At 40.1% G+C, this 57671-nt stretch carries 53 protein-coding genes, 3 tRNA genes, 5 rRNA genes, 1 other RNA gene, 1 pseudogene and 1 other annotated feature (1 of these 64 only partly in view); of the genes and pseudogenes, 7 read left to right on the top strand and 56 right to left on the bottom strand.

Annotated elements, in window-relative coordinates; all coding sequences use genetic code 11:
• From spoIIE to metG, 27 genes are all read right to left on the bottom strand, one after another.
• A protein-coding gene (spoIIE, locus tag MKX65_RS00370) for a stage II sporulation protein E (RefSeq protein ID WP_160548432.1) crosses the window boundary here: on the bottom strand, positions 1 to 44 show its 5' portion. It extends 2431 nt beyond the left edge of the window; 44 of the gene's 2475 nt are visible here — the first part of the coding sequence; its start codon is at positions 42 to 44; its stop codon lies beyond the left edge, outside the window.
• A 337-nt stretch (positions 45 to 381) separates the two neighbouring features.
• A complete protein-coding gene (locus MKX65_RS00365; RefSeq protein ID WP_160548431.1) occupies positions 382 to 861 on the bottom strand; it encodes a S1 domain-containing RNA-binding protein in 480 nt (159 codons plus the stop codon).
• Positions 862 to 956: 95 nt separating this feature from the next.
• Positions 957 to 1346 (bottom strand): FtsB family cell division protein, encoded by a 390-nt coding sequence (locus tag MKX65_RS00360; protein ID WP_340901754.1) that lies wholly within the window; start codon positions 1344 to 1346, stop codon positions 957 to 959.
• Between the two features lie 15 nt (positions 1347 to 1361).
• A complete protein-coding gene (gene yabQ, locus MKX65_RS00355; protein ID WP_160548430.1) occupies positions 1362 to 1994 on the bottom strand; it encodes a spore cortex biosynthesis protein YabQ in 633 nt (210 codons plus the stop codon).
• Positions 1991 to 2296, bottom strand: a complete 306-nt coding sequence (yabP, locus tag MKX65_RS00350; RefSeq protein WP_160548429.1) for a sporulation protein YabP — start codon at positions 2294 to 2296, stop codon at positions 1991 to 1993. The genes yabQ and yabP overlap by 4 nt, the downstream gene beginning before the upstream one ends.
• 101 nt (positions 2297 to 2397) lie before the next feature.
• Entirely contained in the window at positions 2398 to 2667 is a 270-nt protein-coding gene (locus tag MKX65_RS00345; protein WP_119706218.1) for an RNA-binding S4 domain-containing protein, read from the bottom strand.
• A gap of 13 nt (positions 2668 to 2680) precedes the next feature.
• Positions 2681 to 4144 carry a nucleoside triphosphate pyrophosphohydrolase gene (mazG, locus tag MKX65_RS00340; RefSeq protein WP_377057348.1) on the bottom strand — a complete coding sequence of 488 codons (1464 nt, stop codon included), beginning with the start codon at positions 4142 to 4144 and terminating at the stop codon, positions 2681 to 2683.
• Between the two features lie 5 nt (positions 4145 to 4149).
• The gene (locus tag MKX65_RS00335) at positions 4150 to 5757 is read right to left on the bottom strand and encodes a putative polysaccharide biosynthesis protein (protein ID WP_340901751.1); all 1608 of its coding nucleotides are present in this window, start codon (positions 5755 to 5757) and stop codon (positions 4150 to 4152) included.
• A gap of 124 nt (positions 5758 to 5881) precedes the next feature.
• The gene (gene spoVT / locus MKX65_RS00330; protein WP_160548451.1) at positions 5882 to 6418 is read right to left on the bottom strand and encodes a stage V sporulation protein T; all 537 of its coding nucleotides are present in this window, start codon (positions 6416 to 6418) and stop codon (positions 5882 to 5884) included.
• A gap of 233 nt (positions 6419 to 6651) precedes the next feature.
• The gene (gene mfd / locus MKX65_RS00325) at positions 6652 to 10191 is read right to left on the bottom strand and encodes a transcription-repair coupling factor (protein WP_160548426.1); all 3540 of its coding nucleotides are present in this window, start codon (positions 10189 to 10191) and stop codon (positions 6652 to 6654) included.
• Between the two features lie 78 nt (positions 10192 to 10269).
• The gene (locus MKX65_RS00320) at positions 10270 to 10500 is read right to left on the bottom strand and encodes an anti-sigma-F factor Fin (protein WP_160548425.1); all 231 of its coding nucleotides are present in this window, start codon (positions 10498 to 10500) and stop codon (positions 10270 to 10272) included.
• Between the two features lie 132 nt (positions 10501 to 10632).
• The gene (gene pth, locus MKX65_RS00315; RefSeq protein ID WP_160548424.1) at positions 10633 to 11193 is read right to left on the bottom strand and encodes an aminoacyl-tRNA hydrolase; all 561 of its coding nucleotides are present in this window, start codon (positions 11191 to 11193) and stop codon (positions 10633 to 10635) included.
• An 80-nt stretch (positions 11194 to 11273) separates the two neighbouring features.
• On the bottom strand, positions 11274 to 11906 hold the full coding sequence (locus MKX65_RS00310; protein ID WP_160548423.1) for a 50S ribosomal protein L25/general stress protein Ctc: 633 nt from the start codon (positions 11904 to 11906) through the stop codon (positions 11274 to 11276).
• A gap of 131 nt (positions 11907 to 12037) precedes the next feature.
• Positions 12038 to 12997 carry a ribose-phosphate diphosphokinase gene (locus MKX65_RS00305; protein ID WP_160548422.1) on the bottom strand — a complete coding sequence of 320 codons (960 nt, stop codon included), beginning with the start codon at positions 12995 to 12997 and terminating at the stop codon, positions 12038 to 12040.
• Between the two features lie 17 nt (positions 12998 to 13014).
• Entirely contained in the window at positions 13015 to 14391 is a 1377-nt protein-coding gene (gene glmU / locus MKX65_RS00300; RefSeq protein WP_160548421.1) for a bifunctional UDP-N-acetylglucosamine diphosphorylase/glucosamine-1-phosphate N-acetyltransferase GlmU, read from the bottom strand.
• A 210-nt stretch (positions 14392 to 14601) separates the two neighbouring features.
• On the bottom strand, positions 14602 to 14892 hold the full coding sequence (gene spoVG / locus MKX65_RS00295; protein WP_003347151.1) for a septation regulator SpoVG: 291 nt from the start codon (positions 14890 to 14892) through the stop codon (positions 14602 to 14604).
• A 150-nt stretch (positions 14893 to 15042) separates the two neighbouring features.
• Entirely contained in the window at positions 15043 to 15417 is a 375-nt protein-coding gene (locus MKX65_RS00290; protein WP_160548420.1) for a RidA family protein, read from the bottom strand.
• A complete protein-coding gene (gene purR / locus MKX65_RS00285; protein ID WP_340901739.1) occupies positions 15414 to 16250 on the bottom strand; it encodes a pur operon repressor in 837 nt (278 codons plus the stop codon). The genes MKX65_RS00290 and purR overlap by 4 nt, the downstream gene beginning before the upstream one ends.
• 55 nt (positions 16251 to 16305) lie before the next feature.
• A complete protein-coding gene (gene ispE, locus MKX65_RS00280; RefSeq protein ID WP_160548450.1) occupies positions 16306 to 17175 on the bottom strand; it encodes a 4-(cytidine 5'-diphospho)-2-C-methyl-D-erythritol kinase in 870 nt (289 codons plus the stop codon).
• Between the two features lie 177 nt (positions 17176 to 17352).
• Positions 17353 to 17529, bottom strand: coding sequence for a small, acid-soluble spore protein, alpha/beta type (locus MKX65_RS00275; RefSeq protein WP_119706206.1), 177 nt, complete (start codon positions 17527 to 17529; stop codon positions 17353 to 17355).
• Between the two features lie 178 nt (positions 17530 to 17707).
• A complete protein-coding gene (veg, locus tag MKX65_RS00270) occupies positions 17708 to 17971 on the bottom strand; it encodes a biofilm formation stimulator Veg (RefSeq protein WP_066059266.1) in 264 nt (87 codons plus the stop codon).
• Positions 17972 to 18242: 271 nt separating this feature from the next.
• Positions 18243 to 19121, bottom strand: coding sequence for a sporulation peptidase YabG (gene yabG / locus MKX65_RS00265; protein ID WP_340901738.1), 879 nt, complete (start codon positions 19119 to 19121; stop codon positions 18243 to 18245).
• 722 nt (positions 19122 to 19843) lie between these two features.
• Positions 19844 to 20722 carry a 16S rRNA (adenine(1518)-N(6)/adenine(1519)-N(6))-dimethyltransferase RsmA gene (gene rsmA, locus MKX65_RS00260; RefSeq protein WP_160548416.1) on the bottom strand — a complete coding sequence of 293 codons (879 nt, stop codon included), beginning with the start codon at positions 20720 to 20722 and terminating at the stop codon, positions 19844 to 19846.
• Positions 20715 to 21275, bottom strand: coding sequence for a ribonuclease M5 (rnmV, locus tag MKX65_RS00255; protein WP_160548415.1), 561 nt, complete (start codon positions 21273 to 21275; stop codon positions 20715 to 20717). The genes rsmA and rnmV overlap by 8 nt, the downstream gene beginning before the upstream one ends.
• Positions 21276 to 21452: 177 nt before the next feature.
• Complete coding sequence (locus MKX65_RS00250) at positions 21453 to 22637, bottom strand: ubiquitin-like domain-containing protein (RefSeq protein ID WP_160548414.1); 1185 nt, start codon at positions 22635 to 22637, stop codon at positions 21453 to 21455.
• Between the two features lie 240 nt (positions 22638 to 22877).
• Entirely contained in the window at positions 22878 to 23645 is a 768-nt protein-coding gene (locus tag MKX65_RS00245; protein WP_160548413.1) for a YchF/TatD family DNA exonuclease, read from the bottom strand.
• A 170-nt stretch (positions 23646 to 23815) separates the two neighbouring features.
• Complete coding sequence (metG, locus tag MKX65_RS00240; protein ID WP_160548412.1) at positions 23816 to 25774, bottom strand: methionine--tRNA ligase; 1959 nt, start codon at positions 25772 to 25774, stop codon at positions 23816 to 23818.
• Between the two features lie 463 nt (positions 25775 to 26237).
• On the opposite strand from metG, the gene MKX65_RS00235 reads away from it, so the two are divergent.
• Positions 26238 to 26522 (top strand): AbrB/MazE/SpoVT family DNA-binding domain-containing protein, encoded by a 285-nt coding sequence (locus MKX65_RS00235; RefSeq protein WP_066059282.1) that lies wholly within the window; start codon positions 26238 to 26240, stop codon positions 26520 to 26522.
• A gap of 41 nt (positions 26523 to 26563) precedes the next feature.
• Here MKX65_RS00235 and rsmI read toward each other — a convergent pair whose 3' ends face one another.
• The 9 genes from rsmI to MKX65_RS00190 all read right to left on the bottom strand — a co-directional run bounded on the left by rsmI (position 26564) and on the right by MKX65_RS00190 (position 33543).
• Positions 26564 to 27439, bottom strand: coding sequence for a 16S rRNA (cytidine(1402)-2'-O)-methyltransferase (rsmI, locus tag MKX65_RS00230; protein WP_160548411.1), 876 nt, complete (start codon positions 27437 to 27439; stop codon positions 26564 to 26566).
• A complete protein-coding gene (locus MKX65_RS00225; protein ID WP_340901729.1) occupies positions 27417 to 28202 on the bottom strand; it encodes a tRNA1(Val) (adenine(37)-N6)-methyltransferase in 786 nt (261 codons plus the stop codon). The genes rsmI and MKX65_RS00225 overlap by 23 nt, the downstream gene beginning before the upstream one ends.
• A 70-nt stretch (positions 28203 to 28272) precedes the next feature.
• Entirely contained in the window at positions 28273 to 28650 is a 378-nt protein-coding gene (gene yabA, locus MKX65_RS00220; RefSeq protein WP_340901728.1) for a DNA replication initiation control protein YabA, read from the bottom strand.
• 31 nt (positions 28651 to 28681) lie between these two features.
• On the bottom strand, positions 28682 to 29491 hold the full coding sequence (locus MKX65_RS00215; RefSeq protein ID WP_119706196.1) for a PSP1 domain-containing protein: 810 nt from the start codon (positions 29489 to 29491) through the stop codon (positions 28682 to 28684).
• Complete coding sequence (gene holB / locus MKX65_RS00210; protein ID WP_160549851.1) at positions 29484 to 30491, bottom strand: DNA polymerase III subunit delta'; 1008 nt, start codon at positions 30489 to 30491, stop codon at positions 29484 to 29486. The genes MKX65_RS00215 and holB overlap by 8 nt, the downstream gene beginning before the upstream one ends.
• 12 nt (positions 30492 to 30503) lie before the next feature.
• Positions 30504 to 30944: a DUF327 family protein gene (locus MKX65_RS00205; protein ID WP_160549852.1), complete on the bottom strand. Its 441-nt coding sequence runs from the start codon at positions 30942 to 30944 to the stop codon at positions 30504 to 30506.
• Between the two features lie 14 nt (positions 30945 to 30958).
• Positions 30959 to 31288: a cyclic-di-AMP receptor gene (locus MKX65_RS00200; RefSeq protein WP_119706193.1), complete on the bottom strand. Its 330-nt coding sequence runs from the start codon at positions 31286 to 31288 to the stop codon at positions 30959 to 30961.
• Positions 31289 to 31449: 161 nt separating this feature from the next.
• Complete coding sequence (gene tmk / locus MKX65_RS00195) at positions 31450 to 32085, bottom strand: dTMP kinase (protein ID WP_160549853.1); 636 nt, start codon at positions 32083 to 32085, stop codon at positions 31450 to 31452.
• 27 nt (positions 32086 to 32112) lie between these two features.
• Complete coding sequence (locus tag MKX65_RS00190) at positions 32113 to 33543, bottom strand: aminotransferase class I/II-fold pyridoxal phosphate-dependent enzyme (RefSeq protein WP_340901724.1); 1431 nt, start codon at positions 33541 to 33543, stop codon at positions 32113 to 32115.
• A 232-nt stretch (positions 33544 to 33775) separates the two neighbouring features.
• Here MKX65_RS00190 and MKX65_RS00185 point away from each other — a divergent pair, with 232 nt between their 5' ends.
• On the top strand, positions 33776 to 33967 hold the full coding sequence (locus MKX65_RS00185; RefSeq protein ID WP_377057360.1) for a sigma factor G inhibitor Gin: 192 nt from the start codon (positions 33776 to 33778) through the stop codon (positions 33965 to 33967).
• Positions 33968 to 34058: 91 nt separating this feature from the next.
• Here MKX65_RS00185 and rrf (MKX65_RS00180) read toward each other — a convergent pair.
• The 12 genes from rrf (MKX65_RS00180) to tadA all read right to left on the bottom strand — a co-directional run bounded on the left by rrf (MKX65_RS00180) (position 34059) and on the right by tadA (position 43816).
• Positions 34059 to 34174, bottom strand: a 5S ribosomal RNA gene (rrf, locus tag MKX65_RS00180).
• 192 nt (positions 34175 to 34366) lie between these two features.
• Positions 34367 to 37324: ribosomal RNA gene (locus MKX65_RS00175) — 23S ribosomal RNA — on the bottom strand.
• Positions 37325 to 37436: 112 nt separating this feature from the next.
• Positions 37437 to 37512 (bottom strand) — tRNA-Ala (locus tag MKX65_RS00170).
• Positions 37513 to 37524: 12 nt separating this feature from the next.
• Positions 37525 to 37601 (bottom strand) — tRNA-Ile (locus tag MKX65_RS00165).
• A 122-nt stretch (positions 37602 to 37723) separates the two neighbouring features.
• Positions 37724 to 39275 (bottom strand): 16S ribosomal RNA (locus MKX65_RS00160).
• The 16S, 23S and 5S rRNA genes sit together here with 2 tRNA genes alongside, the layout of an rRNA operon.
• Before the next feature lie 301 nt (positions 39276 to 39576).
• Complete coding sequence (locus MKX65_RS00155) at positions 39577 to 39840, bottom strand: pro-sigmaK processing inhibitor BofA family protein (RefSeq protein WP_340901719.1); 264 nt, start codon at positions 39838 to 39840, stop codon at positions 39577 to 39579.
• Between the two features lie 72 nt (positions 39841 to 39912).
• On the bottom strand, positions 39913 to 40131 hold the full coding sequence (locus MKX65_RS00150) for a YaaL family protein (RefSeq protein ID WP_340901717.1): 219 nt from the start codon (positions 40129 to 40131) through the stop codon (positions 39913 to 39915).
• Between the two features lie 14 nt (positions 40132 to 40145).
• A complete protein-coding gene (recR, locus tag MKX65_RS00145; protein ID WP_340901715.1) occupies positions 40146 to 40742 on the bottom strand; it encodes a recombination mediator RecR in 597 nt (198 codons plus the stop codon).
• 14 nt (positions 40743 to 40756) lie between these two features.
• A complete protein-coding gene (locus tag MKX65_RS00140; RefSeq protein ID WP_066060132.1) occupies positions 40757 to 41077 on the bottom strand; it encodes a YbaB/EbfC family nucleoid-associated protein in 321 nt (106 codons plus the stop codon).
• Between the two features lie 21 nt (positions 41078 to 41098).
• Positions 41099 to 42811, bottom strand: coding sequence for a DNA polymerase III subunit gamma/tau (gene dnaX / locus MKX65_RS00135; protein ID WP_340901712.1), 1713 nt, complete (start codon positions 42809 to 42811; stop codon positions 41099 to 41101).
• Between the two features lie 146 nt (positions 42812 to 42957).
• Positions 42958 to 43222: signal recognition particle sRNA large type (ffs, locus tag MKX65_RS00130), an RNA gene on the bottom strand.
• 93 nt (positions 43223 to 43315) lie between these two features.
• On the bottom strand, positions 43316 to 43816 hold the full coding sequence (gene tadA / locus MKX65_RS00125; RefSeq protein WP_160549653.1) for a tRNA adenosine(34) deaminase TadA: 501 nt from the start codon (positions 43814 to 43816) through the stop codon (positions 43316 to 43318).
• A gap of 105 nt (positions 43817 to 43921) precedes the next feature.
• On the opposite strand from tadA, the gene MKX65_RS00120 reads away from it, so the two are divergent.
• The 4 genes and pseudogenes from MKX65_RS00120 to MKX65_RS00105 all read left to right on the top strand — a co-directional run bounded on the left by MKX65_RS00120 (position 43922) and on the right by MKX65_RS00105 (position 46657).
• Positions 43922 to 44461 carry an isochorismatase family cysteine hydrolase gene (locus MKX65_RS00120; RefSeq protein WP_340901710.1) on the top strand — a complete coding sequence of 180 codons (540 nt, stop codon included), beginning with the start codon at positions 43922 to 43924 and terminating at the stop codon, positions 44459 to 44461.
• Positions 44462 to 44661: 200 nt separating this feature from the next.
• Positions 44662 to 45165 (top strand): annotated as a pseudogene (locus tag MKX65_RS00115) (glycosyl hydrolase family 18 protein); the annotation flags it as partial.
• A 186-nt stretch (positions 45166 to 45351) separates the two neighbouring features.
• Positions 45352 to 46005 carry a deoxynucleoside kinase gene (locus tag MKX65_RS00110; protein WP_160549646.1) on the top strand — a complete coding sequence of 218 codons (654 nt, stop codon included), beginning with the start codon at positions 45352 to 45354 and terminating at the stop codon, positions 46003 to 46005.
• Complete coding sequence (locus MKX65_RS00105; RefSeq protein ID WP_340901707.1) at positions 45989 to 46657, top strand: deoxynucleoside kinase; 669 nt, start codon at positions 45989 to 45991, stop codon at positions 46655 to 46657. The genes MKX65_RS00110 and MKX65_RS00105 overlap by 17 nt, the downstream gene beginning before the upstream one ends.
• Before the next feature lie 115 nt (positions 46658 to 46772).
• Here MKX65_RS00105 and MKX65_RS00100 read toward each other — a convergent pair.
• The 6 genes from MKX65_RS00100 to guaB form a co-directional block, all read right to left on the bottom strand.
• Positions 46773 to 46865, bottom strand: a tRNA-Ser gene (locus tag MKX65_RS00100).
• Positions 46866 to 46978: 113 nt separating this feature from the next.
• A complete protein-coding gene (serS, locus tag MKX65_RS00095; RefSeq protein ID WP_340901706.1) occupies positions 46979 to 48253 on the bottom strand; it encodes a serine--tRNA ligase in 1275 nt (424 codons plus the stop codon).
• A 50-nt stretch (positions 48254 to 48303) separates the two neighbouring features.
• Positions 48304 to 48524, bottom strand: a binding site (T-box leader).
• A gap of 52 nt (positions 48525 to 48576) precedes the next feature.
• Positions 48577 to 49161 carry a pyridoxal 5'-phosphate synthase glutaminase subunit PdxT gene (gene pdxT / locus MKX65_RS00090; protein ID WP_340906117.1) on the bottom strand — a complete coding sequence of 195 codons (585 nt, stop codon included), beginning with the start codon at positions 49159 to 49161 and terminating at the stop codon, positions 48577 to 48579.
• A 10-nt stretch (positions 49162 to 49171) separates the two neighbouring features.
• Complete coding sequence (gene pdxS, locus MKX65_RS00085; protein WP_160549648.1) at positions 49172 to 50053, bottom strand: pyridoxal 5'-phosphate synthase lyase subunit PdxS; 882 nt, start codon at positions 50051 to 50053, stop codon at positions 49172 to 49174.
• 190 nt (positions 50054 to 50243) lie between these two features.
• Positions 50244 to 51572 carry a serine hydrolase gene (locus MKX65_RS00080; RefSeq protein ID WP_377057363.1) on the bottom strand — a complete coding sequence of 443 codons (1329 nt, stop codon included), beginning with the start codon at positions 51570 to 51572 and terminating at the stop codon, positions 50244 to 50246.
• Between the two features lie 173 nt (positions 51573 to 51745).
• Positions 51746 to 53212: an IMP dehydrogenase gene (gene guaB, locus MKX65_RS00075; RefSeq protein WP_340901703.1), complete on the bottom strand. Its 1467-nt coding sequence runs from the start codon at positions 53210 to 53212 to the stop codon at positions 51746 to 51748.
• A 111-nt stretch (positions 53213 to 53323) separates the two neighbouring features.
• On the opposite strand from guaB, the gene MKX65_RS00070 reads away from it, so the two are divergent.
• On the top strand, positions 53324 to 54280 hold the full coding sequence (locus tag MKX65_RS00070; RefSeq protein ID WP_340901701.1) for a YaaC family protein: 957 nt from the start codon (positions 53324 to 53326) through the stop codon (positions 54278 to 54280).
• A 123-nt stretch (positions 54281 to 54403) separates the two neighbouring features.
• Here the strand turns inward: MKX65_RS00070 and rrf (MKX65_RS00065) are convergent.
• Positions 54404 to 54519, bottom strand: a 5S ribosomal RNA gene (gene rrf / locus MKX65_RS00065).
• 78 nt (positions 54520 to 54597) lie between these two features.
• A 23S ribosomal RNA gene (locus tag MKX65_RS00060) occupies positions 54598 to 57536 on the bottom strand.
• Between the last annotated feature and the right edge of the window lie 135 nt (positions 57537 to 57671).

Genomic DNA, 57671 nt, shown 5'->3' with positions numbered 1-57671 from the left:
ACTTCACCGACAGGATCAATAATATTCCTTTCTACCTTTTCCATAATTTTTACACCCCATTTTTGTTTCGTTGCAAGCATTATAAAAAACATAAATTCAAAATTTTGTCATAATTACTCAGCATATTCCAACTTTTCTTCGACGTAATTCTTGGATATATTCAAAGCATCTTCAATAACGTGACAAGATTCTATAAATTTCATCTCTTTCGGAACTACATTCATAACTTCGGAAGCTAAAACCCCTTCCAAAAAGAAAGGGGTTTTTGTAGAAATTAAAGGAATAAAAATAGTCATTTATTATAAATAAATAATGTCTACATACAAAAAGGCAAGCCGTTTTTCGGCTTGCCTTCATATTTATTAATGTATCAGCAGCAAGTTACCCTCTTCTAGCTCCTCTTCCACCGCGCTTAGATTCTGTATTGCGCTTAAGAGAAGACAGTCGATCTTCACTATCTTTTAAGAAACGAGCCATTTTAGACTCAAAGTTCTCTTTAGGAGGCATTCTATCATTTGTTTTCCCTTGACGAGGACGTCCTGCCCCTCTTGAATCATTTCCGCCACCGCGATACGGTGGTCTTTCCGATCTTTCTGGACGAGAGCTGCGTTCAGGTCTCTCAGGTCGATCTACAGCTTTTTTAATTGATAAACCGATCTTTCCATCTTTCTCAACATTGATGACTTTGACTTCAACTTGGTCACCAACTTTTAGATGGTCGTTAATGTCTTTAACATAATTATCTGCAACTTCACTAATGTGAACAAGACCTGTTGATCCTTCCGGTAGCTCTACAAAAGCTCCAAAATTTGTAATGCCTGTTACCTTTCCTTGTAACTTGCTGCCTACTTCGATTGACATAAAAAGAATGTTCCTCCTTAAGAATATAAAAAATCATACTTTATATATATTATACAGAAAGGAAAAAAAGCGTGTCAATAAGCCGAGTCACTGGTTCATTTTTCCTTGTCTTTTTTTTCCGTTGGGAGGTTGAAAATTATCTCGTTACTATCGGAAAGAAAGAAGTCTTTTCTTGCTAATTTAGCGATATATTCTTCATCATTAAGCTTAATGATTTCCTCTTTAAGGATCGTTTCATCTTTTTTTAAGGCGACTAGTTCCTCGTCTGCCTTTTGCTTTTCTTCCTTCATTGCCTCTAGAGTCGCGGATTGCCTTAGGAGTGTAGATACGATAAAGTATGCTGCTAACCCTACGATTACGATAAAAACAGATAGCCTTCTTATAAGCAGCGTTCTTTTTCTTGCATTTTGGATCACTGCCATTTCTTGATGCTGCACATATTGTGACGGTATTTTTGTTATATTGCGTTTTCTGACAACACTCACCTCGGCGTTCCCTCCTTACTCTTTGTTCTTTCTCCATCTAGAAAGAACGTTAATAATGGTATTCTTTATTACCTGATAATATCCTGCTAACTTATTATATAACTTCTCGACGGTTTTTTTAATATGTTTCGGCAATAAATTCCAAAATAATATCAAGAGCCATTTGACAGGGGTAAAAAGAAGCTTAATTATCATCCAAATGAACTGGATTGTCCACTTTACAAGTACAAAAAGCCCCTTTCCTATTATCGTTATCAGACTTACACAGCCTAGCAAGAGAGAGACAATGGGTCTATAAATGAGCATAAGAAATATTTTTACAGCGTACCGATAAATAGAGATTATCATGGTTATGATAATCTCTAAAACTCTTGCGTACCCACGCTTTAAGAGACTTTGGTAAGCTGCAAACCCACAGAGAATGGCCAAGAAAATATAAAACCTTAATTCTCCTTGATTAATGACAAATAAAACGTAGAAAAAAATCAAACCCTGTAGAACCCAAAAGAATATGTCGTTTAAAAATACAAGCCAAGACTTTCTTTTTGATCGAAACAAAAAACGATTATACGTATCAATCGCAGCACCTAGATAGCTTCCCATGGCGGCCATGGAAATCATTGTTAAAAATTGTGTGGTAAGTGTCATCGGAATAACTTGCTAAAGAAACCTTTAGCCTTCTCCCCATGCTGATCATCTAAGTACACAAGATCAAAAACTTTTCCCTTAATGGATACAATTCCTTTATCAACATCTAGGTTTTTCATCTGCAGATTCTGACCCTTAATGGCAAGAAAGCCCATTACGGTTTCAAGCAGAAACTCTTCATTATCAAAACTTTCAACTTGTTTCACACCTGTGATGTCTAAAAGTCTACGCCCCCTCATGATGACATCATGATCTGGTAACGTAGTTCCCTTTGAAGTATTTGTGTCATAATATTGGCTCATTCTCTCATCCCTCACAATCACTTTGTACAACCTTTTGTACATATGTATGAAGGAGATGATTCAATTAGAACTGAAACGCAAATATACGAATCCTCTTCTAGCTACTCAACGGCTTCTTCAACCTTCTCTTCCTTAACAAGGCTATACATATCTGCTGCTTCCTCTTTTCGAGAAGTTTCTTGAAGCTTTTCAATTTTTACCGTTACGATCTTTTGACCAAATCGGACAGCCAGCTCATCTCCCACTTTTACGGTTGAGCTCGCTTTTGCTTGTTGACCATTAATTGTAATTCTCCCTTGATCACTAACCTCTTTCGCAAGTGTTCTTCTTTTAATAAGACGTGAGACTTTTAAAAATTTATCTAATCTCATAGGAAACTCCTCCTCATTGTTCTTCTTTTTTTGCTTCATTCCAAAATTGATCCAGCTCTTCTAACGTAAATTCATCGAACGTTTTCCCACTAGCATGTACCTTAGCCTCAATAAAGGCAAAGCGCCGCAAGAATTTTTGATTGGTTTGGAATAATGCCTCTTCAGGCTGGATTTGTAAGAACCGAGCAATATTGACCAGAGCGAATAAGATATCTCCCAATTCCTTCTGTAAGTCATCTGTATGCGTCTCCTTAGCAAGTTCTTCCTCAAACTCTATTAGTTCCTCTTTTACCTTTTCCCATGCTTGCAATACATTTTCCCAATCAAATCCAACTTTTGCCGCTTTTTTTTGCAATTCATATGCACGTATTAAGTTAGGTAAATGTGTACCTACACCATCAAGAATAGAAACTTTTTGTTCCCCTTTTTCTTCCACTTTAATCGCTTGCCAATTTTTCAACACATCATCAGCGGTTTCGGCGGTAACATCACCAAACACATGAGGATGCCTTCTAACCATCTTAGCGGATATTCCTTCAATCACTTCATCAATCGAGAAATATCCTTCGTCCTCTCCAATTTGCGCATGTAACATGACTTGAAGCAGTACGTCTCCAAGCTCTTCAATCATGTGGTCAATATCCTCTTCATCTATTGCCTCAATTAACTCATACGACTCTTCGATCAGGTACTTTTTTAAGGATTGGTGTGTTTGCTTTTTGTCCCAAGGACAGCCATTTGGTCCACGAAGTTCAGCAATAATGTTTCTTAACTTAGAAAACTCTTTATAAGATAACTCATCTTTTTGAACAGGTGGTACATATACGGAGGTTAAATTATTTAATGTCACTTCCCGGTCAAGCTCATACAGTGGTACCTTTTTGGTTATTTCTTTAGATGTACCAGCTGCTGTTACGATGACCACATCATGGTCAAAAGGGTATTTTTCCATTAGTGTTAATTTCACTTCTGAGGCAATAAAAGTGTCATATACCTGCCCAATAATCAGATGCTGACTCATATGAATATCATCACGTTTCAGATTTGTTCCATCTAATAATTGGAATCCCTCAATCGGATCGATTTTTACTGCTTGAAACAAGGGATCTAAAAAGCTTTGACCTCCTATAACCTCAATCTCTACTTGTAGCTCACTCGCTCTTTCTAACAGAATTTGAACCGTACGTTCAGCAACCAGGGGATGTCCGGGAACAGCATATATAAGTGACCCCTCATTGGCTTTTGCTATAAGATCATCACATATAGATTCATATACCTCATCAAATGTATCTTTTGCTTCGTATATATGATCATAAGAAGTAAACTGAAAATCTTCTTCTCTAACTAACTCATCCACTACTGGATGCTCTTTCGTTCGAAGAAATACGCTCTTATTTTGTTTTAATCGTTTATATATGCCAAGGGGCAGCTGATCCATATCACCTGCACCAAGACCAACGATCTGGATTTTATTCAAATTCATCAACTCCTATTTTTTTTCGGAAGTAATTGTATTAGTTTGCTTCCAAGAGGCAATAAACTTAATTCACTCTCTTTAAAAGTATGTAATCTTACTATAATGATTAGGTAGCTCAGTCCACCTATAAGGACCCCAACCATTGCCTCAAAACCAGCCTCGACTCGACTTGGTTCATTTAGGAAATAATCCATAAGCCAGTGGTACCCTTTTAATATTAAAAACATGATGAAAGCGGCTACTGCAACCTTTACCAACTCTTTTCCTTTCATAATCTCTCCCTTTACCCTTGTTAGTAGAACAATAAACAAAAGGAAACTCATGATAACAAGCGATAAGACAGAAGCAAAGACCGCACCATACGCTCCAAAAAGTGGCACGAAATACATATTAAGAAAGTATTTTAACAAACATCCAAGACCAATTGTTATCGCAGGAAATACGATTTGTCCCAGTCCTTGAAGTACGGCACATAAAGTGATAATAAGTGAACTTAAAAGGATGATGGTGCTTTGCATAGCAAGAATGGATGACCCTTCACTATTTTGAAACAGAAAAATATTGGTCGGTTCGATAATGGATAGAAGTCCAATACTTGCTCCCAATCCAACCATTATACTAATAAGCAAGGACAAACGAATTCGATCATGTAGGACTCTCATATTGTTTTTCACTTTTTCACTAGAGATGAGTGGTACAAGAGATAAAGACATCGATGTAGCTACTACTGTCCCGAGTTGAATGAGAGGAACTCCTCGATCATATATCCCCTTAATCTCCTTTGCTGTATGTCCGTTTGTCATTATTTTTAATAATAACGAATACAGGTTTAGGGAATCAGCAAGTTGAATAAATAAGAGAAGCATACTACTTACACTAATAGCAAATCCTTGGATGCAAAGTATTTTTATTATTCCCTTGGCTTCAGACCACGATGGAATGGAGGTTTTTTCGAAAAACACCGGGAGATACTTTTGTCTTTTTTTATAAAAGAAAAGCAATACGCACACGGCTACTAGCCCTCCGACAATAGATCCGAACATGGCTCCTGCTCCCACTTTATAGAGATCATCGTTCCTTAGGGCGAAGGCAACCACTAAAATGGTGCTGACTCGAATAAACTGTTCACTGACTTGTGATATTGCCGTTGGCTTCATATCACCACTTCCCTGGAAAACCCCTCTCAAAATAGATAAAACCGGGAGTAAAAGAAAGATAAAAGAAATTGCCTTTAAAAGAAGTGCAATTTGTGGATCCTGCATAAAAGAGGCTATATAAGGAGCACCGTAAAATAAAGCTACAAATAGGATGACTCCAATCAATGATAAAAGAAATGAGGAGATTACAATTAGCTTCTTTGCTCCTCGAACATCTTTTACGCTCATTTTTTCGATATAAAGTTTAGAGATAATAACAGGAAAACCGTATGTACATAACACCAAAGCCATTCCGTAGAAGGGATAGGCTTGTTGATAAATATAAAATCCAACATCCCCAACTAGGTTTTGAAAGGGAATGCGATAAAATGCACTTAGCACTTTGATAATAAGTGCAGAAACGGTAAGAAGTAAAGTTCCCTTTAGTATGGTATGTGACTCTTTAAGGGGTTTCACCACCCTCACCCCCAATTTATGTAATTCGGAGTTATTATAGCATATCGGAGACATGCATACATGATAAGACGGAAAAAGAGGTAGCTGATATCGCTACCTCTTTCTTTCCCTTAAATCCTTACTTTTATGATTCCATTTGTCTTGCCAAGAATCCAGCCGCTGTTTCTACAGCTTTACGCTCTACTTCACCGATCGTGGATTCTTTCGAGAAGATGATAACAGCGCCGATAGGATCACCGTTTGCGATAATTGGACCGACGGTGTATGAAGAAATCGTTTCTTCAATTCCATCGATTAATGCGACTTCACCCTGTTGTGTAATAATGACCGACGTTCTGTCTTCCATTGTTTTTTCAACAAGATCACTAATATTCTTATTTAAATAGTCCTTCTTTGAGCTACCCGCAACAGCTATGTAAGCATCTCTGTCGCAAATTAAGATTGGATTTCCTAGGCTATCGTATAGAGCCTCTGCATATTCTTTCGCAAAGTCACTTAACTCGCTGATTGGAGAATACTTCTTTAGAATCACCTCTCCATCGCGGTCAACGAAAATTTCTAACGGGTCTCCCTCACGAATTCGAAGAGTTCTGCGGATTTCCTTAGGAATGACGACACGACCCAAATCATCGATTCGACGAACAATACCAGTTGCTTTCATCCAACGTTGCCTCACTTTCATCTGATGATTTAAACGTTTGGCATCCATCTCTCTACGTTGTGAAATGATTGCCATTGTTTGAACTTAGTATCTTTCATATGGAAAGTTCTATACACTTACATAGTTTTTTCTCTAAAATGTTAAAATTAACAATAAAGGATAAATAAACCAATTTACTTTTTTATTTACCCCTTACCATTTCAATTAAACATTACTATGCTAGTATCTATCTCTTAAGAGACTATACTTCCTAGATCCTTCCTTGCATTATGAAGACCTTTCATCATCTTGAAAGCAGCGTCTAGCCACTGATCTAGCCCAACTCCCTTAATATGAAGGACCATCTTTAATTTACTACCTTCCATTCCAAGTCCAACCATACGGCCAAATTGACTACTTACCTCAAATATTTTTTGACCATCTATTTGAGAACTATCCTCTTCTGAGACAAGGATATTGATTTCATTTTTACTTTGCTTAATGGTCTCTACACCAGCCATTCTCGCATAGACCTTTAATTCAGATAATTGGAACAGGTATGCCACTTCATCCGGGAATTCACCGAATCGATCGATCATCTCCTCTTGAAGCTCTTGTACATCTTCAAGAGTTAATAGTCCACGGAATCGTTTATACATTTCTATTTTCTGATTACCATCACGAATATATGTGTCTGGTATATAGGCATCTACTTCCACATCAATCTCCACAGGCTTTATAACAACCTCTTTATCGATACCTACTTTTCTTTCCTCTATGGCTTCCTTAAGCATTTGAGAATAGAGGTCAAATCCGACAGAATCAATAAATCCATGCTGCTCGGCACCTAATAGATTTCCAGCTCCACGAATGGATAAGTCTCGCATGGCTATTTTAAATCCGGACCCAAGCTCCGTAAATTCTTTAATGGCCTGAAGTCTCTTTTCTGCAACTTCCGTTAATACCTTATCTTTTCTATAGGTAAAGTACGCATATGCCACCCGGTTAGATCGTCCAACACGTCCTCTTAGCTGATACAACTGAGACAGTCCCATACGGTCAGCATCAAATACAATCAAGGTATTTACATTAGGAATATCTACTCCTGTTTCAATAATCGTCGTACTTACAAGCACATCCGACTCTCCCTCTAAAAACCCTAGCATAACCGATTCAAGCTCATTCTCCGTCATTTTCCCATGTGCGTACGTTACACGTGCATCCGGAACAAGCGCTCTGATTTCTTCTGCTTTTCTTTCAATATCTTCCACACGATTGTAAAGGAAATAGACTTGCCCTCCACGAGCTAATTCCCTTTCAATCGCTTCTTTTACTAGTCCGCCGTTATACTCCATAACATAGGTTTGAACCGGGAAACGGTTCTCTGGGGGAGTCTCAATGACTGATAGATCTCTTACTCCGAGCATCGACATATGAAGAGTTCTCGGTATTGGAGTAGCCGTTAATGTGAGCACATCCACATTTGTTTTTAACTGCTTAATCTTTTCCTTATGTGTAACCCCAAAACGCTGTTCTTCATCAATAATCAATAGTCCTAAATCGCGATACGTAATATCTTTTGAAAGAATTCGATGAGTTCCTACCACCACATCTACCGTACCTGCCTTTAGACCATTAATGGTTTCGTTCTGTTGCTTTCTGCTCCTAAAACGACTTAATAAACCAATATTGATTGGATAATCCTGAAACCGCTCCCTCATGGTCTCAAAATGCTGTTGAGCTAAGATTGTAGTTGGCACGAGCAAAGCAACCTGCTTCCCATCTGCTATTGCTTTAAATGCAGCACGAATGGCAACCTCTGTTTTTCCGTAACCCACATCCCCACAAAGGAGTCGATCCATCGGGCGCTCTCTTTCCATATCTTTTTTAATTTCCTGGATAGAACGCAATTGATCCTCTGTCTCTTGATATGGAAATACTGATTCAAACTCTCTCTGCATATCTCCATCAGGACTGAAGGCATAACCGACCGAAGCTTCTCTTTCTGCATAAAGCTTAATAAGATCGTCAGCAATATCTTGAACAGATGACTGAACCTTCGTTTTTACCCGTTTCCAGTCATTTCCACCCAACTTATATATTTTCGGTTCCTTTCCTTCAGAACCCACATATTTTTGAACCAAATCAATTTGCTCCACAGGAACATATAACTTATCGGTTCCTTGATAGCGAATGTGTAAATAATCCTTATGCACTCCGTTTATCACAAGGGTTTCTATACCAAGATACTTCCCTATCCCATGATTCACGTGAACAACATAGTCGCCCACTTTTAATTCTGAGTAGCTCTTAATTCTCTCTGCATTCGATAACTTTTGTCTTCTAGTTGTTTTTTTCGAACGCTTATTAAAAAGCTCTTCTTCTGTTATTACAACAATTTTCTGTATGGGTAACTCGAAGCCGGTTTGAAGTCCACCTTGCATAATTTGGACTTTCCCTTTTAAAATATCCTGCTTTTGATTCGCAACAACCGCTTCAATTTCATAGTCTTCTAACACTCTTTCTAGCTTCTTACTTTTCTCACGATCTTCTCCTAAAAAAATGACAGAGTACTTCCCTTTTTTCCAACGCTCAATTTCCCCTTTTAACACATTCATCTGCCCATGGAAATTCTGCATTTGCTTACAAGTGACATTAATAATATTTTGAGGATTTGTATTAGGAACGTGTCTTAGAAAAAGTGACATATATACAATTGATTTTTTAGACTTTTGTAGCATTCCATTCAGATGGTGAGACACAGGAATATCATGGACAATCTTTCCTTCCCCTAGAAGGCTTGTATACCATTCTGCCTCCTCTTTATCCAAAGAATCGCTCATTTCCTGAACTCTACTAATTTCATCAACAAAAATAAGACCGTTTTTCGGCAAATAGTCTAATAGACTGTTTGACTTCTCATAGGCGAATGATAAGTACTTAAATAACTGCTCTGGTCTTTGACCATTCTTTAGTTGTTCGATTTCATAGCCAATGTTTTGAGACAGTAAAGTTTTTACTTTATCATCCTTCAATTTTTTCAAACTTCTGGCTAGATGCTCTTCAAGCCTTTGAGCGATTATTGGAAAATGGGAATCATCTAGTGGAGATTCCGTTGCTGGTCCTATAAAAACCGTAGACAATTTATCCTTTGATCGTTGGTCTTCCAACGAAAACGTGCGGATAGAATCTACTTCTGTATCAAAAAACTCTACCCGAATCGGGTCCGCTTCAGTAAGGGGATAAATATCTAAAATTCCCCCACGCACACTAAACTCACCAGGTGCTGCTACCATTTCAGACCTTGCATACCCCATTTTCACAAGCTGAAGACTGAGCTCACCTAGCTCAATATCCTGCCCAAGCGATATCGTATATTGTTTGGATTTCCAAAGCTCGAGCGGCGGAAGATATTTTCTAACTCCAGCAATAGGAGCAATAATAATTCCACCTGCATTGCTGCTTAAATAATTCAAAGCCTCAATTCTCTGGGCTTTTAATTCTGGACTAGCAATACTCATCTCAGCTGCTATAAGTTCATTAGCTGGGTAAAGGAAGACCTCATCTACCTCAACCAACTGAATTAAATCATCGTATAGCTTTTGAGCTTGTAACAGATTATGAGTAACGATGAGCATTGGTTTTTTCATACGCTCATACACAGAAGCCAAAAATACGGTTCTTGCAGAACCAGATAGCCCTGCTATGAGCTGTTCAGTAATACCCTCTTCTATTCCAGAAAGGACGGATTTTGTATCATCTAGTTCACTGAAAAGTTGCTTAATTGCTAACATGTATGCCCTCCTCCCAATACCTACATATGTATGTAATATAAAAACAGAAAAATGCTTTGGATGTTTCTCCAAAGCGTTTTACTGAATAAGATAGTCTTGTCCATGAAAGTCCGGATTTCTTTCTAGCGACTCCTGACAATCTTCACAAATCGATTTAATATGCATATTTCCCTCTGTATCATAACTTACCATATCGAGTCGCTCTTCACCATTCAGTTTGTGAAGCCCTAGTCTTTCAGTCTCTAAAGTGTTTTGCTCAATTGTACCCATTGTATGTCCGCAGTGTCGGCAATGGTAATGAATGGCCATGCCTGTCCCTCCTAGTAAACAATTCATTAGGATTAGTATTGACCTTTTAGGACAAATCTTATTCATTCATTACTTATATACGTTATGTCGTCCACACAACAATGATAACCGAAGATTCATGATTTCGTATGATTATTGATTATAACGGTTCATTACTTGCAAGAAAGGGTCCTTTAGCCAGTCCAGGCATGCTTCCCCACTTTTTTTCACGATGAGGTTAATGGTTTCTTGTTCTTCCTTCGTAAATCTACTAAGGACATAGTCACTAATACTCATCCCATTTGTTGGCCTTCCAACTCCCACACGTATACGTTTAAACTCTTGTGTTCCTAGATGAGCAATGGAGGACTTTATACCATTATGACCACCAGCACTGCCTTTCTCTCTTAATCGGAGCTTCCCTACTGGCAAATCAAGGTCATCATATATTACAACGATATCTTCAATAGAAATATTAAAGTAATCCATTAACGGACGGATAGACTCTCCAGACAAATTCATATAAGTTAATGGCTTTAATAGAAAAACCTTTTCCCCATTTACATAACCAACTCCATAGGTCCCTTTAAATTTCGATTGATCAAGCTTAATATTCCATTCACTAGATAAATGGTCAATGACTTCAAATCCTACATTATGTCTTGTTTGATCAAACTGTTTTCCAGGGTTGCCTAAACCGATAAATAGTTTCATGTTTCACCTCTTACAACATCAAAAGGGGCTGGCCAAACAATTATGGTCAGTCCCTGTAGTGATTTCTTTGTTATCTTTATTTATTCGACAGCCTCTGTCTCTCTTCCTTCTAGATTTTCAGGAATTCCTGGTTCTTGTTCCTCACCAGTACTAATTTCCTCTTCTTGTCTAGGAGGGAGAATAGACACGATCGTCTCTTCATCTTCATTGTTAATATGGTAGGACGTACGTTCTTGGATATCAGCAATAGACATGGTCTCACCAACTTGTAGACCGCTAACATCTACTTCAATTACTTGAGGAATGTCCGCTGGTGTGGCAGTAATGCTTACCTCATGTAATGGCTGTTGGAGAACTCCACCATCTTTCACACCTGCTGCCTCACCTACAAGTGTAACACGAACATTTACTTGTATTTCTTTTGACATATCCACAGCTAGAAAATCAGCGTGTAGTATTTCCTTTTTTATTGGATCCATTTGATAATCCGATAAAATGACATCGTATGTTTCTCCATCAAGATCAAGAGAAATCACACCATTTCTCCCCACTTCTCGAATCGTTTTTAGGAAATCGCTAGCATTTATATATAATGCTTTACTATCTACATTAGCGCCATATACAACTGCTGGCACTTGCCCTTCGTGACGCATAATTGACAAAGTGGATTGACGGAAATCCTCACGTTCCTGTGCATGTAATTGCGTAGTCAAAATCGTTTTCTCCTTCCAATATTAAGGTCTCTTTATAAAAAATGCCCTTAAACAGGAAAGTCTAAACGTAGAAAATTTTAATTTAACCTAAACAGATAAGGCTTGCACTAATAGCAAGCCTCATCACTTTATTAATCAAACAGGATACTTACTGATTGTTCTTCGTGAACACGGATAATAGCCTCTCCTAAAAGCTCAGCAACGGATAGTTCCTTAATCTTCTTAGACGCTTTCTTCTCTTCCGATAACGCAATCGAGTTTGTTACAACAAGCTCTTTAATTTTTGAGTTTTCAATTCTTTCAATCGCAGGACCAGATAGTACGGCATGTGTACAGCATGCGTACACTTCAGCCGCACCATTTTCGACAAGTGCATTTGCAGCAAGAGTAATGGTTCCTGCTGTATCAATAATATCATCGATTAATATAGCAGTCTTTCCTTCGATGTTACCAACAATATTCATAACCTCAGCAACATTTGGTCTAGGTCGACGCTTATCAATAATTGCAATTGGTGCCTTAAGTCTTTCTGCCATTTTACGAGCTCTCGTTACCCCACCATGGTCAGGTGAAACAACAACGATGTCACCACTTAGATCCTTCTTGCTAAAGTACTGAGATAGTATTGGAACACCCATAAGGTGATCAATCGGAATATCAAAGAAACCTTGAATTTGTGGTGCATGCAGATCCAGTGTAATCACACGAGTAGCTCCTGCTGTTTCAAGCAAATTAGCTGCTAGTTTAGCTGTAATTGGCTCACGAGCTCTCGCTTTACGGTCTTGACGTGCATACCCGTAATAAGGCATTACGATACCAATTGATTTTGCAGATGCTCTTTTAAGCGCATCAATCATAATCAATAGCTCCATTAAATGCTCATTAACTGGTGAGCTAGTCGATTGGATAATAAACACATCACAACCACGGATACTTTCCTCAATATTGATTTGAATTTCTCCATCGCTAAAACGAGTAACCGAACATTTTCCTAGCTCTACACCAATGACCTTTGCAATTTCTGCTGCTAGCGCAGGATTGGAATTGAGTGTAAACACCTTTAAATTTGGATCTAAATACTGATTTGACATGATGGACCTCCGATTGCTTATTTCTTTTTGCTATTTAATTTTGATACGTAAGCTTCTTTGTTAACTTGTTTTGCTCTAGCTATAGCGAGTGCTTCTCCTGGGACATCTTCAGTGATGGTTGACCCAGCTGCTACATACGCCCCTTCTCCTACTCTAACTGGAGCTACAAGGTTTGAATTACAACCAATAAATACATTGTCTTCAATTTTTGTTAAGTACTTATTTTTCCCATCATAGTTCACCGTAATCGATCCACAACCAATGTTTACATTGCTACCAACTTCAGCATCTCCAATATAGCTTAGATGGGAAGCCTTACTTCCTTTGCCGAATACCGCTTTCTTGATTTCAACAAAGTTACCTATTTTCACTTCATCATGAATACTCGATTGAGGTCTTATATGCGCAAAAGGACCAATGGCAACCTCATTACCAATTTCACTATCGAAAGCTACTGACTGACGGATAGCCGTTCCTTTGCCAATTTTACAATTGTGAATTTCAGTCTGTGGACCAATAATACAATCTTCTCCAATCACTGTTCTTCCTGCTAATATCGTTCCAGGGTAAAGAATAGTATCTTGACCAATTTCTACATCTGGACCAATATATGTACTTGAAGGATCAATGATTGTCACACCGTTACGCATATGCCACTCATTCGTACGTTCTTTAAAGATTCGTTCCGCTTCAGCTAACGCTACTCGGTCATTAACGCCCAATGTTTCTTCAAAATCTTCTGTTTGATAAGCTGTTACTATTTCTCCAGCATTTTTGAGAATTTCAATAACATCTGGTAAATAGTACTCCCCTTGGACGTTATCATTTGAAACATTTGTAAGTGCCTCAAAGAGGGCTTTATTGTCAAAGCAATACGTTCCCGTATTAATCTCTTTTACTAAGCGTTCTTCATTCGTTGCATCTTTATGCTCAACGATTTTCTCAACCGATCCATCTTCGTTTCTAATAATACGTCCATAGCCTGTAGGATCATTGGTCCATGCTGTTAAAATCGTTACTTTAGCAGAAGTCTCTTCATGATGCTTAAACAATGCTTCCATCGTCGTTTCCTTAATTAGAGGAGTATCTCCACATACAACAATGGTAATGCCTTCTTTATCCTTTAGTATATCCCTTGCTTGCATAACAGCATGTGCTGTTCCAAGCTGTTGCTCTTGAAGCACATAGCTACTTTCATCGCCTAGCTGTGCTTTCACAAGTTCCGCTCCGTGTCCAATAACTGTTACAATGCTGTTTATATTAAGCTTTTTCACATGATCAATTACATGCTGCACCATAGGCTTACCACCAACAGGATGAAGAACTTTGTACAGTTTTGATTTCATCCTAGTTCCTTGACCTGCGGCTAATACTACCGCATACCGATTCGACATTTACAGGCCTCCAATATACCTTTTTATCCATTAAGAATATATCTTAAATACTCGTATTTTTCAAGAACAGATGAAAAACTACATGATTTTAACATTGAGAAAGGTTTAACTTTATATTTTTATGGGTAATAGTATGTAGAGAGAATAAATGGGTTCAAAAACATAAAAAAAGAGCCTTACTCATGAAGTAGGCCCTTGTTGTTTATTTTTTTAGGAAGCTCCAGCTTCTTCAAATTCAACTTCTAATTCACCTAAACGGTGGTACTCAGCTAATACTGCTTCTTGAATCTTCCCACGTGTACCTGAATTAATCGGATGAGCGATATCGCGAAACTCTCCATCTGGTGTGCGTTTACTAGGCATAGCAACGAATAATCCGTTATTTCCGTCTATCACGCGGATATCGTGAACAACAAACTCATTATCAAGCGTAATGGATGCGATTGCTCTCATACGTCCGTCTGTATTAACGCGGCGTAATCTTACGTCTGTTACTTCCATCCTGTTCACCACCTTTGCACAATTAGATATAATCTACGTTTAAATATTCAACAAATTTTTCATATCTCCTTCTTCAAATTCAATTTTTTTTGAAAAATTAGTCAAAATCGTGAACTATTTGTAATTTATAAAGAATAAAAAACACTCGTCTTATTTGACGAGTGCAATTACTTCGATTTCTACTAATACATCCTTCGGCAATCTTGCCACTTCCACACAAGAACGAGCTGGCTTATGTACAGAAAAATATTCTCCATACACTTCATTTACTGCAGCAAATTCATCCATGTTTTTAATAAATACCGTTGCCTTTACTACTGTTTCGAGCGTTGCTCCTGCTTCTTTAAGGACAGCCTGTAAGTTTTTAAATACTTGATGTGTTTGTTCTTTTACATCTCCTTGAAGTAAATCACCCTCGGCAGTTAAAGGAATCTGACCAGAGCTATAAAACATATTGTTTACAACGATACCTTGAGAATATGGCCCGATAGCTGCTGGTGCTTCATTTGTTTGAACTACTTTCATATTAACTCCTCCTGTTTATGTAAAAAATAATTTCCTTCATTCACTTGGATTTGCTTTTCTTTTACATCCACATCCGAAAGCTTTACTAAGGATAAATAATCATCCACTAGTCTCTCTTCAATTTTCTCTGCTTCCACGAGTACGGCAATACCAGCTAAATTAGCATTAAACTCATTCAACATACTAATCATTCCGTTAACGGTTCCGCCTGCTTTCATAAAATCATCAACAATTAAAACATTAGCCCCTTGATCCATACTGCGTTTCGAAAGAACCATCGTTTGAATTCGTCCTGTTGATCCTGACACATAGTTAATACTTACTGTGGAACCCTCAGTTACTTTATTATCTCGGCGCACAATAACAACCGGCACATTTAAATGACTTGCAACCGCATATGCCAAAGGAATTCCCTTCGTTGCAACTGTCATAACCAGATCAATTTTCTCCTCTGTAAAAGCAGAAGCAAGTAAGCGGCCAGCCTTTTGAACAATCGCTGGATCTCCTAATATATCTGTCATATACAGATATCCACCCGGTAACAGCCGATCAGGATCAGCAATTAGGCCGCATAATTCGTTAATAATTGGCCTGGCTTCCCCATCTGATACTTTTACAGTAAACTTCACACCACCTGATGCTCCAGGAACCGTTTTCAGCGTCCCGATTCCTCTTTTCTCAAAAGTCTCTTTAATGATTGCTAAATCTTCACTGATAGATGATTTAGCGGAACCATACCTTTCTGAAAAGAAAGAAAGTGAAACTAATTGCTGGGGGTGCTCAAGCAAATAATTCGTCATATCTACTAACCTTTCGCTTCGACGAAACTTCATAATAGACCTCCCATATCCGAATGTTTTAACGATAATATACCATTAATGTACGGATTTAATCAAGGGTATGTCGTTCTCCTAGCATGCGTACAGCAAAAACCTGGTCACAAAATCCTCTCAGCCCATTATACAGTCGGTGCATTCTTGAATCATGGTGAACAAGGGCAAAAACAGTTGGACCGCTTCCGCTCATCAGTACTGCATCGGCGCCAAATCTTTGCATTTGATCCTTGATTTGAGCAACCTCCGGATAAAGCTTCAAAGTGACTTCTTCGAGCACATTTCCTACATTGTCACACACACCATTAAAGCTTCCTTCTTTAATCGCCTCGACCATTGCAGGTAGGTTAGGATGACTTATTCCACTTAATTCAAGCCTTCTATACACGTCTGCTGTTGAAACGCCGATAAATGGCTTTGCTAAAACTACCCAACAAGTAGGAGGTGGAGGAAGTTGTGTAATCTTTTCTCCACGTCCTTTTGCTAACGCCGTTCCACCGTAAACACAAAAGGACACATCCGACCCAATCTCAGAGCCTAATTCCGCAAGCTCGTCCAAAGTTAAATTCAATTTCCAAAGCTTGTTTAACCCTCTTAGCGTTGCGGCTGCATCACTGCTTCCACCCGCCAATCCTGCGGCAACAGGAATATTTTTCTCAATAGAAATATGAACTCCAGCTTTCACTTGAAACCTTTCTTTCAACAGCTTTGCTGCTTGAAAGGCTAGATTCCGTTGATCGTCTGGAACAAACCGATTTTGAGAGTTGATTCGTATCGCATCCTCTTCTAAAAAGGTTAGTTCGACTCGATCAGCAAGGTCTATCGTTGTCATGATCATTTCTACTTCATGAAACCCATCTGATCGTTTATGTAATACATCTAACGATAAATTGATCTTTGCAGGAGCTTTTATTAAAAGCTTCAACATCTCCACCTACTTTAAACATTCTCTCTAGTCCATTTTTGTCCTATTTTACCACAAAACAATAAAAGTAAGACCTCTCCACACAAAAAAGCCGGAGAATCAGTTTTCTCCGGCTTCTGTCGCAATGAATTCGAATTGTTAGTTAACTCTCGCATGAAGTAAAAAGGTTGCTTGCTTTTAGCGCTTTTCCGTTAACTGCTGTTGCGCTATTTCGATCGCACGCTTGACCATGTTGCCAGCGTCTTTCGCTTTAATGCCACCCCAACCTTCTTTTTGAACGACATCATAAAATCCTAGCTCCTTCGCTAGTTCCTCTTTAAATCCTTCTGACATCATCCCTCTTCTTCTGCTCACGATAACATCCCCTTTCTTCATCACGACACTCTTATTATGTTGAAGTGGTTAGAAATTCATTAGCTTTTAGAGAAAAATTGATTGAATTTACGTATAGTTTTTCAAAGAAAATATAAAATAAAAAACAAATTAAAAAGCAGCAAACCCATAGTTCACTGCTTACACGATAAGGACAACCTTAACTTAGTGCCATTTGTCCTGTTGTATCTTCATAGAAAGTAATCTGAACCGTCTCTGTTAAAACGTCTGCATAGCTGTACGATACACGTTCGAAAGCATTTTCTTCTTGATCTAACTCAATTACAAACACAGATGGATACGTTTCTGCAAGAATTCCGTATCTTTCAATAGTCTTTCTTCGACCACCATTGGCCTTGAGCAAAAGTCTTTTTCCTAAATTTGAATCAAGAGCTTTTTTAATATCAACCAAAGTTTTTGCCATTCGGTCCACCTCACTATGTAAAGTATAACACGTTTACACTGTATAGTCAAACAAAATAATAAATTATAACAGTGTTTAAAAATAAAAGTCAATATTTTTTGTTCAGCATTTTCTTCTAATTTTCAACATTTTTAGGATTACCTATTTATTTTGAAATATGTACCGAATTTTTAAACAAAAGCTCTTTTCTAAAACATTGTTGCTATATACACACTTTTTAGGGAAAAACAGCCTAATTAAAAAAACACCGTTCTATTTTGAACGGCATTTCTCATTCGTGATTTCCTTTGTTATAAGGCATACCCGTTCGTAGTACGCCTTTTGTTTCGATTCCTCCAAGTCCTTTTTCTCCCGTTAACGTATTTCTCAATACATCCCATACGTTAATTCTCTCCATAAACGGAGTAAAGGAAATTTTAGCTACAATATAGACAGGATCAAGGGCGTGTATGTTAACTCTTGAAGGGGAACTTGCAAAGTTAGCACCTGCTTGAATCAATGATTCAAAATGGGACTGACAGGCCCCAGCAAATATGACCAACTGGTCGAGATGAGGGAACTTCTTTCTGGCCTCTCTTACCGCTTGAACAAAGTGTTTTGAATGTCTATATGCATTGATATCAGTAGGTTTCCCCTTGGCCTTTGAATATGCATCATGACCTGTAATAACGATAATATCAGGGCGATAATAATCAATCAAAGACCCTATTTTATTTGGCATTTCTTTTTCATTTACATGAATGCCTGTTACAGGTACTCCAATTTTTTCATACAATGTTAAGCACTTTTGCAAATAAGAAGGATCTCCATCCAGATGTAATACTTTCCCTGGCACTTGGAAATAGTTAAATGGCTTACTGTACCCTTCAGTTGCCTCAAACTCCTGTTTAAACTGTAAAAGATCCACATCCTGCCGAAAGAGCTGGTAAGATTGTTCTTCAAGTGATTGGTACTCCGATGCCACTTTAGAACGGGTATTTTGATCAATCACGACCAAATCTTCATAGGGGGCATCCGCAATTAGTCGAAAATTTTCCCCGTATAATACAGCTAACTTCTTCCCTTGTTCTTCTCGTATATCTATAACCCGAAAGATAATATCACAATTATACGAAACTCTCCCAACGACATCCAAAAGGTTGATCGTCAATGTAGTCACTCCAATTAGCCCAATAAACTAGAGCATTCAAATAGAATAATTCTTAATTATCCTATGCAAGGAACTTATAAGGCGTGATATACAGAAAAGCGCAAGTGCCTTGTTTAGCCCCGAATCGCACAGGAAAGCCTGTCTTCTGGAGTGATTTGGCTTATAACCTTATATTATTCCTAGAGGGGTTAGGGGCTGGGGCTAGACAGAGTGTAAATCCAGAAAAAAAGACCCTCAAATTTTGAATAATAACCGGAAGAATTCCGTTTAAATTGGGAAATACCCATATTTCCTTAAGAATAAGCGGAGTTTTTCCGCTTATGTGATTCAAATCTTTGAATTTTGGCTTATTTAGAGCAGTTAACCGGAATTCCTCCGCTTATTTCTGCTTCTTAAGCTTCCTCTATATACATTAACCGGAAATTCTCCTCCTATTAATTCTCTTACCTATATGAAATCATTAAGGAATTATTACAGAGCCAAAGTTAAAAGAAAAACACAGCATTTTGCAGTCCAATTTACGAGGTAACAGAAATCTCTGTAACCTTACATTTTGATATACAAATTGGAATACAGTTTCACGCCTATTTTTATAATGATTCACGTTATACCAATAAAAAATGACCATCAAATTCACATACAAATTAATGGTCATTTTAATATATATGTTGGATTTTTGTGACAGGGAACAGAACCCGTTACTTTACTCAGATGCGTTCTTTTTAAGCAAAATGATCGAGCAAAGCATCGCTAAGTTGAGCAAATTCAGCAATCGACAATGTCTCGCCTCGTCTAGCAGGCTCAATTTCAGCTTTTTCAAGCGCCTGCAATATCATGTCCTTCTTTGCCTTTCCGTCGGGTAATTGGCTTGTTAAGTTGTTTAAAATCGTTTTCCGACGCTGCGCGAAGCTTGCTCTTGTTACTTGAAAGAAAAAGTCTTCACTTCGAACTTTAACGACAGGCTCTTGTCTAACCGTTAATCGAATAACTGCCGAATCAACATTCGGTTGCGGCATGAAGACGGTTTTCGGAACAACCATGACCGTCTCCGCTTCCGTATAATATTGGACAGCAATTGAAAGGGATCCATAGTCCTTTCCACCGGGTTTCGCAGCGATACGATCAGCTACTTCTTTTTGAAGCATACAAACAATTCCTCTAATTGGGAGTTTCTCCTCTAATAACTTCATAATGATCGGAGTGGTTACATAGTAAGGTAGATTGGCAACAACCATGATATCTTCTAAACCTTTGAACTGTTCCTCGATGACCTCTTTTACATTTGCTTTCAATACGTCTTCATGAATAATGGTTGTGTTCGAATAGGGAGCTAGCGTCTCTTTTAAAATCGGTAGTAATCGCTGGTCAATTTCAAACGCAACCACCTTTTCGCTATTTCTTGCTAATTGCTCTGTTAATGCCCCTATTCCAGGTCCAATTTCAATGGCTCCGGACTTTTCAGTTAAATTAGCGTGATCAACAATTCTTTTTAAAATATTGGTATCAATTAAGAAGTTTTGACCTAAGCTTTTTTTGAACGAAAAACCAAACTTCTTTAGTATTTCCTGTGTCCTTACAGGGGTAGCTATATCTTTACTCATCTGTTTCCTCCTGAAAAATAACGGATAGTGCTCTTGAAAACTCTTCTTTACTGATTTGAAACATCAATAGTCGCTTATAAAGTTGCTTTCCATTTGTATACCCAATCGAAAGGAGTTTACCAAGCTTCTCTCTTCTTTTCTTTGCCTTTGGACCACCGATTAGACCTGCTGTTAATAAATCCTCTTGAGTAATCTGTTCTTCCACTTCTTCCTTCATATGGTGAGCATGGCGAAGAGCCTTTCGAATCTCTTCCACTGAAGCGTGTTCGACACCAACACCCTTCCCTCTTTTATGTAGTGCATTCTCCTTTGGGATAAAGGCATGCTTGCAATTTGGTACATGCTCAGCAATTGTTTGTCTTATTTTTTGACCAGGATAGTCTGGATCAGTGAAAACAATAACTCCCCTTGTCTGTTGGGCCCTTCTTATCCGATTGATGGTATCCTCATTTAATGCCGAACCATTCGTTTCAATCGTATCGGCATCTACAGCCCTTCGAATGGCTGTAGTATCGTCTTTACCCTCCACAACGATAATTTCCTGTATCTTCATAAACTCCTCCCAATACACATACCATTAAATAAACTCTGTTTCTGAAAAAAATTTAAAATAATTGAAATAAAAATGAAACATTCTGGCTATTTAATTCGTCTATATAGTATAAACCAATTGTAATGAAAAACGGACAAAAACACAAAAAAGCAGAGGGCAGCCCCTCTGCATAATGAATTAGTTAAGAATTTTAATTTTAACCGTTTTATGACCCCAACGATATGCATCTGCTTTCGACGCAAAAAACACATCGATTTTATTCCCTTTAATAGCTGAACCTTTATCAGCTGCAACTGCATAGCCATAGCCTTCGACATATACCTTTGTCCCTAGTGGAATTACACTTGGATCGACTGCAATCACTTTTGCACCTGGATTAGCATGAAGGTTCAATCCCGTTGCCGTAACGCCAGAGCATCCATTGCAACTTGCGGTATAAGCAGTGGATGTAACAAAAAACTCCTTGCTAACACTGTCACTACCACGTGATACGGTTTGGGTACTTACCTTTGTTCCTACCGCGACAACCTTATCTTGCTTCTCTTTAACCTGTGTTTCTTTTAGAAGCGTTCTAGAGACTTCTTTGCCGTTCTCTAATACCACCTCATACTCCTTTGTCTTCAGTCCTTCTTGACCCGGAGTTACTACCTTTTCTGTGCCTTTTGATAGATTACTATCATTCTTTGTAACAACTGCAAAATGAATCGGTTCTTCCACTACATCGGTGACTTTTTCAACCCGAATGATGCTAACAACAGCATCCTTCTGAATAACTGAGTCTTTTTCAGGCATTACACGGTCTAGTTCTCCTAGAGTGATTTCTTGTTGTAGTAAAAAGTCAGCGACCGTAGTCGAAGTAGTAGTCCATACTTCTTCTTCTGTACCACCGTTATTTAACTTGAATGGAAACGCAATGTTTACTTCAATATTCATATTCTTCTTGATTGCAGTGTCTAAATCAGGTGTAACCTTATCGTGCTCAGTAAGTATAATTTCTTGTTCCTTTAAAAACTCTTCTACAGTATCTGCTGTAGACCAAACTGCTTTTTCCTCGGTATCTTTTACCATTTGGACCTGTTTCGCAGGTTTATATACAACCTTTAAGTTGTCTTTGACCTTTGTGTTTTCCGAGGGAAACACATAGTCTTCTGAACGAAGAGCGATGTCAAGTTCGTCGAAAATACCTTCAATTGTGGCTGCATGTGTCTTGATGATACGTTCTTGGCCATCTAGTGTCATGGTAACAGTTTCCTTCGTGGATTCATACACCGTAAACCCAGTAGCTGTTGTGAAAACTATGAAACTAGCAGAGATAATGGCCCACTTCTTTGTCCTCAAAGACCTGGAAAACAGGCTTTTCATGCTTTGAATAACGATGAAAAACGCCTCCTTTTCTCATGGAGTGATTATATAAAGTATCTTACTGCCTGTCAACCCTCAGGATTTTCCTCTGAACGTACTCATTATTATGACTAATAGAATTCAAAAAAGAAAGAGAGAGTTGTCGACACGGTTATCCTATGAGAGAAAGGAGACATGTAGAACTTTTTAGAAAAAGAAAAGATTTGGACAAGCTTTTATTTTATTCGACAGGATTCCTTATCAATTTATGCCGAATAATATTTTTGCATTTTCTGTTGTTACCTGTGAAACTTCTTCGTAACTAAGTCCCTTTAATTCAGCAATTTGCTCCGCCACTAACTTCACATAACTCGGTTCATTTCTTTTCCCTCTGTATGGATGTGGAGCAAGATACGGGCAGTCGGTTTCGATTAAAAGCTTCTTTAACGGAATCTCTTGTGCCACTTCTTTCGGCTTTTTAGCATTTTTGAATGTAACCGGTCCACCAAGGGATATATAGAAGTTCATTTCCACACATTCCTTTGCAACCTCTACGCTCCCACTAAAACAATGCATAATGCCTCCTACCTCAGCCGCGTTTTCTTCTTTTAAGATTGTAACAATGTCTGCTGTTGCCTCTCGGTTATGAATCACAATAGGTAGTTTCACTTTTTTAGCTAACTGTATTTGTTTTCTAAAGACTTCCTGTTGTACTTCTTTTGGTGATTTATCCCAATAATAATCAAGTCCCATCTCTCCGATAGCTACCACTTTAGGGTGTTTCGCAAGCTCTTCAATCCACTCCAAGTCTTCATCACGCATATCAATCGCATCAACCGGATGCCACCCAATACTTGCATAGATAAAATCGTATTCTTCGATTAATTCCATTGCTTTGATAATTGTAGGTCGGTCGAAACCTACAACCACCATGTATTGGACACCTTCCATCCTAGCTCGGTCAATTACCTCATTTAGATCCTCTGAAAATTGTTCTGCATTTAAATGTACATGTGTATCAAATAACATTTATTTCCTCCAATATTAATTTTCTGTTACATATATTTTATTTGTTTCTCAACTATTAAGTCTCTTCGCTCCCTTATATAAACAGGAAGATAAGAAAAACATAGGAATGAGCCATGTGTAATGTTACACGTGAAACATTTCTATGTTTTATCTTAGTAAGACTTTATTCCTTATTTTACTTTCGCTCCTAGTGGAAGAGAGTCACTCACTGTGGCCAACGACATAATTCCATCCTTTTGACCAGCAAGAATCATTCCTTGAGACAATTCTCCGCGTAATTTTACTGGTTTTAAATTCGTCACACAGATGACTCTTTGTCCAACTAAATCTTCTGGTTTATAAAATTGCGCAATTCCCGAAACCACCTGTCTACGCTCAAACCCAAGATCTAACTGTAGCTTTAATAGCTTATCCGCCTTTTTAATGGGCTCAGCTTCTACTACTTGCGCTACTCGCAGATCCACCTTCATAAAGTCATCAATCGTGATTTCCTCAACCTCTGGAATTTCCTCAACTTTTGGTTCTTCTGCTACAGGCTTCACAGTTGATTGCATTTTTTGTTTAATAAAAGACACTTCTTCTTGGATATCAAGTCGCGGGAAAATGGGATCACCTTTCTCCACCTTTGTACCTTCTGGAATCAACCCGAATTTTTCGAGACTTTCCCAGGACTGAAGACTACTTTCTACAATAGAAAGCTGTTTAAATATGTCTTTAGGTGTTTTTGTTAGGAATGGCTGAAGCAAGATTGCTACTCGACGAAGAGATTCAGCTAAATGAACCATAACACTTGCTAACTCATCTTTTTTCTCCTCGTCTTTAGCTAGAGCCCAAGGCGCTGTCTCATCAATATATTTATTTGTTCGGCTAACTAACTGCCAAAGGGCTGTAAGAGCAACAGAAAACTCCATTTTCTCCATTGCTTCTTCATATTTATTCACCGTTTCCTCATTCACTTGAAGAAGCTGTATTTCGAATTCTCCCTTTGAACCTTCGTACACCGGAATCGTTCCATCAAAATACTTATTGATCATTGCAACTGTACGATTTAATAGGTTACCCAAATCATTCGCTAAATCAAAGTTAATTCTTTCAACAAACCCTTCAGGTGTAAACACCCCATCCGCCCCAAATGGAACTTCTCTTAATAAGTAGTAACGAAGGGAATCTAATCCATAACGATCAATTAATGTTACTGGATCTACCACATTCCCTTTTGACTTAGACATTTTTCCATCTTTCATAAGAAGCCAACCGTGAGCGAACACCTTTTTTGGAAGAGGAAGGTCTAGTGCCATAAGCATAATTGGCCAATAGATGGTATGGAAACGAACGATCTCCTTCCCAACTAAATGTACGTCCGCTGGCCAATATGTTTCATATTTAGAAGCATCCTCTGTACCGTAGCCCAAAGCAGTAATATAATTGGACAAAGCATCAATCCATACATAAATAACATGCTTAGGATTGCCAGGTACTTTAACTCCCCAGTCAAACGTCGTTCTTGATACAGCAAGGTCCTCTAATCCTGGTTTAATAAAGTTATTAATCATCTCATTCTTACGAGACTCCGGTTGGATAAAGCCAGGGTTTTCCTCATAGTATTGCAACAGGCGATCAGCATACTTACTTACTTTAAAAAAGTAAGATTCTTCTTTCACCTTTTCTACGGGTCTACCACAGTCAGGGCAATTACCTTCATTTAATTGCCTTTCCGTAAAGAAAGATTCACATGGTGTACAGTACATTCCTTCGTATTGATCAAGATAAATATCACCTTGTTCAAGAAGCTGAGAAAATATCTTCTCTACTACCGTTTTATGTCTGTCTTGTGTCGTCCGTATAAAATCATCATACGAAATATCAAGCTTCTTCCAGAGTTCCTGAATTCCCTCTACAATATCACCCACGTAGGCTAGAGGGGTAATTCCTTTTTCCTCTGCCTTGCGCTGAATTTTCTGCCCATGTTCATCCGTACCCGTTAAGTACATGACATCAAACCCTCGTAGCCTCTTATAACGAGCCATCGCATCTCCAGCTACCGTTGTATATGCATGTCCAATATGTAAGTTTCCACTAGGGTAATAAATTGGTGTTGTTAAATAAAATGTCTTTCTTTTCTCAACCAAATCACTCACTCCTCATCCGATTATCATTCTGAATCGAGTCACTTCTTATACTCGTCAGCATAACCTCTTATCTCATCAAAATATACCTAATTATGAAGAAATGTGCAATATAATCAACTATATAGCCTTTTCCACTTCCCCCCATGTTTTATACCTTCTTCCGAGAAAAAAGTGTATGTTGATTCTTGTCGAATGATGTATTAGAATATGTCAATTTGTCGACAATCGGTTTATCATTTATTCATAATAAAATTAGGAAACATCATCCTACAGTATTCCAAAACGTTGATTTATCAACGTTATTTAACTGCTAATATTTTCTAAATTAATCAGATATAAAGTTATTGACGTTTTTGGGAATGGCTGGTATTATAAAAACATAAAAGAAATTTGTCGAATAATGACGAAAAAAAGAGACAGAGAAATATAAATACAATGGAGATTTGAGAGGAGCTAAAAAATTATGAAATCTACTGGTATTGTTCGTAAAGTTGATGAGCTTGGTCGTGTAGTTATTCCTATCGAACTAAGACGTACACTTGGTATCGCAGAAAAGGATGCTCTAGAAATCTATGTTGACGATGAGCGTATCATCCTAAAAAAATACAAGCCAAACATGACTTGCCAAGTAACTGGTGAAGTTTCTGATGATAATATCACACTAGCAGGCGGAAAGTTAATTCTTAGCCGCGAAGGTGCAGAACAACTACTTCAAGAAATCCAAAACAACTTTCAAGTATCTAAATAATGATTCGTCAAAAAAGCTTCTCGGTTAAAGAGAAGCTTTTTTTATTCTTGAACATGATAAGCCTGATACACTTCACGCTTTTGTAAATTTCTATCCTTTGCAACTTCCTTGATGGCTTCCTTAGATGACTGTCCTTTAGCATCAATATAATGCTCCACATGCTCAGGAATAGATAAACTCTCCCACCAGCTTTCTTCTTCCACTACCTCTTCCTTACTTCCTTCTATTATGATACAAAATTCCCCACGTACTTCTCCTTGAATGGACCATTCCACCAATTCAGAGACAGTCCCTCTAATAAACTCCTCGAATTTTTTTGTCAATTCTCTACATAAAGTCATCTGTCGGTTTCCTAGAACCTCTTCGATCTGCTGAAGTGTTTCTTTCAGTCGATGAGGTGACTCATAAAAGATCATGGTTGCTTTTTGATTCTTTAGTAACTCCAGTTCTTTTTTTCTATCCTTTTTCTGCCTCGATAAAAATCCATAAAAGTAAAAGGGCTGAGTTTGAATACCAGATGCTATAAGCGAAGTTAGTGCTGCATTCGCTCCTGGTAGAGGAACGACTGCAATTTCTTCCTGTGTGGCTTCCACTACCAACTCATAACCAGGATCTGAAATCGTAGGCATTCCTGCATCGCTGACAAGAGCAATCTTTGCTCCAGCCTTTAGCTTTTCAATTAGTTTTGCTCCACTCACTATCCGGTTATGTTCATGATAACTAACGATCGGTGTATCAATTTCGAAGTGATTACACAGTTTTTTTGTATTCCGAGTGTCTTCAGCTGCTATGTAATCCGCTTCTTTCAACAACCGTATAGCCCTAAAACTCATATCCTCTAAATTTCCAATTGGAGTAGGAACTAAATATAGAATCCCTTTCGTCTCTTCATTTTCAAAGCTTTTTTGTTCCCACATATCGATCACTCACTTCCGCTTTTCCTTCATTTTCTCCATACAATATTTCTTTCATTTCCTCAGTATATTCGTTGTTATCATTATAGACAAACATAGGAGCAAGTACTTTTAAATCTGGGCTTCCGCCCTTGATTGCCTCCACTAATAATATATTCGCTTCTTTTCCAACCTTTGGGTAAACCAATTGTATCCGCTTAGGTTCTAAACGGTATTTTCTCATTACAGTCACAATATCTAACAACCGTCCTGGCCGGTGTACAAATGCGACTTTTCCACCTTGTCGTACTAGCTGACTAGATACCGAAATGGCATCTTCTAAAGTGCATAGAATTTCGTGTCTAGCAATCGCTAAATGCTCATTCTCATTTCTCTCGTCTTTCTCACCAGTTAAAAAATAAGGGGGATTGCATGTAACGGCATCAAATTTTCCATGGCCAAGGCGTTTTGGCATGTCCTTAATATCTCCATGGATCATTTCAATTTGCTGATCAAGGTGATTGTATTGCACACTTCTTACCGCCATATCGTACAGACGTTCCTGTATTTCTACTCCTGTTATTTTCCCTTTTGTTCGCTTACTTAAAAAAAGGGGAATCACTCCATTTCCACTACACAAGTCGATGACATTTCCTTTTTGTATGGGCATATAAGCGAAGCGCGCTAATAATACAGCATCTAGAGAGAATGAAAAAACCGTTGGACTTTGGATAATCCGAAGTTCCTCTGCTAATAAGTAATCCAAACGTTCGTCGCCTTTTAACATATGGTGTCTTCCTCCTACCTGAATTCCTTTATTCTCCGAAAAAAAGGCCCCCTTGTCAAAGGAGACCCTCTTATTTTTTATTTAAAAAGGATAAGCAGAACAAACAGTCATCCTTTCTAGGACTTCCAAAATGGAGATTACAGATATGAAATCCTTCTTGATAAAGGCGAGCAAGGTTGTCATAACCTTCACCAATATCAACTATTTTTTCATTCTGAGTCTCCTCTGCCTTTTTCCCTTTTTTGCTTTTACTTACTTTTGGTTGCTGTTGCCTCTCGATGGATGTTCGATCAAGGTGCCTCCTCAAGTGCTCATTCTCTAGCTTTAAGGAGTTATTTTCTTCAAGTGTTTCAGCTAAATGTTGCTTTAACTCACCTAATTGCTTATATAGATGCCCAATTTGTGCTTCCATATTGCTTACTGAATCAAAAATTTCTTTTTTATTCACACCTTCCACCTCATTAATCTGTGGATTGAATCTATACAGCGCCTTCCTTTAATATCTCATCGAGAGTATATTCTAGGACACGCTCATGATCAGCCAGTTCAACCTGGAGTACTCTTTCCAGTATATTTAATCCCACCACTCGACCAGGGCCTTGTGGTGTGGAGATGACTTGACCTAGATCAGGTAGTAGCTCTTTTGCTGACTCATATTCATCATTTTCGTATTTTAAACAGCACATCAGACGCCCGCATAACCCTGAAATTTTTGTAGGGTTTAATGAGAGATTCTGATCTTTTGCCATTTTTATAGATACTGGATCAAAATCACCTAGAAAGCTGGAACAGCAAAGCATCCTACCACAAGGACCAATTCCACCAAGCATTTTCGCTTCATCTCTTACACCAATTTGACGAAGTTCAATTCTTGTACGGAATATAGCTGCTAAATCTTTTACGAGCTCACGGAAGTCAACGCGGCCATCAGCTGTAAAATAAAAAATCACTTTATTTCTGTCAAATGTATATTCAACATCCACTAGTTTCATATCCAGTTGATGTGTTGATACTTTTTCACAGCAAACATCGTATGCTTCCTTAGCCGCAAAACGATTTTCTTCAACGATTAAACGATCCTTTTGATCAGCAATTCTAAGGACTTTCTTAAGAGGAAGCACAACATCATGCTCATCAACCTGTTTCGGAGCAATAACTACCTTGCCATACTCGACTCCTCTTACTGTTTCCACAATAACAAATTCATCCTTTTGAATTGAGAGATCTCCGGGATCAAAATAATATATTTTACCCGCTTTTTTAAAGCGTACTCCTACTACATTATACAAATGAAGATCCCTCCTGCAATCGTAACACCAGCTCTTCCATTAGGAGCTGGGGGTTCATATTGGCTTGCAGCTTTCTTTTTGCCTCCAATATCCAAGACAATCCATCTGCAACTTGCCTTCCTGAAACATGAAGAGCGTATTGTTGCAGACGCGTCATTTCACTGACATAAACTACTTGGCTTGATTTCTCAAGCTGTAAATATAGTAAATCTTTATATAATAGAAGAAGTAAGTCTAAACCTTGATCAAACTGTTCTTTTTCTTTAAAGTGTAAAAACCATTCCTCTTGGAGCATCACCAATGCTTCGAGAGGGTTCTTTTTTAGCACTTCATATAATTTTAACACTATTTTTTGAGCTTGTGCAAACCAATCGTTATGACTTAGCTCCAAAGCCTCATCTAAATTATTGGTAAGTTGGGCAATTATAGGAGCTTTTGTTCTTTCTATCCCATGTTCACCCAATTTCTTTATTAAAATAGTAGGAGAGAATGGCTGGAATTTTATAATCTGACAGCGAGACAGAATAGTTGGTAGAATTTGTTGTGCTCCCTCCGTTAGTAAAATAGCTGTTGTCTCTGAATGCGGCTCTTCTAAAAACTTTAGTAAACTATTAGCTGCATTCCCTGTCATTCTGTCAGCATGCACAATAATGTACATTTTTTTCCTTGATTCCACACCCGTCTTAGAGAATTCCTCTTGTAAGTTTTGAATTTGCTTTTTCTTTATTGAAAGGCCATCCGGCTCTAACAAATGGAGATCCGGGTGATTCCCACTTGTAATCCTTTTACAATTGCTACATGCATCACATGGGATATAGTTGTCAATAGGACTAGAGCAGAAAAGGCTTTTAGCTAATAAATAACTAGCTTCTTTTTTTCCAATTCCTCTCATACCTTCGAACAGGTAAGCATGAGCTAACCTATCCTTTTGTATACTGTTTTTTAATAGCTTACCCACCATTGGCTGCACTTGATCCATCTCATCCCAAGTTTTAAGCATCGTCTCACTCACTTACGTATATAAATTAATTAAAAGGCCTTTTATTTCACCAATCTTACCGAGTAAATCAATAGAGTTTCCTTCCTTTTCAAGTACTCCCTCGGTTATCTCCACTAACTTTTCATCAATTGTCTCAACAATTTTTAACGATCTTCCTTGTCCGTACTGATTCCAGCTATGTGACTGCTTTAAGTCCATGCCAAAATCAACTGCTTCCTTCACAAACCTTTTGACTAATGTTTTATACTTAGAAAGGTCTTTGAATGTCCTTGACCTCGCTAACCTTTCACCCGCACTTTCAATATCCTTTAGGAGATTTTGAAGTTGACCAATCTGCATTTTTTGATCCTGTTTTTGCACGAGTTCATTAAATTTTAAACTAGTGTTCGCTGCTGTCTTTTGTTCAGATCGAATCTTATCTGTATTTAAACGAATATCCTGATTTATCTTCATAGGTGACCTCGCTATTAAAAGTGATGGAACTGCTCAACAGGTAAAACAAAAACTGTAGCTCCTCCTACTTCTACCTCGACCGGAAATGGAACATAGGAATCTGCATTCCCCCCCATTGGTGAAACAGGAGCCACCATCTGGTCTCTTGATTTACAATTATCTTTTATAATCTGCAAGGCTTTCTCTACACGTATATCTTCCGTTCCAATCATAAAGGTAGTATTCCCCGATTTCAAGAATCCCCCTGTTGTAGCTAGTTTTGTTGCACGAAAATTATTATCAACTAAAGCATTGGATAACCGATTACTATCTTGGTCCTGAACGACTGCTAAAATTAATTTCATATCATCCACCCCTTAGCGGTATAATATATTCTGAATTATTACCTTTATTATAACAGGTAATTAGCGTTGTACCATGCTCTAACCTATAATCTAAAAGAGGAAATTCAGGGATTGTTTTACTATAAAAATAAAGTGTCTTAACTTGTAAGACACTTTCCCTCTTATTGTTTATCTAACACTTTTAATAAGTTATTTAAAGACTGCTGAAAGACCTGTTCTACAGACTGAGATGCATCGATCAATAAGATTCTATCCTTAAACCGATTGAGGAGGAGATGATATCCTTCTCTCACTTTCTTATGAAAATGAATCTCTTCCAAATCAAGTCTGTTTACTTCCCTTCCTTTATGCTGGCCAATTCGGTTCAGACCAATTTCAGGATCAATATCAAAATAAAAAGTAGCATCTGGCATTTTGCCTTCAATGGCAAAGTGATTAATGCTATACACTTCATCAATTCCTAGTCCTCTTGCATACCCCTGATAAGCTAATGAACTATCTATAAAACGATCGCATAAAACGATAGAACCTTCTTGTAAATGCGGCAATACCTTTTCAACTAGGTGCTGACGTCTTGCTGCAGCATACAGCAATGCTTCTGTTCTCGCATCCATGGCTGTATTTTCTTTATTCAAAATTACTTCTCGAATTTGTTCAGCAATCGGAATGCCACCTGGTTCCCTTGTTACGATGACCTTCAGCCCTCGTTCCCTTAGTGCTGTTTCTAACATTCCAATAATGGTTGTTTTCCCAGCACCTTCTGGACCCTCTATTGTAATAAATAAACCCCTACTCATAATACCCTCCAACTATTTCACTTGTTTCTAATGATGAAATACTTTTAAATGGTGCTGCTTTATATTTTCTCCACCCTGGAATCTCGATCCAGCCTCTAATAAATTGTGAATATGATTAATATCTTCACCTTTTATTAATTCTCCCGGTAATAGTAACGGAATGCCAGGGGGATAAGGAATAATACTCTCTGCACATACTCGTCCACTTGCCTCTGACAAAGGAATAATTTCTACTTTCCTTTCTTGCTGTTCCTTATAGGATATATGTAACGTAGAAATAGAAGAACGATTGGTTGCACCTCGGAAATTCCTTCCAAGGATTTCTACTCCCTCTATTCCTTTTTTTATCGCACACCATACTTCCTCAATAGGATATAGATCTCCTCTTTTAAGCAGTGGGAAAATAAAAAGAACATTATGCTCATCTGCTAACTCTGTAAAAATTCCATACTCCTCTAGTTTGGATTGCAGTTCAAAACCAGTTAATGCAGTTCTTGATTGTATCGTTATTTTTAAAGGATCTCCTTCATCTTTATATGAAAGTAGCTTAATGGATGGAATACGATTTAATTTGTCTCTAAACTCAGAAATCATTTGGAGAGTATAATGTAAATCTTCTTCCTCATATGTGGCAATATACTTTCTAGCAAGGTCAAGAGAAGCCATAATTGGATAAGATGGACTACTAGATTGTAACATACGGAGAAACATCCTTACCCTTTCCAAATCAACCCTTTTACTATTGTAATGCAAGTATGATCCCATAGTCATGGCTGGCAGTGTCTTGTGTGCAGATTGTACCACCACATCAGCACCTAGTTCAGTAGCACTCGGTGGAAGCCCCTTGCTTCTTTTAAAATGGGCACCGTGTGCTTCATCCACTAAAACAATCATATTACGCTCATGGCAAAAGGTAATAATCTCCTTTAAGTTCGGTGCCATTCCATAATAGTTTGGATATGTAACAATTAGTGCTTTAACCTGAGGATAGTCCTTTACTGCTTCTTTTATACTATTTAATGTGATTCCTCCGGCTACTTGCCATTCCGTGTCAAACTCCGGCGCTATAAATATTGGTTTCACATTGGCGAAGCTCAGTCCGTTCATAATTGATTTATGACAATTCCTTTGAACAAGGACTTCATCCCCTTCACCTAGAGCTGAAAGAATCATAGCCAGATTTCCAACCGTTGAACCATTTATAAGAAAGAAGCTTTTTTTTACCTCATAATAATCAGCTAACAAAGTTTCTGCTTCGAGAATGGCCTCACTAGGAGAATGCAAATCGTCCAAACCTGATAATTCGGTTACATCAACATTCAAAATGTTTTGGAATAGTGGATGAGCTTCTTTTATAAATAGCTCTCCATTTTTATGCCCTGGGACATGAAACGAAATCACTTTTTTATTTTTATGTTTGATTAATGCATCATATAATGGGGTGTTTTTTTGGTTCACATGATATCCCTCTTATCTTTTTCAAATATCATACTTGTCTATTTTAACAAACTAGTCCTTTTAATTCTTATTTATTTTTTTAAAGTTTCTATGTAGACATACAACGATTTATTTATCAAACATAAAATAGTATTCAAGCAGTCTATCGAAAAGATTATTCGAAAAATTGTATACAAATAACGCATCATGGTAACAATAGGTGTATGGAGGTGGAGTTATTTTGGAACCGATTATGGCGATAAAACAGCTAGGGGAAATTTGTGTTGTTTGCGAGCAGTCCAAACCGAAAGGAATACATCTATACACTTCATTTATTTGCGTCGATTGTGAACGAAGTTTAGTGGCTACACCAACGACAGATCCAAAATATAAATATTATATTTCAAAACTTAGAAAAATTAATAAGCCTGAGATTTTCTCCTAATTTACGAACCAGTTGAAAGTACCTTGATAGGTGCTTTTTTACCTATGTATTTATAAATAAAAAAAGCACCCAATCAGGTGCTTTTTTCTTTGCCTAGCGACGTCCTACTCTCACAGAGGGAAACCCTCAACTACCATCGGCGCTGAAAAGCTTAACTTCCGTGTTCGGTATGGGAACGGGTGTGACCTTTTCGCTATCGCCACTAGACTCGTATTCACTTGAAGAAAATCATTCCTTCAAAACTAGATAATGAATGAAGAAGAAAGAAATACGTTTCATCGTTGTCCAGCTACAGCGCCTAGCCGCTCGAGGTCATAAGCCAAATCCCTCCAGAAGGCAGGCCTTCTTGCGTGATTCGTCTTATGCTTGTCGCGTCTGTTCAAGGCGCTTCCGCTTTTCTTGGTTAAGTCCTCGATCGATTAGTATCAGTCAGCTCCACACGTCGCCGCGCTTCCACCTCTGACCTATCAACCTGATCATCTTTCAGGGATCTTACTAGCTTGCGCTATGGGAAATCTCATCTTGAGGGGGGCTTCATGCTTAGATGCTTTCAGCACTTATCCCTTCCGCACATAGCTACCCAGCGATGCCTTTGGCAAGACAACTGGTACACCAGCGGTGCGTCCATCCCGGTCCTCTCGTACTAAGGACAGCTCCTCTCAAATTTCCTACGCCCACGACGGATAGGGACCGAACTGTCTCACGACGTTCTGAACCCAGCTCGCGTACCGCTTTAATGGGCGAACAGCCCAACCCTTGGGACCGACTACAGCCCCAGGATGCGATGAGCCGACATCGAGGTGCCAAACCTCCCCGTCGATGTGGACTCTTGGGGGAGATAAGCCTGTTATCCCCGGGGTAGCTTTTATCCGTTGAGCGATGGCCCTTCCATGCGGAACCACCGGATCACTAAGCCCGACTTTCGTCCCTGCTCGACTTGTAGGTCTCGCAGTCAAGCTCCCTTGTGCCTTTACACTCTACGAATGATTTCCAACCATTCTGAGGGAACCTTTGGGCGCCTCCGTTACTTTTTAGGAGGCGACCGCCCCAGTCAAACTGCCCACCTGACACTGTCTCCCACCCCGATTTAGGGGTGAGGGTTAGAATTTCAATACAGCCAGAGTAGTATCCCACCGACGCCTCCACCGAAGCTAGCGCTCCGGCTTCTCAGGCTCCTACCTATCCTGTACAAGCTGTACCAAAATTCAATATCAGGCTACAGTAAAGCTCCACGGGGTCTTTCCGTCCTGTCGCGGGTAACCTGCATCTTCACAGGTACTATAATTTCACCGAGTCTCTCGTTGAGACAGTGCCCAGATCGTTACGCCTTTCGTGCGGGTCGGAACTTACCCGACAAGGAATTTCGCTACCTTAGGACCGTTATAGTTACGGCCGCCGTTTACTGGGGCTTCGATTCAGAGCTTCGCTTTTAAGGCTAACCCCTCCTCTTAACCTTCCAGCACCGGGCAGGCGTCAGCCCCTATACTTCGCCTTGCGGCTTCGCAGAGACCTGTGTTTTTGCTAAACAGTCGCCTGGGCCTATTCACTGCGGCTCTTCTGGGCTATTCACCCTGAAGAGCACCCCTTCTCCCGAAGTTACGGGGTCATTTTGCCGAGTTCCTTAACGAGAGTTCTCTCGCTCACCTTAGGATTCTCTCCTCGCCTACCTGTGTCGGTTTGCGGTACGGGCACCTGTTACCTCGCTAGAGGCTTTTCTTGGCAGTGTGGAATCAGGAACTTCGGTACTATATTTCCCTCGCCATCACAGCTCAGCCTTTTGATCACGGGATTTGCCTCGTGATCAGCCTAACTGCTTGGACGCGCATATCCAACAGCGCGCTTACCCTATCCTCCTGCGTCCCCCCATCACTCAAACGGTAATTTGGTGGTACAGGAATATCAACCTGTTGTCCATCGCCTACGCCTTTCGGCCTCGGCTTAGGTCCCGACTAACCCTGAGCGGACGAGCCTTCCTCAGGAAACCTTAGGCATTCGGTGGATGGGATTCTCACCCATCTTTCGCTACTCATACCGGCATTCTCACTTCTAAGCGCTCCACCAGTCCTTCCGGTCTAGCTTCAACGCCCTTAGAACGCTCTCCTACCACTGACATCAAAGATGTCAATCCACAGCTTCGGTGATACGTTTAGCCCCGTTACATTTTCGGCGCGGAGTCACTCGACCAGTGAGCTATTACGCACTCTTTAAATGGTGGCTGCTTCTAAGCCAACATCCTGGTTGTCTAAGCAACTCCACATCCTTTGCCACTTAACGTATACTTTGGGACCTTAGCTGGTGGTCTGGGCTGTTTCCCTTTCGACTACGGATCTTATCACTCGCAGTCTGACTCCCATGGATAAGTCTTTGGCATTCGGAGTTTGTCTGAATTCGGTAACCCGATGAGGGCCCCTAGTCCAAACAGTGCTCTACCTCCAAGACTCTTACTACATGAGGCTAGCCCTAAAGCTATTTCGGAGAGAACCAGCTATCTCCAAGTTCGATTGGAATTTCTCCGCTACCCACACCTCATCCCCGCACTTTTCAACGTGCGTGGGTTCGGGCCTCCATCCAGTGTTACCTGGACTTCACCCTGGACATGGGTAGATCACCTGGTTTCGGGTCTACGACCACATACTAAAGCGCCCTATTCAGACTCGCTTTCGCTACGGCTCCGTCTTATCAACTTAACCTCGCATGTAATCGTAACTCGCCGGTTCATTCTACAAAAGGCACGCTATCACCCGGTATTTATCCAAAGGAAAAATACACAGGGCTCTAACTACTTGTAGGCACACGGTTTCAGGATCTCTTTCACTCCCCTTCCGGGGTGCTTTTCACCTTTCCCTCACGGTACTGGTTCACTATCGGTCACTAGGTAGTATTTAGCCTTGGGAGATGGTCCTCCCTGCTTCCGACGGAATTTCACGTGTTCCGCCGTACTCAGGATCCACTCAAGAGGGAACGAAGTTTCAACTACAGGGTTGTTACCTTCTATGACTGACCTTTCCAGATCGATTCGTCTACTTCATTCCTTTGTAACTCCGTATAGAGTGTCCTACAACCCCAAGAGGCAAGCCTCTTGGTTTGGGCTAATCCCGTTTCGCTCGCCGCTACTCAGGGAATCGCGTTTGCTTTCTATTCCTCCGGGTACTTAGATGTTTCAGTTCCCCGGGTCTGCCTTCAATACCCTATGTATTCAGGTAAAGATTCTATCCCATTACGGATAGAGGGTTTCCCCATTCGGAAATCTCCGGATCAAAGCTTACTTACAGCTCCCCGAAGCATATCGGTGTTAGTACCGTCCTTCATCGGCTCCTAGTGCCAAGGCATCCACCGTGCGCCCTTTCTAACTTAACCTACGGTTAAAAAGAATTTCTCTAATAAATTAGAGAGAAAACTAAAATGGCGATTACTCGGTATTTCTTGGTTTTCTTCATATATCATTATCTAGTTTTCAAAGAACAATTTTTGGTGGAGCCTAGCGGGATCGAACCGCTGACCTCCTGCGTGCAAGGCAGGCGCTCTCCCAGCTGAGCTAAGGCCCCGTTGAATTTGTATGGTGGGCCTAAATGGACTCGAACCATCGACCTCACGCTTATCAGGCGTGCGCTCTAACCAGCTGAGCTATAGGCCCATACAACAGAAAAAAAGAACTTGCTATTTTATATATGAGAGTTTGCTCTCTCAAAACTAAACAAATCATATCATCAACGTTGTTAGCTTTGACCGAAGGTCATAAGCCTCAATTTTCCTTAGAAAGGAGGTGATCCAGCCGCACCTTCCGATACGGCTACCTTGTTACGACTTCACCCCAATCATCTGTCCCACCTTAGGCGGCTGGCTCTCTTGCGAGTTACCCCACCGACTTCGGGTGTTACAAACTCTCGTGGTGTGACGGGCGGTGTGTACAAGGCCCGGGAACGTATTCACCGCGGCATGCTGATCCGCGATTACTAGCGATTCCAGCTTCATGTAGGCGAGTTGCAGCCTACAATCCGAACTGAGAGTGGTTTTATGGGATTGGCTCGACCTCGCGGTTTTGCTGCCCTTTGTACCACCCATTGTAGCACGTGTGTAGCCCAGGTCATAAGGGGCATGATGATTTGACGTCATCCCCACCTTCCTCCGGTTTGTCACCGGCAGTCACCTTAGAGTGCCCAACTAAATGCTGGCAACTAAGATCAAGGGTTGCGCTCGTTGCGGGACTTAACCCAACATCTCACGACACGAGCTGACGACAACCATGCACCACCTGTCACTCTGTCCCCCGAAGGGGAACGTCCTATCTCTAGGGTTGTCAGAGGATGTCAAGACCTGGTAAGGTTCTTCGCGTTGCTTCGAATTAAACCACATGCTCCACCGCTTGTGCGGGCCCCCGTCAATTCCTTTGAGTTTCAGCCTTGCGGCCGTACTCCCCAGGCGGAGTGCTTAATGCGTTTGCTGCAGCACTAAAGGGCGGAAACCCTCTAACACTTAGCACTCATCGTTTACGGCGTGGACTACCAGGGTATCTAATCCTGTTTGCTCCCCACGCTTTCGCGCCTCAGTGTCAGTTACAGGCCAAAGAGTCGCCTTCGCCACTGGTGTTCCTCCACATCTCTACGCATTTCACCGCTACACGTGGAATTCCACTCTTCTCTCCTGCACTCAAGTCTCCCAGTTTCCAATGACCCTCCCCGGTTGAGCCGGGGGCTTTCACATCAGACTTAAGAGACCACCTGCGCGCGCTTTACGCCCAATAATTCCGGACAACGCTTGCCACCTACGTATTACCGCGGCTGCTGGCACGTAGTTAGCCGTGGCTTTCTGGTTAGGTACCGTCAAGGTACCGGCAGTTACTCCGGTACTTGTTCTTCCCTAACAACAGAGTTTTACGATCCGAAAACCTTCATCACTCACGCGGCGTTGCTCCGTCAGACTTTCGTCCATTGCGGAAGATTCCCTACTGCTGCCTCCCGTAGGAGTCTGGGCCGTGTCTCAGTCCCAGTGTGGCCGATCACCCTCTCAGGTCGGCTACGCATCGTCGCCTTGGTGAGCCGTTACCTCACCAACTAGCTAATGCGCCGCGGGCCCATCTATGAGTGATAGCCGAAACCATCTTTCAGCTTTTCTACATGTGTAGAAAAGAATTATCCGGTATTAGCCCCGGTTTCCCGGAGTTATCCCAGTCTCATAGGCAGGTTGCCCACGTGTTACTCACCCGTCCGCCGCTAACCTTTGGGAGCAAGCTCCCAAAGGTCCGCTCGACTTGCATGTATTAGGCACGCCGCCAGCGTTCGTCCTGAGCCAGGATCAAACTCTCCAATAAAGAGTAAGATTAGCTCTTAAAGTTAAAACGTTGGCTAGTGTATTTTTCAACACTAATCATTTTTGTTGACGTATGATTTGTTTAGTTTTCAAAGAACAATCATTGTCGCTCGTAGGCGACTTAATTAGAATATCAGTTCCACTTCATAATGTCAATAACTTTTTTAAGTTATTTTTTCATTACCTCGTGGCGACTTAAACTATATTATCACCATTCAATTATCAGGTCAACAATAAAAATACATTTTTTTATTTTATTATCAAAAAAATAAACCACCGCTAAAGTGATTTATTTTTTCGGCTTATAAAATCCATAGTTGAACGGCCACTAAAGCTGCCAAACCAGGTAGACCTAAAAAGCCTGATATAGCAGAAGTCATTAGATTGATAGGCACATGTATATTAAACTGATTCCCAAACGCATTAAGGAAGAATAGAAATAATGCTCCTATCAATATTTTGATTAAGCCTTGTCCTACTGTACGAATTGGTTTCAACGGTGTGCCCATCATAAGTAATAAAACAATTAGTCCACCCAAAATAGAAATAACAATTACCGGCTCCACAGTTTGATCCTCCTCTTATCACTTGTAGTTACAATATATGTACAAGCTAATAGAAAAAGAACGTGATGTTATTTACCGGTCAATCTTAATATTTCTATGCTTAGCTTCTTTAAAGAGGAAAAAGTATTTAGCTTCAGCAACCTTAGTCTGACAAATAATATCTTCTGAGGGGTCGAAGCTTTTGTTTAACAACGCCTTCTGATTATTCCAGCTTGTTTTAAGCTGCTCCATTTGAGAGATAAGTTGATCATTAAATTCTTTCCTTAACCAACCCTTACGTCGAAAAAACATATTCATTCCCCACTTTATACTTCTCTTCTTCCTTCCAGTGCTTTTGATAGCGTGACTTCATCTGCATATTCCAAATCCCCACCTACTGGTAGACCATGTGCAATACGAGTGATCTTGATACCTGTTGGCTTAAGTAAGCGTGAAATATACATAGCGGTTGCTTCACCCTCAATATTTGGGTTTGTAGCTAGTATGATTTCTTGAACTTCTTCATCTTGTAGCCTTTTTAATAAATCAGGAATATTAATATCTTCTGGTCCAATACCATCCATTGGTGATATCGCTCCATGAAGTACGTGATATAGCCCACTGTATTCTTTCATTTTTTCCATAGCTATTACATCTTTTGGATCTTGCACAACACAAATGATTCTTCGATCTCGTCTTTGGTCCTCACAAATATAGCAAGGATCTTGATCGGTTATATGTCCACAAACCGAACAATAACTTAAATTCCTTTTCGCATTAACAAGTGCCTTTGCAAAATCAAGGACTGTGTCTTCCTTCATATTTAGCACAAAAAACGCCAGTCGAGCAGCCGTTTTCGGACCGATCCCTGGCAGTTTCATAAAGCTATCTATAAGCTTTGAAATTGGTTCAGGATAATGCACTTTTTAACCCCCTATTAGAACATTCCAGGAAGGTTCATTCCTTTAGTGAATTGTCCCATCGTATTGTTGGTTAGTTCTTCCGCCTTCTTAAGGGCATCGTTTGTAGCAGCAAGTACTAAATCTTGAAGCATATCAATATCTTCTGGATCTACTACTTCTTCTTTAATATTTACTTCAAGAACTTCCTTATGTCCGGAAACAATGACTGTTACCATTCCTCCACCAGCAGTTCCTTCAATTCTCTTTTCTCCTAGCTCCTCTTGAGCTTGAGCCATTTTCTTTTGCATCTTTTGCATTTGTTTCATCATATTTTGCATATTACCCATTCCACGCATCTTTTTCATCCTCCATGTCATTTATTCTTTAATTTCAACTAGTTCGCTTCCAAAAAGTTTGATAGCTTCTGAAACAACTGGGTCTTCTTCATTATCTTTTGCTGCATCCCCTTGATCAGATTCTCCATCACGGTTTGTTTTAATAAATCCAGCACGGATCGTCTGCCATTGTTCCTCAGGGACTCCGACAACGGATAAACGGCGACCTATTAATTCTTGCGTTAAATCGGATAAGACCACTAAGAATCGATCGTTATCCATCGCCATTTGACAATGAATCTCATATTTAAAACTAATCACCAATGCGGTTGTTGAAGCTGCTACTGGTTCTGCCTCGTTTAGTAATGCCGCTTGTGATCTCATTTGATTATATACAAGTTTTCCTAACAATTCTCCCCATTTGCTTTTTACAAGCGTTAAATCAGGTTTTGTGGCACTCTTCAGGATCTCATTTATTTTCCCTGTAGGGGCCTGAAACCCTCTTCGTGAGGTACGAGCTGGTTTTGCTTGACTAGCTGTATTAGCAACTTGATCATTCGTTACTGCAATACCATTTTCCCTAAGATCTGATAGTTGTTCCTCAAGGCTAGATATTTTACTCAACAAAGAATCAATCTCAATAGAACTAGTTTGTTTACCATTATCTCTAACATTCATTTGGCAAAGTTTCACTACTGCTACTTCTAAAAATATGCGAGGATGGTTTGTCCAGCGCATCTCTTGTTGAGATTTATTTAACGTCTCTATAATTTGATAAATATCTTCTTGGTTAACAGCTTCGGCTATTTGTTTAAAATCTTCATCAAGTAATACTCGTTCGAATGATTCTTCTAAATTTGGCGCGGCCTTAAAGAGAAGCATATCGCGGTAATAAAGGATAAAATCCTCAATAAATCTTGAAGGATCCTTACCTAAAAATAATAACTCCTCTAACGCTTCCAATGCTTTTGCTGCATCTCTTTCTTTTATAGCTGTTGCTAACTGGTTTAACAACCCTTGAGAAACAGAACCTGTAACGGTTAATGCATCTTCAACTGTTACCTCATCACGGCTAAACGAAATGGCCTGATCAAGTAAACTAAGTGCATCACGCATTCCACCTTCTGCTGCTCTCGCAACGACTTGTAGCGCTTTTTCCTCATAGCGAACACCTGTTTCATCCACGATTGTTTTCATCCGATTTACAATCGATTGAGCAGATATCCTCTTAAAATCAAACCGCTGACATCTTGAGATAATGGTCAGAGGAATTTTATGAGGCTCTGTTGTAGCTAGTATAAAGATGACATGTCTTGGCGGTTCCTCCAGAGTCTTAAGTAAGGCATTAAAAGCTCCGATAGAAAGCATATGGACTTCATCAACGATATAGACCTTATACTTCACAGAACTTGGTGCAAATTTCACTTTGTCCCTTATATCCCTTATCTCCTCGACCCCATTGTTAGAAGCCGCATCTATTTCAATGACATCTGGAATCGATCCATCCGTAATACCTAAGCAAGCAGGACACACGTTACATGGTTCGTTTGCGGGCGAATTTTCACAGTTAACCGCTTTTGCAAAAATCTTTGCTGCACTTGTTTTCCCCGTTCCTCTTGGTCCAGAAAATAAATATGCATGTGAGATTTTCTGCTGAAGCAGGGCGTTTTGCAAAGTCTTTGTTACATGTTCTTGTCCAACAACATCAATAAATGTTTGAGGACGCCAAACACGATATAGAGCTTGGTAAGCCACAGACAAGCCCCCTCCTATATATGGTCCTTATTATTATAACGTAAAGAAAATCCTTTTTACAAAGGCTGTTTAAGAAATCTTCAACTAGATATGCAAAAAACTCACCTCTTTATAGAAGAGATGAGTTTGCTATTAGTATTTAACTGCCGTGCACCTTCCGTCGACTGGCGCCCATAAGCGTTACTTAAGTAGTTAGCTCGGCCCAGGCAACCCCGCGGCACATGGGAGCGTCCACTTAATGCTGCTTCCTTCCGGACCTGACATGGTTCATGGATTCCCATTGCGCAGGACCCGGGCGTCAACACCACTTGCTTAAGGCAGACCCTACAGGCAACCAGCCTCGGGAAGGGATTCAGTCTCGCTAGAGCGGATTGCGAGTACAGGGCACCGCTACCTCCCCACCTAGCACGGCAAAATTGAAACCTAATTTAAAGTGCGTCACTGACGACGCATAATTTAGTATACTTTCTTTCCTGTTAAAAATCAACGTTTTACAACTGTAAATTACTGTAAGTTGATTTTCGCGTCATTTCTTTTCTTTTTTTCTTCTTTCTTCTTTAGTCGGATGCTTCGAAAGAAATTACTTAATAGTTCACCACATTCCTTTTCGAGCACACCAGAGCACACATCACTTTGATGATTAAATCTTTCGTCAGATAATAAGTTCATAAATGTTCCGGCACACCCACCTTTTGGGTCACTTGCTCCAAATACAACCTTTTCTACTCGTGACATAATGATCGCTCCAGCACACATCGGACATGGCTCCAACGTTACATATAGAGTTGCGCCTTCAAGCCTCCATGTCCCCATTTCCTCACAAGCCTTTTCTATAGCAAGCAATTCTGCATGAGCAACCGCACTCTGTTTAGTTTCTCTCAGATTATGAGCTCTTGCCACAATTTGATCATTGATGACGATCACGGCTCCTATAGGTACTTCCTGCAGCTCTTCTGCCTTTTTCGCTTCCTTTATTGCTTCCAACATATATGTTTCATCATTCATTTTCACATATAAATCCTTTCAATTCATTTTATTCATCATCTCCAAATGTATAGAAAAATACAACCTTCGCACGCTAATGAAGAAAAAAGGAAGTGATGATCGTTTATGGACACACCCGAAAATACTTGCCAAACCGCTCTTTTAATTATTGATATGATAAATAACTTTGACTTCAGCAATGGTGAAGTGCTAGCAAAAAAAACATTACCAATTGCGAAAAATATCCAAAAACTAAAGGAACAGTTTACAAAAGAAAAACGGCCCATCATTTATATAAATGACCATTATAATCTCTGGCAAGCAGATGTTACACGTATCATCAATTATTGTGAAAACTCCTTAAGTAAAGAAATTATTCATATCATCCAACCGAACCAGGACGATCTTTTTCTAATAAAACCAAAGCATTCCGCTTTTTTTGGTACCGCACTAAATACCCTACTATACCAACTGAATGTACGTAATCTGGTCATTACAGGAATTGCCGGGAACATATGTGTACTTTTTACTGCAAATGATGCATATATGAGGGAATATTCCATACATGTTCCACACAATGCAATTGCTTCTGCTGATGACCAAGACAATGAGTACTCATTAAAAATGATTAAAAATGTTTTAAAAGGCAAGATTGATCCTCTATAAGAATTATGTAACTTGAATAACTCTTTTCCTTCATAAGATGGTGATAGCGTTCAATCTATCACGATTTGGAGTGTACACCATTATTCTTATGGTTTGCTCGATTCATCTAGAAGGGAAAAACATGCAAATTCATGTCGTGCAGCCAAACCAATCGCTTTATGGAATTGCTCAAGCCTATTCCACAACGGTAAATGATTTAATGGTATGAGGCTCATGATTATCGAGCGCATGGGGAAATTGTTGACTTTGTTGTTATTATGACCTATGAGTGGGGTTATAGCGGTGGTCCAGCTATGGCTGTGTCCCCTATTGGTCCTGTAAGAAAGGTCATTGAATATGCGTTAACAGAAATGCCTGCTTCAAAAATCATGATGGGTCAGAACTTATATGGTTATGATTGGACGCTTCCATTTGTCCAAGGAACGGTAGCAAAAGCTGTAAGTCCTCAGCAAGCGATCCAACTTGCTGCAACGAATAATGTTGCCATTCAGTATGATACTACGGCTCAAGCACCCTTTTTTAAATACAGGGACAAAGAAGGTAAGCAACATGAAGTTTGGTTCGAAGACGCCCGTTCGATTCAAGCAAAATTCGACTTGATTAAAGAGTTAAACCTTCGTGGAATGAGCTACTGGAAGCTCGGACTCGCTTTTCCACAAAACTGGTTACTCATTGTAGAAAACTTTAACGTTGTAAAAAGATAAGAGTAACGATAGCAGCTATTAGGGCTGCTATTTTTTTACTAAAATTTTCAATATGGGAAACAAGAAATAATTCCATATTCCTATTAGACCTATATGTGATAAAACGGTCTTTGTCTCATAAAAATATTTATTTTAATATAGACGGAAATACCACCTTAGGTAGTGGTGTTGTAAGGAGGACAAGCCATGGGGGAAACGCCTTTTATCACGGTAGAGGGGCCAATTGGTGTGGGCAAAACATCATTAGCCAAGGTGATTTCTGATCACTTCCAATTTGCATTACTTCGAGAGATCGTTGATGAAAACCCATTTTTAGGGAAGTTTTATGAAAACATTGAAGAGTGGAGCTTTCAAACCGAGATGTTTTTCTTATGTAACCGATACAAGCAACTCGGTGATATACAGAAGTTATATCTTACCAAAAACGAGCCGGTCGTAGCCGATTATCATATATTTAAGAATCTCATTTTTGCTCAGCGTACACTTAGTACGGAAGAGTATGATAAGTATTTTAATATTTACCAAATATTAACTAGAGATATGCCAAAACCAAACGTCATTATCTATTTACATGCTAGTTTGGACACCCTTTTATCGCGGATAAAAATGCGCGGTCGGGAAATTGAGAAGAATATAAGCCCTCTTTATCTTGAGCAATTATCAATCGATTATGATCATGCAATAAGTGAATTTGAAAAATTGCATCCTGAAATCCCTGTTTTACGTTTTAATGGAGACGAGCTAGACTTTATAAAAAATAAGAGTGACCTAGACAAGATTATCAACCAGTTAACCACATCGTTAGAAAAAGGAGTATGTAATCATGAACCTTCGAACTAAATACGGAATACCTGCTAACTCTGTTATTACGATTGCAGGGACAGTAGGAGTTGGGAAGTCTACGATGACGAACGCTCTTGCTAATGCACTTGATTTTCGTACTTCCTTTGAAAAAGTAGATACGAATCCTTATTTAGATAAATTTTATGCGGACTTTACTAGATGGAGCTTTCACTTGCAAGTATACTTCCTTGCCGAGCGATTTAAAGAGCAAAAGCGTATCTTCGAGTATGGCGGTGGATTTATTCAAGACCGTTCGATTTATGAAGATACGGGTATTTTTGCAAAAATGCATTTTGAAAAAGGTACGATGTCTAAGGTAGATTATGAGACATATACAAGTCTTTTCGAAGCCATGGTCATGACACCGTATTTCCCTCATCCAGATCTACTTATTTATCTAGAGGGATCCATTGATGACATTATCGGTCGAATTAAAGAGCGTGGACGCCCAATGGAACAGCAAACACCAATTAATTACTGGAATGAAATGCATCAACGTTATGAAGATTGGATTAACTCATTCTCGGCATGTCCCGTGTTACGAATTAATATTAATGAATATGACATCAGGGATGACGAGTCCTCCATTGAACCAGTGATCGAACGTATTGCCAATCATATAAAACAATCACAATTACTAAAAAGATAATCGCTGAGTTTTTCAGCGATTTTTTTATTATAATTTTTAAACGCAAAAAAACCGCTGTGATATCACAAGCGGTTTTCAATCTCCATTTTATGCGCAATGGTTCATTTCAATTAGATGGAGGAGGTAGAGGGATTCGAACCCCCGCGCGGTTTGACCCGCCTGTCGGTTTTCAAGACCGATCCCTTCAGCCGGACTTGGGTATACCTCCGTATCTCATCGACAAGTTATAATATAGCATGTACAAAAAATGAAGTCAACTATTATTCAAAAAATATCAAGCGGATGTTGATGTTCCACCCGCTTAATTTACAACCGTTAGTCTTATTTTATCACTTCACGGTTCCCCATATACGGACGTAACACTTCTGGAATGACCACACTGCCATCCGCTTGCTGGAAGTTTTCTAGGATCGCCGCCACCGTACGACCAATTGCTAGACCTGAACCGTTCAGTGTATGCACAGCCTCTGGTTTTCCTTTCGCTTCACGTCTAAAACGAATATTAGCTCGACGTGCTTGGAAGCTCTCAAAGTTACTACAAGAAGAAATCTCACGATACGTTTCATAACTCGGAATCCAAACTTCAATATCGTATTTCTTCGCTGCCGTAAAGCCAAGATCTCCCGTACACATGCTTAATACACGATATGGAAGTCCCAAAAGCTGTAATACCTTTTCCGCATGACCTGTTAATTTTTCAAGCTCTTCGTAAGAATCCTCTGGCTTAACAAACTTTACAAGCTCCACTTTGTTAAACTGATGTTGGCGAATCAAACCTCTTGTATCTCTACCTGCAGATCCTGCCTCAGAACGGAAACATGCGCTAAAGGCTGCATAGTTAATAGGTAAATCCTCACCACTTAAAATTTCATCACGATGTAAATTCGTTACGGGAACTTCTGCTGTTGGAATTAAGAAAAAATCCTCGCTTTCAATTCGGAAGGCATCTTCTTCAAATTTCGGAAGCTGTCCAGTTCCAGTCATACTTGCACGGTTTACAATGTACGGAGGTAGAACCTCTTCATAACCATGCTCTTCTGTATGCAAATCAAGCATAAAATTAAACAAGGCACGCTCTAATTTAGCACCTAGACCCTTATAAAAAACGAAACGGCTTCCCGTCACTTTGCCCGCTCGTTCAAAGTCAACGATTCCAAGACCATCTGCTACATCCCAATGCGGCTTTGGTTCAAATTCAAAGCTAGGAATCTCTCCCCATTTACGAATCTCAACGTTATCATCCTCTGTTTCACCAACAGGAACACTTTCATGCGGGATATTCGGAATGCTAAGTAGAAGCTTTTCCAATGTTTCCTCCACGTCTCGTAAATGATCATCTAACCCTTTAATTTTATCTCCTACTTCTTTCATCTCAGCAATTAATTGATCTGCATCCTTCTTTTCTCTCTTAAGTACTGCCACTTGTTGAGAAACTTCGTTACGCTTACTTTTCAACTGCTCTACTTCTAAAATTAACTCTCTACGAGTACGATCCAACTCTTCAAATTTACCTAGATCTGTTAAATCCTCTCCACGATGCTGAAGCTTTGCCTTCACTTCTTCAAAATTAGCACGCAAAAATTTTAAATCTAACATATTGCTTCCTCCTTTATCATTTTCAGCAAACAAAAAACTCCCGTCCCTATAAAAGGGACGAGAGTTACCCGCGTTGCCACCCTAGTTGAAGGTATCATTCACCTTCCACCTTAAATAAATAACGGTTTTTAACCGGAAGTATTTACTCACAATCTAAGCTTTCCATACTTCACTCAAGGATGGATTCACAAGCACCATTTACCGATTTCCACCAACCATCGGCTCTCTTTAAAATAGCTCTCCTGCTACTAGTTCCTCTCAATGCATTACAATTATTTATTTTTATAGTACTTTACTACAATTATTTCCAAGATGCAACCGGATTATATTTTTTTTTTCGCTTCTTTTACCATATTGATAAAATACTGCGTGATACGGTGATCTTCCGTTAATTCTGGATGAAAGGAGCAACCAAGGAATTGTCCTTCTCTAGCAAAAACAATGCGATTTTCATGCTTCGCGAGGATTTCAACATTCTCACCTGCAGCAACAATATGTGGGGCACGAATAAAGACGGCTGGATAGTTTTCACCAACACCAGCAATATCTAAATCTGCTTCAAAGCTTTCACGTTGGCGTCCAAATGAGTTTCGCTCTACTTTTACATCCATCGCACCAATATGAGGTTGATCGTAACCAACAAGCTCCTTCGCCATTAAGATAAGTCCTGCACAAGTTCCGAACATTGGTTTTCCTGACTGCGCAAACTCCTTAAGGCTCCCCATAAAATCGTACTTATCGATTAAGCGGCGCATCGTTGTACTTTCTCCACCAGGCATAATCAACCCATCTACTTCTTCTAGCTGCTCTTTTGTTTTAATTACAACAGCTTCTGCCCCACTCTCTTCAATGGAGCGTATATGCTCACGTACAGCCCCCTGAAGGCCTAGTACTCCTACTTTAACCATTTTGTTCACCTTACCATCCACGGTCTTGCATACGAGCTTCTGGAGCTAAAGAAGAGATTTCAATCCCCTTCATTGGCGTTCCAAGCTCCTTTGAAAGCTCAGCAATTAGTTTGTAGTCTTGGTAATGTGTTGTTGCTTCTACAATCGCACGAGCAAACTTAGCTGGGTTATCTGATTTAAAGATTCCAGATCCTACGAATACTCCATCAGCACCTAGCTCCATCATTAAAGCAGCATCTGCAGGCGTTGCAACCCCACCAGCTGCGAAGTTAACAACCGGTAAACGTCCTAACTCCTTAATTTGAAGAAGTAGCTCAAATGGCGCTCCTAGAAGCTTAGCTTCTGTCATAAGCTCGTCCACATTCATTCCGACCACTTTACGTACTTGAGCATTTACTTGACGAATGTGACGAACAGCCTCTACGATATTCCCAGTTCCTGGTTCACCTTTTGTACGAAGCATAGAAGCTCCTTCACCAATACGACGAGCAGCTTCCCCAAGGTCACGACATCCACATACAAAAGGAACGGTAAAGTCACTCTTGTACAGATGATATTCCTCGTCAGCTGGTGTTAATACTTCACTTTCATCAATGTAGTCAACACCCATTGCTTCTAAAATACGAGCCTCTACAATATGACCAATACGTGCTTTAGCCATGACAGGAATAGAAACAGCATTCATTACTTCTTCCATAATGCGTGGATCTGCCATACGAGCTACTCCACCAGCCGCACGAATATCTGAAGGCACTCTTTCAAGCGCCATAACTGCAACCGCACCTGCTTCTTCAGCAATTTTTGCTTGCTCTGCGTTAACAACGTCCATAATGACGCCGCCTTTTTGCATTTCTGCCATACCACGTTTAACTCGATCTGTACCTGTTTTCATACTTGATCCCCTTTCATTATTACCATCTACATTAGATGGGTAAATTATGTCTCCATATGTAGCTACTAAAAAAAGGAAAGCATAACGAATTCAATCGAAATTAATCTTTTTCCCTATTCGTAAATAAACAATAAAAAGAGCTTCCTGTCAAGACAGGAAGCTCTTATTTACGAGGAAATAATCTCTTTATTTAAAATATTCCTTTAACAGCTGAAGAGGCACTGTCCCATAGGTTTCCAAAAAAGCCCCCAACTCCACGCATCATTAAAACAAACCAGTTGGCTTTTTCTACATCCTCTGTAGCGATCACATCAACCGTAATTTGCTTTTGGCCAGATTCAGTTAGGAACCCTAACCCTTCACCCTCGATAGGCTCAATCGTGAGTGTTCCTACCTTATCACCTTTTTTTACTGGAGCTGTTAGCTCTCCGTCTTCATTCAACTTATCTTCATCCAATTTTAAGACCGTTTTGTATTGGTCCTTTTCTCCATTTTTAACAACCATGGAGATGCTTTCCTTTGACTCAATAGATACCTCGTCTTCTTTCCCTTTTGTTACGGGTAACGTTTTTTGTCCCTTAACTTGATATCCTTCTTTAACTATTTCTTCTTCCGTAAAGTTACCGAACGCATAATCTAATATTTTTCTCATTTCTGTAAAACGTTCGTCCTTTGTTGCAGCTTTCATCACAACTGCAATCACACGTTGTCCATCTTTCTCAGCGGTTGCGGTAAACCCAGCACCAGCAAAGTCAGTTGAGCCGGTCTTTAATCCATCTACCCCTGTATATTCAAAAATAAGACCTGGGAGCATCCAGTTAAAGTTCTTATATGTTCGACCATCTCTGAATTGAAGTTCAGGCATTTTAGCTGTTTCAATGACCTCAGGATAATCATTAATTAAATGGTAAGCAAGCTTAGCTGTTGCTCTAGCTGACATCACATTTTCTTCATCAGCCCCACCAGCTGGGTGATTCCCTAACAAACTGCTGTTATTAAGTCCGCTCGAATTGACAAACTTATAATCCTCTAATTGTAGTTCTTCAGCCTTTTTATTCATAAGTGTGATGAAATTTGTTTCAGATCCCGCCATTAATTCTGCTAAAGCAACCGTGGCAGCATTCCCAGAATGAATGGCCATTGCTTGATAAAGCTCTTCAACCGTATAATCTTCTCCTTCAGTTAACCCAACATTGGATAGACCAGGCGCTGCTGATAGTTCATGAACATACGCGTTAATTTTTACTTTTTGATCCCATTTAATCTTACCTTCAGCAATGGCTTCAAGTAGCAGGTATTCGGTCATCATTTTCGACATAGATGCCACACCTAGGACAACATCTATATTTTTTGCATAAAGAATCTTCCCAGTCTCTGCATCAAGTAGAATGGCTGCTTCCGCCGTAATTCCAAGTGGATCCTCTTCTGCCTTTACGGGTGATACACTTGTTGCAAACGATAATGTGAATGCTATTGTCAAGGTCATTACCCAGATTGAAATGTTTTTTAAACGATACAATGAACTTACCTCCATCTTTGTCAATTACTCTATGAAAATCATTTCGACATGATTCTATATTTTTTGCACCTTGTACAGTTTACCATATAAATTACAAAAAAAATAGACAGAGAAAGGTCACTCTGTCTTGTAAAAATACTTGTAATCTCTTCGTTCTAAAGTCTCAGGAAATCTTAAGAAAGTGAGTAGTTAGGTGCTTCTTTCGTGATTTGAACATCATGTGGATGACTTTCACGAAGACCTGCTCCTGTCATTCGAATGAACTTTGAGTTTTCTCTGAGTTCTTGTAAATTCTTTGTTCCACAATACCCCATTCCAGAACGTAATCCACCAACCAATTGGTAAATCGTATCTGTTAATGGTCCCTTGTATGGAAGGCGTCCTTCTATACCCTCTGGAACAAACTTCTTATTGTCTTCTTGGAAATAACGGTCCTTTGACCCCTTTTCCATTGCTGCTACTGAACCCATACCACGGTAGACTTTGAAACGTCTGCCTTGGAAGATTTCTGTTTCTCCTGGGCTTTCTGTCACACCAGCTAATAAGCTTCCAAGCATAACAGCATGTCCACCAGCTGCTAAAGCTTTTACAATATCTCCAGAGTATTTAATTCCTCCATCAGCGATAACTGCTTTTCCATGCTTTCTAGCTTCTGTTGCACAATCGTATACTGCTGTGATTTGCGGTACACCTACACCTGCAACTACTCTTGTTGTACAGATAGATCCTGGTCCAATACCCACTTTCACGATATCTGCCCCAGCTTCGATTAGCTCTCTTGTTGCTTCTGCTGTCGCTACATTCCCTGCAATGATGGCTATTTCCGGGAATGTCTCTCTAATAGATCTGACCATGTCAATAACGCCTTTAGAGTGACCATGAGCAGTATCTATAACCAGCACATCTACTTGAGCTCTTACTAGCATCTCAGCGCGTTTCATTGTATCTGTTGTTACACCTACTGCTGCACCAACCAATAAACGACCTTGCTCATCTTTTGCCGAATTAGGGAATTCGATTACTTTCTCAATATCTTTAATCGTAATTAATCCTTTAAGTACTCCTTCACTATCAACCAGTGGAAGTTTCTCGATTTTATACTTTTGTAAAATGCTTTCAGCTTCTTCTAAAGTTGTTCCCACAGGAGCTGTAACTAAGTTTTCTTTTGTCATTACATCCGAAATTTTTATCGAGTAGTCTTGGATGAAGCGTAGATCACGATTTGTTAAGATCCCAACTAACTTTTGCTCCTCATCGTTATTTACGATTGGAACACCAGAAATTCGGTATTTCCCCATAAGATGCTCGGCATCAAACACTTGTTGATCAGGAGTCAAAAAGAAAGGATCCGTAATAACTCCACTTTCTGAACGTTTAACCTTGTCCACCTGGTCGGCTTGCTGTTCAATAGACATGTTTTTATGGATAATACCAATTCCACCTTGTCTCGCCATAGCAATCGCCATCTCTGCTTCTGTTACTGTGTCCATACTTGCGCTAATCATTGGAATGTTTAGCTTGATTTTTTCTGTTAAGTGAACTTGTAAACTCACATCTCTAGGAAGTACTTCTGATTTTGCAGGCACTAACAATACATCGTCGAAGGTTAAACCCTCTTTAACAAACTTATTTTCCCACATAAATATTGCCCCCCTACTCGAAAATATTATTAGTAGGTTATCAATTGGTTAAAATACTGTCAAGAACTGTTCAATATGTTTGATTTTTCAATTAATTTGGAGGTTACGAATTTGATTTTCCCTTATGCCAATTTGCACTCATTTTCACTCTTTTTTTCAGCCGATTCGACACAGCATTATTTAAAAAAGTGTTATCAATCTTTAGAGCTTTCAGATGCCGAACAAAAAAGTTATGAAAACTGCTACCCCTTTATTTATTATCTTGAACACGGTCAGGTATATTATGAACAGGCAAGGAACTCACCACTCATCATCCAGCCTATTCTGATCTTCTATGGTCTCGTTCACTTATTGAAAGCATGTATTTTAACTGTAGACCCAAATTATCCTGAAACGACCTCTGTACTTGCTCATGGAGTTTCAACTAGGAAGAGAAAAAAGCAGCAATATCATTTTTTTCAGGATGAAGTGAAGTTTCAGAAGACAGGATTGTTTCCTCATATTGGAGAAAGATTGTTTCACATGAAACAATTGGAAGGGGAAAAAACGACAATGAATGATCTCTTAATGCAAATTCCAGAGCTTACTAGTCTTTTTGAAGAGCTCGTAGGAAAGAGAACTTTCTTACCGGTTGAGAATAAAGGAACAGACATTCACATCCCTGAGTCCGCTCTTGATACCTTTCATATGACTAGTGATCGATTTACAGAGTTTTTCCAAACAAAAACGAATGGCGATTTCTTATGTAGTAATCATTTGAATGACAACCTTTGTTTTCACTTAGCTGGAAAAAAGTTATCATCCTTTTCTATATTAAAATATAATCTGGTAGACAATCATTTCTCCCTTTCTTTGACAAAAGGAGATTTACTTCAATACAATGAATTACTTATTCATTATTTACTGCTATATAACCTAAGTATGATTGCCCGCTACGAAACGGAGTGGTGGAGTGAGTTAGTAAAGACCATGCCAAATAAGGACTTCCCTTTCATTCAATCATTCTTACAAGTCAGCTTAGACAAAGGCCCCTTTCTTGTTTATCAATATTTAATGATGAAGAAATAATAAGAAAAGCGAAGGACACTAGGCGTTAGGGGCGCTGGAGCTAGACAATTCTCTAAGTAGAAAATCTTATACTATCTTATCTTTATATAACAAAAAAGCACCCACTCAGGTGCTTTTTTCTTTGCCTAGCGACGTCCTACTCTCACAGAGGGAAACCCTCAACTACCATCGGCGCTGAAAAGCTTAACTTCCGTGTTCGGTATGGGAACGGGTGTGACCTTTTCGCTATCGCCACTAGACTTGTATTCAGTTGAAGAAAATCATTCCTTCAAAACTAGATAATGAATGAAGAAGAAAGAAATACGTTTCATCTATATTTGGTTAAGTCCTCGATCGATTAGTATCAGTCAGCTCCACACGTCGCCGCGCTTCCACCTCTGACCTATCAACCTGATCATCTTTCAGGGATCTTACTAGCTTGCGCTATGGGAAATCTCATCTTGAGGGGGGCTTCATGCTTAGATGCTTTCAGCACTTATCCCTTCCGCACATAGCTACCCAGCGATGCCTTTGGCAAGACAACTGGTACACCAGCGGTGCGTCCATCCCGGTCCTCTCGTACTAAGGACAGCTCCTCTCAAATTTCCTACGCCCACGACGGATAGGGACCGAACTGTCTCACGACGTTCTGAACCCAGCTCGCGTACCGCTTTAATGGGCGAACAGCCCAACCCTTGGGACCGACTACAGCCCCAGGATGCGATGAGCCGACATCGAGGTGCCAAACCTCCCCGTCGATGTGGACTCTTGGGGGAGATAAGCCTGTTATCCCCGGGGTAGCTTTTATCCGTTGAGCGATGGCCCTTCCATGCGGAACCACCGGATCACTAAGCCCGACTTTCGTCCCTGCTCGACTTGTAGGTCTCGCAGTCAAGCTCCCTTGTGCCTTTACACTCTACGAATGATTTCCAACCATTCTGAGGGAACCTTTGGGCGCCTCCGTTACTTTTTAGGAGGCGACCGCCCCAGTCAAACTGCCCACCTGACACTGTCTCCCACCCCGATTTAGGGGTGAGGGTTAGAATTTCAATACAGCCAGAGTAGTATCCCACCGACGCCTCCACCGAAGCTAGCGCTCCGGCTTCTCAGGCTCCTACCTATCCTGTACAAGCTGTACCAAAATTCAATATCAGGCTACAGTAAAGCTCCACGGGGTCTTTCCGTCCTGTCGCGGGTAACCTGCATCTTCACAGGTACTATAATTTCACCGAGTCTCTCGTTGAGACAGTGCCCAGATCGTTACGCCTTTCGTGCGGGTCGGAACTTACCCGACAAGGAATTTCGCTACCTTAGGACCGTTATAGTTACGGCCGCCGTTTACTGGGGCTTCGATTCAGAGCTTCGCTTTTAAGGCTAACCCCTCCTCTTAACCTTCCAGCACCGGGCAGGCGTCAGCCCCTATACTTCGCCTTGCGGCTTCGCAGAGACCTGTGTTTTTGCTAAACAGTCGCCTGGGCCTATTCACTGCGGCTCTTCTGGGCTATTCACCCTGAAGAGCACCCCTTCTCCCGAAGTTACGGGGTCATTTTGCCGAGTTCCTTAACGAGAGTTCTCTCGCTCACCTTAGGATTCTCTCCTCGCCTACCTGTGTCGGTTTGCGGTACGGGCACCTGTTACCTCGCTAGAGGCTTTTCTTGGCAGTGTGGAATCAGGAACTTCGGTACTATATTTCCCTCGCCATCACAGCTCAGCCTTTTGATCACGGGATTTGCCTCGTGATCAGCCTAACTGCTTGGACGCGCATATCCAACAGCGCGCTTACCCTATCCTCCTGCGTCCCCCCATCACTCAAACGGTAATTTGGTGGTACAGGAATATCAACCTGTTGTCCATCGCCTACGCCTTTCGGCCTCGGCTTAGGTCCCGACTAACCCTGAGCGGACGAGCCTTCCTCAGGAAACCTTAGGCATTCGGTGGATGGGATTCTCACCCATCTTTCGCTACTCATACCGGCATTCTCACTTCTAAGCGCTCCACCAGTCCTTCCGGTCTAGCTTCAACGCCCTTAGAACGCTCTCCTACCACTGACATCGTGTGACGCCAATCCACAGCTTCGGTGATACGTTTAGCCCCGTTACATTTTCGGCGCGGAGTCACTCGACCAGTGAGCTATTACGCACTCTTTAAATGGTGGCTGCTTCTAAGCCAACATCCTGGTTGTCTAAGCAACTCCACATCCTTTGCCACTTAACGTATACTTTGGGACCTTAGCTGGTGGTCTGGGCTGTTTCCCTTTCGACTACGGATCTTATCACTCGCAGTCTGACTCCCATGGATAAGTCTTTGGCATTCGGAGTTTGTCTGAATTCGGTAACCCGATGAGGGCCCCTAGTCCAAACAGTGCTCTACCTCCAAGACTCTTACTACATGAGGCTAGCCCTAAAGCTATTTCGGAGAGAACCAGCTATCTCCAAGTTCGATTGGAATTTCTCCGCTACCCACACCTCATCCCCGCACTTTTCAACGTGCGTGGGTTCGGGCCTCCATCCAGTGTTACCTGGACTTCACCCTGGACATGGGTAGATCACCTGGTTTCGGGTCTACGACCACATACTAAATTCGCCCTATTCAGACTCGCTTTCGCTACGGCTCCGTCTTATCAACTTAACCTCGCATGTAATCGTAACTCGCCGGTTCATTCTACAAAAGGCACGCTATCACTCGTTAACGAGCTCTAACTACTTGTAGGCACACGGTTTCAGGATCTCTTTCACTCCCCTTCCGGGGTGCTTTTCACCTTTCCCTCACGGTACTGGTTCACTATCGGTCACTAGGTAGTATTTAGCCTTGGGAGATGGTCCTCCCTGCTTCCGACGGAATTTCACGTGTTCCGCCGTACTCAGGATCCACTCAAGAGGGAACGAAGTTTCAACTACAGGGTTGTTACCTTCTATGACTGACCTTTCCAGATCGATTCGTCTACTTCATTCCTTTGTAACTCCGTATAGAGTGTCCTACAACCCCAAGAGGCAAGCCTCTTGGTTTGGGCTAATCCCGTTTCGCTCGCCGCTACTCAGGGAATCGCGTTTGCTTTCTATTCCTCCGGGTACTTAGATGTTTCAGTTCCCCGGGTCTGCCTTCATTACCCTATGTATTCAGGTAAAGATTCTATCCCATTACGGATAGAGGGTTTCCCCATTCGGAAATCTCCGGATCAAAGCTTACTTACAGCTCCCCGAAGCATATCGGTGTTAGTACCGTCCTTCATCGGCTCCTAGTGCCAAGGCATTCACCGTGCGCCCTTTCTAACTTAACCTATGGTTAAAAAGAATTTCTCTAATAAATTAGAGAGAAAACTAAAATGGCGATTACTCGGTATTTCTTTGTCCAGTTTCGGCTTCTAACTTCTCGGCCGTTTCGATCCGTCTAGTCAAATCCAAAAGCAGGATTT

Source organism: Robertmurraya sp. FSL R5-0851, assembly GCF_038002965.1.
In the GTDB taxonomy this organism is placed as follows: Bacteria; Bacillota; Bacilli; order Bacillales; family Cytobacillaceae; genus Robertmurraya_A; species Robertmurraya_A beringensis.
Note: the sequence above shows the minus strand (reverse complement) of the source record. Positions and strands in the feature narration are given on the sequence as shown.

Coding starts and splice junctions, on each gene's coding strand:
- MKX65_RS00365 (WP_160548431.1), bottom strand. CDS start 861: ATGTCAATCGAAGTAGGCAGCAAGTTACAAGGAAAGGTAACAGGCATT.
- yabQ (WP_160548430.1), bottom strand. CDS start 1,994: ATGACACTTACCACACAATTTTTAACAATGATTTCCATGGCCGCCATG.
- yabP (WP_160548429.1), bottom strand. CDS start 2,296: ATGAGCCAATATTATGACACAAATACTTCAAAGGGAACTACGTTACCA.
- MKX65_RS00345 (WP_119706218.1), bottom strand. CDS start 2,667: ATGAGATTAGATAAATTTTTAAAAGTCTCACGTCTTATTAAAAGAAGA.
- spoVT (WP_160548451.1), bottom strand. CDS start 6,418: ATGAAAGCAACTGGTATTGTTCGTCGAATCGATGATTTGGGTCGTGTC.
- mfd (WP_160548426.1), bottom strand. CDS start 10,191: ATGTTAGCAATTAAGCAACTTTTCAGTGAACTAGATGATACAAAATCC.
- MKX65_RS00320 (WP_160548425.1), bottom strand. CDS start 10,500: ATGGCCATTCATTACCATTGCCGACACTGCGGACATACAATGGGTACA.
- pth (WP_160548424.1), bottom strand. CDS start 11,193: ATGAAACTATTTATCGGTTTAGGCAACCCTGGAAAACAGTTTGATCAA.
- MKX65_RS00305 (WP_160548422.1), bottom strand. CDS start 12,997: ATGTCAAATCAGTATTTAGATCCAAATTTAAAGGTGTTTACACTCAAT.
- glmU (WP_160548421.1), bottom strand. CDS start 14,391: ATGTCGAATCGGTATGCGGTAGTATTAGCCGCAGGTCAAGGAACTAGG.
- spoVG (WP_003347151.1), bottom strand. CDS start 14,892: ATGGAAGTAACAGACGTAAGATTACGCCGCGTTAATACAGACGGACGT.
- MKX65_RS00290 (WP_160548420.1), bottom strand. CDS start 15,417: ATGAAAGTAGTTCAAACAAATGAAGCACCAGCAGCTATCGGGCCATAT.
- purR (WP_340901739.1), bottom strand. CDS start 16,250: ATGAAGTTTCGTCGAAGCGAAAGGTTAGTAGATATGACGAATTATTTG.
- veg (WP_066059266.1), bottom strand. CDS start 17,971: ATGGCAAAAACTTTGGTTGATATTAAAAAAGCTCTTGATTCAAATTTA.
- rsmA (WP_160548416.1), bottom strand. CDS start 20,722: ATGAGTAAAGATATAGCTACCCCTGTAAGGACACAGGAAATACTAAAG.
- rnmV (WP_160548415.1), bottom strand. CDS start 21,275: ATGAAGATACAGGAAATTATCGTTGTGGAGGGTAAAGACGATACTACA.
- MKX65_RS00250 (WP_160548414.1), bottom strand. CDS start 22,637: ATGAAAAGCCTGTTTTCCAGGTCTTTGAGGACAAAGAAGTGGGCCATT.
- MKX65_RS00245 (WP_160548413.1), bottom strand. CDS start 23,645: ATGTTATTTGATACACATGTACATTTAAATGCAGAACAATTTTCAGAG.
- MKX65_RS00235 (WP_066059282.1), top strand. CDS start 26,238: ATGAAATCTACTGGTATTGTTCGTAAAGTTGATGAGCTTGGTCGTGTA.
- rsmI (WP_160548411.1), bottom strand. CDS start 27,439: ATGTGGGAACAAAAAAGCTTTGAAAATGAAGAGACGAAAGGGATTCTA.
- MKX65_RS00225 (WP_340901729.1), bottom strand. CDS start 28,202: ATGTTAAAAGGCGACGAACGTTTGGATTACTTATTAGCAGAGGAACTT.
- holB (WP_160549851.1), bottom strand. CDS start 30,491: ATGCTTAAAACTTGGGATGAGATGGATCAAGTGCAGCCAATGGTGGGT.
- MKX65_RS00205 (WP_160549852.1), bottom strand. CDS start 30,944: ATGAAGATAAATCAGGATATTCGTTTAAATACAGATAAGATTCGATCT.
- MKX65_RS00200 (WP_119706193.1), bottom strand. CDS start 31,288: ATGAAATTAATTTTAGCAGTCGTTCAGGACCAAGATAGTAATCGGTTA.
- tmk (WP_160549853.1), bottom strand. CDS start 32,085: ATGAGTAGGGGTTTATTTATTACAATAGAGGGTCCAGAAGGTGCTGGG.
- MKX65_RS00185 (WP_377057360.1), top strand. CDS start 33,776: ATGGCGATAAAACAGCTAGGGGAAATTTGTGTTGTTTGCGAGCAGTCC.
- MKX65_RS00150 (WP_340901717.1), bottom strand. CDS start 40,131: ATGTTTTTTCGACGTAAGGGTTGGTTAAGGAAAGAATTTAATGATCAA.
- MKX65_RS00140 (WP_066060132.1), bottom strand. CDS start 41,077: ATGCGTGGAATGGGTAATATGCAAAATATGATGAAACAAATGCAAAAG.
- tadA (WP_160549653.1), bottom strand. CDS start 43,816: ATGAATGATGAAACATATATGTTGGAAGCAATAAAGGAAGCGAAAAAG.
- MKX65_RS00120 (WP_340901710.1), top strand. CDS start 43,922: ATGGACACACCCGAAAATACTTGCCAAACCGCTCTTTTAATTATTGAT.
- MKX65_RS00110 (WP_160549646.1), top strand. CDS start 45,352: ATGGGGGAAACGCCTTTTATCACGGTAGAGGGGCCAATTGGTGTGGGC.
- MKX65_RS00105 (WP_340901707.1), top strand. CDS start 45,989: ATGAACCTTCGAACTAAATACGGAATACCTGCTAACTCTGTTATTACG.
- serS (WP_340901706.1), bottom strand. CDS start 48,253: ATGTTAGATTTAAAATTTTTGCGTGCTAATTTTGAAGAAGTGAAGGCA.
- pdxT (WP_340906117.1), bottom strand. CDS start 49,161: ATGGTTAAAGTAGGAGTACTAGGCCTTCAGGGGGCTGTACGTGAGCAT.
- pdxS (WP_160549648.1), bottom strand. CDS start 50,053: ATGAAAACAGGTACAGATCGAGTTAAACGTGGTATGGCAGAAATGCAA.
- guaB (WP_340901703.1), bottom strand. CDS start 53,212: ATGTGGGAAAATAAGTTTGTTAAAGAGGGTTTAACCTTCGACGATGTA.